Source organism: Arthrobacter sp. Y81 (genome assembly GCF_002929335.1).
GTDB lineage: Bacteria > Actinomycetota > Actinomycetes > Actinomycetales > Micrococcaceae > Arthrobacter.
In genome coordinates this window covers 1-56,125 of the sequence record NZ_PJIL01000024.1, presented here as the reverse complement: position 1 = coordinate 56,125, position 56,125 = coordinate 1, and the positions used below count along the sequence as shown (strand labels likewise).

At 62.6% G+C, this 56,125-nt stretch carries 50 protein-coding genes and 1 pseudogene; 18 read left to right on the top strand and 33 right to left on the bottom strand.

Translation table 11 applies throughout. From position 1 onward, the window contains the following. Positions 1 to 1,469: 1,469 nt before the first annotated feature. The 3 genes from CXQ91_RS21855 (at position 1,470) to CXQ91_RS24915 (ending at position 2,557) form a co-directional block, all read left to right on the top strand. A complete protein-coding gene (locus tag CXQ91_RS21855; protein WP_146072413.1) occupies positions 1,470 to 1,901 on the top strand; it encodes a hypothetical protein in 432 nt (143 codons plus the stop codon). Positions 1,902 to 2,049: 148 nt separating this feature from the next. Beyond that, a complete protein-coding gene (locus tag CXQ91_RS21850) occupies positions 2,050 to 2,256 on the top strand; it encodes a hypothetical protein (RefSeq protein WP_104175972.1) in 207 nt (68 codons plus the stop codon). 148 nt (positions 2,257 to 2,404) lie between these two features. Further along, on the top strand, positions 2,405 to 2,557 hold the full coding sequence (locus CXQ91_RS24915; RefSeq protein WP_181039002.1) for a hypothetical protein: 153 nt from the start codon (positions 2,405 to 2,407) through the stop codon (positions 2,555 to 2,557). A gap of 278 nt (positions 2,558 to 2,835) precedes the next feature. On the opposite strand, the gene CXQ91_RS21845 is transcribed toward CXQ91_RS24915, so the two are convergent. The 4 genes from CXQ91_RS21845 to CXQ91_RS21825 form a co-directional block, all read right to left on the bottom strand. Beyond that, positions 2,836 to 3,654: a DUF1206 domain-containing protein gene (locus tag CXQ91_RS21845; protein WP_104175971.1), complete on the bottom strand. Its 819-nt coding sequence runs from the start codon at positions 3,652 to 3,654 to the stop codon at positions 2,836 to 2,838. Positions 3,655 to 4,123: 469 nt separating this feature from the next. Beyond that, entirely contained in the window at positions 4,124 to 4,549 is a 426-nt protein-coding gene (locus tag CXQ91_RS21840; RefSeq protein WP_104175970.1) for a hypothetical protein, read from the bottom strand. A 389-nt stretch (positions 4,550 to 4,938) separates the two neighbouring features. Next, positions 4,939 to 5,274, bottom strand: coding sequence for a LapA family protein (locus tag CXQ91_RS21835; protein WP_308471426.1), 336 nt, complete (start codon positions 5,272 to 5,274; stop codon positions 4,939 to 4,941). Between the two features lie 1,217 nt (positions 5,275 to 6,491). Then, on the bottom strand, positions 6,492 to 6,668 hold the full coding sequence (locus CXQ91_RS21825) for a CsbD family protein (protein WP_104175967.1): 177 nt from the start codon (positions 6,666 to 6,668) through the stop codon (positions 6,492 to 6,494). A gap of 479 nt (positions 6,669 to 7,147) precedes the next feature. Between CXQ91_RS21825 and CXQ91_RS21820 the strand changes: the two genes are divergently transcribed. Together CXQ91_RS21820 and CXQ91_RS24615 are read left to right on the top strand one after the other, a co-directional pair. Continuing rightward, complete coding sequence (locus CXQ91_RS21820; protein ID WP_104175966.1) at positions 7,148 to 7,393, top strand: DUF1508 domain-containing protein; 246 nt, start codon at positions 7,148 to 7,150, stop codon at positions 7,391 to 7,393. A gap of 23 nt (positions 7,394 to 7,416) precedes the next feature. Continuing rightward, positions 7,417 to 7,599 (top strand): hypothetical protein, encoded by a 183-nt coding sequence (locus tag CXQ91_RS24615; protein WP_146072412.1) that lies wholly within the window; start codon positions 7,417 to 7,419, stop codon positions 7,597 to 7,599. A 683-nt stretch (positions 7,600 to 8,282) separates the two neighbouring features. Here CXQ91_RS24615 and CXQ91_RS21815 read toward each other — a convergent pair. Then, positions 8,283 to 8,981, bottom strand: a complete 699-nt coding sequence (locus CXQ91_RS21815; protein ID WP_181039001.1) for a GAF domain-containing protein — start codon at positions 8,979 to 8,981, stop codon at positions 8,283 to 8,285. 183 nt (positions 8,982 to 9,164) lie between these two features. On the opposite strand from CXQ91_RS21815, the gene CXQ91_RS21810 reads away from it, so the two are divergent. Genes CXQ91_RS21810 through CXQ91_RS25065 form a run of 5 tightly spaced genes read left to right on the top strand, consistent with a single transcriptional unit; the run spans position 9,165 to position 13,105 of the window. Beyond that, entirely contained in the window at positions 9,165 to 10,157 is a 993-nt protein-coding gene (locus tag CXQ91_RS21810) for an ABC transporter substrate-binding protein (RefSeq protein ID WP_219816576.1), read from the top strand. Then, positions 10,154 to 10,990 (top strand): ABC transporter permease, encoded by an 837-nt coding sequence (locus CXQ91_RS21805; protein WP_219816574.1) that lies wholly within the window; start codon positions 10,154 to 10,156, stop codon positions 10,988 to 10,990. Before CXQ91_RS21810 ends, CXQ91_RS21805 begins: the two co-directional genes overlap by 4 nt. Then, positions 10,987 to 11,781 (top strand): ABC transporter permease, encoded by a 795-nt coding sequence (locus tag CXQ91_RS21800; protein ID WP_104175964.1) that lies wholly within the window; start codon positions 10,987 to 10,989, stop codon positions 11,779 to 11,781. The genes CXQ91_RS21805 and CXQ91_RS21800 overlap by 4 nt, the downstream gene beginning before the upstream one ends. Positions 11,782 to 11,807: 26 nt before the next feature. Then, complete coding sequence (locus CXQ91_RS21795) at positions 11,808 to 12,557, top strand: ABC transporter ATP-binding protein (RefSeq protein WP_104175963.1); 750 nt, start codon at positions 11,808 to 11,810, stop codon at positions 12,555 to 12,557. After that, entirely contained in the window at positions 12,554 to 13,105 is a 552-nt protein-coding gene (locus CXQ91_RS25065; protein WP_219816573.1) for a hypothetical protein, read from the top strand. Before CXQ91_RS21795 ends, CXQ91_RS25065 begins: the two co-directional genes overlap by 4 nt. Positions 13,106 to 13,429: 324 nt before the next feature. Here CXQ91_RS25065 and CXQ91_RS21780 read toward each other — a convergent pair whose 3' ends face one another. The 10 genes from CXQ91_RS21780 to CXQ91_RS21740 form a co-directional block, all read right to left on the bottom strand. Next, the gene (locus tag CXQ91_RS21780; protein ID WP_104175962.1) at positions 13,430 to 15,331 is read right to left on the bottom strand and encodes a GAF domain-containing protein; all 1,902 of its coding nucleotides are present in this window, start codon (positions 15,329 to 15,331) and stop codon (positions 13,430 to 13,432) included. Positions 15,332 to 15,588: 257 nt separating this feature from the next. After that, a complete protein-coding gene (locus tag CXQ91_RS21775; protein WP_104175961.1) occupies positions 15,589 to 17,070 on the bottom strand; it encodes an NAD-dependent succinate-semialdehyde dehydrogenase in 1,482 nt (493 codons plus the stop codon). Between the two features lie 78 nt (positions 17,071 to 17,148). Next, positions 17,149 to 18,834, bottom strand: a complete 1,686-nt coding sequence (locus CXQ91_RS21770) for a thiamine pyrophosphate-dependent enzyme (RefSeq protein ID WP_374953695.1) — start codon at positions 18,832 to 18,834, stop codon at positions 17,149 to 17,151. A gap of 217 nt (positions 18,835 to 19,051) precedes the next feature. After that, positions 19,052 to 19,288, bottom strand: coding sequence for a hypothetical protein (locus CXQ91_RS24610; protein ID WP_146072410.1), 237 nt, complete (start codon positions 19,286 to 19,288; stop codon positions 19,052 to 19,054). A 140-nt stretch (positions 19,289 to 19,428) separates the two neighbouring features. Then, positions 19,429 to 20,544 carry an NADH:flavin oxidoreductase/NADH oxidase gene (locus tag CXQ91_RS21765; RefSeq protein WP_104175960.1) on the bottom strand — a complete coding sequence of 372 codons (1,116 nt, stop codon included), beginning with the start codon at positions 20,542 to 20,544 and terminating at the stop codon, positions 19,429 to 19,431. Further along, positions 20,541 to 21,518: an amidohydrolase family protein gene (locus CXQ91_RS21760; RefSeq protein WP_104175959.1), complete on the bottom strand. Its 978-nt coding sequence runs from the start codon at positions 21,516 to 21,518 to the stop codon at positions 20,541 to 20,543. The genes CXQ91_RS21765 and CXQ91_RS21760 overlap by 4 nt, the downstream gene beginning before the upstream one ends. Then, the gene (locus CXQ91_RS21755; RefSeq protein ID WP_104175958.1) at positions 21,515 to 21,955 is read right to left on the bottom strand and encodes a hypothetical protein; all 441 of its coding nucleotides are present in this window, start codon (positions 21,953 to 21,955) and stop codon (positions 21,515 to 21,517) included. The genes CXQ91_RS21760 and CXQ91_RS21755 overlap by 4 nt, the downstream gene beginning before the upstream one ends. Before the next feature lie 28 nt (positions 21,956 to 21,983). Next, positions 21,984 to 23,174: an FAD binding domain-containing protein gene (locus CXQ91_RS21750; RefSeq protein WP_104175957.1), complete on the bottom strand. Its 1,191-nt coding sequence runs from the start codon at positions 23,172 to 23,174 to the stop codon at positions 21,984 to 21,986. Then, the gene (locus CXQ91_RS21745; RefSeq protein WP_219816571.1) at positions 23,171 to 24,565 is read right to left on the bottom strand and encodes an MFS transporter; all 1,395 of its coding nucleotides are present in this window, start codon (positions 24,563 to 24,565) and stop codon (positions 23,171 to 23,173) included. Before CXQ91_RS21745 ends, CXQ91_RS21750 begins: the two co-directional genes overlap by 4 nt. 19 nt (positions 24,566 to 24,584) lie before the next feature. After that, positions 24,585 to 26,078: an aldehyde dehydrogenase gene (locus tag CXQ91_RS21740; RefSeq protein WP_104175955.1), complete on the bottom strand. Its 1,494-nt coding sequence runs from the start codon at positions 26,076 to 26,078 to the stop codon at positions 24,585 to 24,587. 156 nt (positions 26,079 to 26,234) lie between these two features. Here CXQ91_RS21740 and CXQ91_RS21735 point away from each other — a divergent pair, with 156 nt between their 5' ends. Continuing rightward, on the top strand, positions 26,235 to 28,043 hold the full coding sequence (locus CXQ91_RS21735) for a GAF domain-containing protein (RefSeq protein ID WP_181039000.1): 1,809 nt from the start codon (positions 26,235 to 26,237) through the stop codon (positions 28,041 to 28,043). Positions 28,044 to 28,507: 464 nt separating this feature from the next. On the opposite strand, the pseudogene CXQ91_RS25495 reads toward CXQ91_RS21735, so the two are convergent. Beyond that, a pseudogene (locus CXQ91_RS25495) lies at positions 28,508 to 28,588 on the bottom strand (recombinase family protein); the annotation flags it as partial. A gap of 1,063 nt (positions 28,589 to 29,651) precedes the next feature. Here CXQ91_RS25495 and CXQ91_RS21725 point away from each other — a divergent pair. After that, the gene (locus CXQ91_RS21725; protein ID WP_104175952.1) at positions 29,652 to 29,798 is read left to right on the top strand and encodes a lmo0937 family membrane protein; all 147 of its coding nucleotides are present in this window, start codon (positions 29,652 to 29,654) and stop codon (positions 29,796 to 29,798) included. Between the two features lie 624 nt (positions 29,799 to 30,422). On the opposite strand, the gene CXQ91_RS24910 is transcribed toward CXQ91_RS21725, so the two are convergent. Together CXQ91_RS24910 and CXQ91_RS21715 are read right to left on the bottom strand one after the other, a co-directional pair. Beyond that, positions 30,423 to 30,605 (bottom strand): hypothetical protein, encoded by a 183-nt coding sequence (locus tag CXQ91_RS24910; RefSeq protein ID WP_181038999.1) that lies wholly within the window; start codon positions 30,603 to 30,605, stop codon positions 30,423 to 30,425. Between the two features lie 270 nt (positions 30,606 to 30,875). After that, positions 30,876 to 31,823 carry a DUF6454 family protein gene (locus CXQ91_RS21715; RefSeq protein ID WP_104175951.1) on the bottom strand — a complete coding sequence of 316 codons (948 nt, stop codon included), beginning with the start codon at positions 31,821 to 31,823 and terminating at the stop codon, positions 30,876 to 30,878. A gap of 501 nt (positions 31,824 to 32,324) precedes the next feature. On the opposite strand from CXQ91_RS21715, the gene CXQ91_RS21710 reads away from it, so the two are divergent. Then, positions 32,325 to 32,600, top strand: coding sequence for a helix-turn-helix domain-containing protein (locus tag CXQ91_RS21710; RefSeq protein ID WP_181038998.1), 276 nt, complete (start codon positions 32,325 to 32,327; stop codon positions 32,598 to 32,600). A 9-nt stretch (positions 32,601 to 32,609) separates the two neighbouring features. Next, positions 32,610 to 32,864 carry a helix-turn-helix domain-containing protein gene (locus CXQ91_RS21705; RefSeq protein ID WP_104175949.1) on the top strand — a complete coding sequence of 85 codons (255 nt, stop codon included), beginning with the start codon at positions 32,610 to 32,612 and terminating at the stop codon, positions 32,862 to 32,864. 605 nt (positions 32,865 to 33,469) lie between these two features. Here the strand turns inward: CXQ91_RS21705 and CXQ91_RS21700 are convergent. From CXQ91_RS21700 to CXQ91_RS21665, 8 genes are all read right to left on the bottom strand, one after another. Further along, positions 33,470 to 34,039, bottom strand: a complete 570-nt coding sequence (locus tag CXQ91_RS21700) for an adenylate kinase (protein ID WP_181039003.1) — start codon at positions 34,037 to 34,039, stop codon at positions 33,470 to 33,472. 440 nt (positions 34,040 to 34,479) lie between these two features. Further along, positions 34,480 to 35,880, bottom strand: a complete 1,401-nt coding sequence (gene pntB, locus CXQ91_RS21695) for a Re/Si-specific NAD(P)(+) transhydrogenase subunit beta (protein ID WP_104175947.1) — start codon at positions 35,878 to 35,880, stop codon at positions 34,480 to 34,482. Further along, positions 35,877 to 36,176 (bottom strand): hypothetical protein, encoded by a 300-nt coding sequence (locus tag CXQ91_RS21690; protein ID WP_308471425.1) that lies wholly within the window; start codon positions 36,174 to 36,176, stop codon positions 35,877 to 35,879. Before CXQ91_RS21690 ends, pntB begins: the two co-directional genes overlap by 4 nt. A gap of 102 nt (positions 36,177 to 36,278) precedes the next feature. Next, positions 36,279 to 38,675, bottom strand: coding sequence for a bifunctional salicylyl-CoA 5-hydroxylase/oxidoreductase (locus CXQ91_RS21685; protein WP_104175946.1), 2,397 nt, complete (start codon positions 38,673 to 38,675; stop codon positions 36,279 to 36,281). Positions 38,676 to 38,688: 13 nt separating this feature from the next. Next, complete coding sequence (locus tag CXQ91_RS21680; RefSeq protein WP_374953694.1) at positions 38,689 to 40,341, bottom strand: AMP-binding protein; 1,653 nt, start codon at positions 40,339 to 40,341, stop codon at positions 38,689 to 38,691. Positions 40,342 to 40,378: 37 nt separating this feature from the next. Next, positions 40,379 to 41,296 (bottom strand): acyl-CoA thioesterase II, encoded by a 918-nt coding sequence (locus tag CXQ91_RS21675; protein ID WP_258074210.1) that lies wholly within the window; start codon positions 41,294 to 41,296, stop codon positions 40,379 to 40,381. Positions 41,297 to 41,300: 4 nt separating this feature from the next. Continuing rightward, the gene (locus CXQ91_RS21670) at positions 41,301 to 41,789 is read right to left on the bottom strand and encodes a cupin domain-containing protein (protein WP_104175944.1); all 489 of its coding nucleotides are present in this window, start codon (positions 41,787 to 41,789) and stop codon (positions 41,301 to 41,303) included. 5 nt (positions 41,790 to 41,794) lie between these two features. Next, complete coding sequence (locus CXQ91_RS21665; RefSeq protein ID WP_104175943.1) at positions 41,795 to 42,709, bottom strand: fumarylacetoacetate hydrolase family protein; 915 nt, start codon at positions 42,707 to 42,709, stop codon at positions 41,795 to 41,797. Positions 42,710 to 42,844: 135 nt separating this feature from the next. On the opposite strand from CXQ91_RS21665, the gene CXQ91_RS21660 reads away from it, so the two are divergent. Continuing rightward, positions 42,845 to 43,246, top strand: coding sequence for a RidA family protein (locus CXQ91_RS21660; RefSeq protein WP_104175942.1), 402 nt, complete (start codon positions 42,845 to 42,847; stop codon positions 43,244 to 43,246). A gap of 109 nt (positions 43,247 to 43,355) precedes the next feature. Here CXQ91_RS21660 and CXQ91_RS21655 read toward each other — a convergent pair whose 3' ends face one another. Beyond that, positions 43,356 to 43,847, bottom strand: a complete 492-nt coding sequence (locus tag CXQ91_RS21655) for a thioesterase family protein (protein WP_258074209.1) — start codon at positions 43,845 to 43,847, stop codon at positions 43,356 to 43,358. Positions 43,848 to 44,291: 444 nt separating this feature from the next. Here CXQ91_RS21655 and CXQ91_RS21650 point away from each other — a divergent pair, with 444 nt between their 5' ends. After that, positions 44,292 to 45,152, top strand: coding sequence for a PaaX family transcriptional regulator C-terminal domain-containing protein (locus CXQ91_RS21650; RefSeq protein WP_104175941.1), 861 nt, complete (start codon positions 44,292 to 44,294; stop codon positions 45,150 to 45,152). Positions 45,153 to 45,228: 76 nt separating this feature from the next. Here the strand turns inward: CXQ91_RS21650 and CXQ91_RS21645 are convergent, their stop codons facing one another. From CXQ91_RS21645 to CXQ91_RS21620, 6 genes are all read right to left on the bottom strand, one after another. Next, positions 45,229 to 46,905 (bottom strand): thiamine pyrophosphate-binding protein, encoded by a 1,677-nt coding sequence (locus tag CXQ91_RS21645; RefSeq protein WP_104175940.1) that lies wholly within the window; start codon positions 46,903 to 46,905, stop codon positions 45,229 to 45,231. Continuing rightward, on the bottom strand, positions 46,902 to 47,696 hold the full coding sequence (locus tag CXQ91_RS21640; RefSeq protein ID WP_104175939.1) for a cyclase family protein: 795 nt from the start codon (positions 47,694 to 47,696) through the stop codon (positions 46,902 to 46,904). The genes CXQ91_RS21645 and CXQ91_RS21640 overlap by 4 nt, the downstream gene beginning before the upstream one ends. A 28-nt stretch (positions 47,697 to 47,724) precedes the next feature. After that, positions 47,725 to 49,302: an NAD(P)/FAD-dependent oxidoreductase gene (locus CXQ91_RS21635; protein ID WP_104175938.1), complete on the bottom strand. Its 1,578-nt coding sequence runs from the start codon at positions 49,300 to 49,302 to the stop codon at positions 47,725 to 47,727. A 16-nt stretch (positions 49,303 to 49,318) separates the two neighbouring features. Then, positions 49,319 to 51,067 carry a flavin reductase gene (locus CXQ91_RS21630; protein WP_104175937.1) on the bottom strand — a complete coding sequence of 583 codons (1,749 nt, stop codon included), beginning with the start codon at positions 51,065 to 51,067 and terminating at the stop codon, positions 49,319 to 49,321. Positions 51,068 to 51,116: 49 nt separating this feature from the next. Further along, the gene (locus CXQ91_RS21625; RefSeq protein WP_104175936.1) at positions 51,117 to 52,358 is read right to left on the bottom strand and encodes a styrene monooxygenase/indole monooxygenase family protein; all 1,242 of its coding nucleotides are present in this window, start codon (positions 52,356 to 52,358) and stop codon (positions 51,117 to 51,119) included. A 146-nt stretch (positions 52,359 to 52,504) separates the two neighbouring features. Then, the gene (locus tag CXQ91_RS21620; RefSeq protein WP_104175935.1) at positions 52,505 to 53,299 is read right to left on the bottom strand and encodes an SDR family oxidoreductase; all 795 of its coding nucleotides are present in this window, start codon (positions 53,297 to 53,299) and stop codon (positions 52,505 to 52,507) included. A gap of 365 nt (positions 53,300 to 53,664) precedes the next feature. Between CXQ91_RS21620 and CXQ91_RS21615 the strand changes: the two genes are divergently transcribed. Both CXQ91_RS21615 and CXQ91_RS21610 read left to right on the top strand, forming a co-directional pair. Continuing rightward, complete coding sequence (locus CXQ91_RS21615) at positions 53,665 to 54,603, top strand: AraC family transcriptional regulator (RefSeq protein WP_258074208.1); 939 nt, start codon at positions 53,665 to 53,667, stop codon at positions 54,601 to 54,603. A 131-nt stretch (positions 54,604 to 54,734) separates the two neighbouring features. Then, a complete protein-coding gene (locus CXQ91_RS21610; protein WP_104175933.1) occupies positions 54,735 to 56,042 on the top strand; it encodes an aromatic acid/H+ symport family MFS transporter in 1,308 nt (435 codons plus the stop codon). Positions 56,043 to 56,125 lie beyond the last annotated feature (83 nt).

The window sequence follows — 56,125 nt, the reverse complement described above, 5'->3', positions numbered from 1 at the left end:
CCGCACCAGCCGCCCCGACCCACGCCGGCATCAACTACAAAACCAACCAGCTGTCACAAACAGCTTGATATATACCGAATTGCCTTTGTTTTCGCGACTTCCCAGTGTTTGCAGGGGTTGGAATGCAGTTCGAGTCCCACCTCGGGCACGCATGACCCCTCGTCAGAGGGGTTTTTGCTTTAATGTGTGGACATTGACCCTCCGCGGGTCCCTCTGACGCTGGTCGCAGACTGTGCCAGGCGCTGCGGTCGCCTGTTCGGTTGTGTGGGTGGCGGGTCAGGTTCCTGGCTGGTGGGCCCTCTGCTTGCTGGGGTGTGGGGTTATGTGTCGTCCTTTTGCTGTTTCCGGTGGCCAGTTGTTGGCCGTCACTCATTCATGGCCGAGGGTTGTGGTGACGACATGACCAAGGCGAATTCTCTTCGAGGATCTTCCTCGGCTGGCTGCTTTCTGTGAACCAGGCAGAGTGCGCTCATTGCGTGTTTGTCCGGCCAAAGGTGGTGTGTACATTGTGCACACCCCGTCGACGGGCGTCCGCTCGGCTTGCATTGTGGTCCCTTCCTGCAAACTTTTCGGCCGGTGTCAGTTCATGCGTCCTGGCGTTCTGAGTGACATGACCTCCGGGAAAATCGGTGTCTGTCGCGTTGTTAGGGTCGCGTTGTTAGGATGGCCGGCCGCCCAGTTGTCCATCACGTGAGTCCTCTCCGCTCGTCCTGTGGTTCCATTGCGTCTATTCATGCTCTGGGCGTCGTTTCCGACATGACCCGCGGTGGCCTCGCCCATTTTGTGTCCTGCAGCCGGCGGTTTCGCGCCGGCGCTTATCCATGCCTGCCGCATGCGGTTTCGACATGACCCTCGGGTGGAACATTCGGGGGACTACCGGACCGCTACACGCGTTTCAGTGCCCCATGTAGTGGCGGCACGCCAGCCAAAGGCCCGGCGGTCTGCAGGAAAAGGCCTCAATACCCTGTCGCATGTCCTGACGCAGTGCGATCATCCGATTATGAGCGAGAACCATGCGGAGGACGCGGTTCGGTCCGTGCCCCATGAGGGGATTCATGACGTGCCGCAGGGCAGAGATGATTGGGGCACGCCCATCACCCGGCAGCTGCGCACCGTGGGCCGGCGGCGCCGGGATGCTGAATTGAGCTTGAGCAGCATCTGCAGGAGGCCCGGCACAAAAACAAACCGCACGACGGTCCGGCGGAGCCGATACCCTCCGGATGATTCTGGAGGTGCGGGCGCTGGCCACGGACCACCTGGCCAGCCAGAACTCGTGTGTGGCCGTCACCAGGTCGGGGATTCGGATGGGTGGACATTGACACCGGGAGCAAACCGGTTCGGCTGTGGCTGTCCGGTTGGGGATGTTGCTTCGACCGCTTGACACCGCCGCTCATTCCATGGTTTGTAGGCAGGTTTTGTTGTTTACTGGTGGTATCTCCATTGCCGCAAGCGGAAAGAGGCGGATCATCATGGATTCGGGCCAGCTGTTGTGGATCATCATCGTCGTCGTAGTGGCTCTCGTAATTGTTGGGTTGGTGGTCTTCTTCGGCCGCAAGGGGAAGCTGAAGGCTGACCGGCGTCGGGCGGTCGCGATGCGCGAGAAGGCGGAGACGGATGAACTCGGCGCACGGGAGGGTGAAGCGAAGGCGGCCCGGGCGGAAGCGGACGCACAGCAGGCCAACGTGGATGCCGAACGCCTCCGTCGGGAGGCCCGCGATGGTCAGGAAGAGGCAAGGAGTGTTCGTGAAGCTTCGCAGGAACGGGTCCGGGAAGCTGATGAACTGGATCCGGATGTTGATGCCGGCGGGCGCCGGGACGCGCAGTCCGGGGATGGTCAGCCGGGCCCGGGCGGCGATGCCAGTCAGCCCGGCCGGCCTGCTCAAGGAACCGGGCCAGGATAAGACACCTCCGGCGATGGCCAGAGCAGCCGCCACCAGGTCGGGCCAGAAGATCCGCTAAGGCTGCCGCTCTGATCCGCGATGGATCAGTTCCCTCCACCGTGTGAATAATTACGCTGCAGCGTCAGCAGAATCCGGTATCGGAGGACGAATGCGGGCCAGAATCATCGTCGGAATATTAGTGGTCGTCTGGCTTGTGATCGGCGTCGCCGCAGCCGTTCAGCGTGGTTATTTCGCCGGTCAGCCGGCATCCTGCGCCTCGGTTGGAACTGTCGCGCTGAGAATCGTTGCGGGGCCGCTGAACTACACGGGACTGAACCCCAAGATTGCCTGTGACATTCCCCAGCCATCGCAGTAGCCCCGGGCCCGGAGCCCGGTGGTCGGGCCGGAACCGGGCTCTTGTGAAGAGCCGCCGGTAGGCCTGGATTGCGGAGTACCCACCCGGGGCCAGGCCCGGTGGCGGTGTCATTGTTGAACGTTTCAAAAAAGAAGGGCGGGTAGCGGTCATGAACATTCTTCTGATCGTCGTAGTGGTCCTTGCGGTGCTGTTCTTCTTCGGAGGCGGGCTGGTTCCTTCTTTGAACTTCCTGATCTGGGTTGGCGTGGTGCTGTTGATCCTCGCTGCCGTCGGTTTCTTCATGGGGCGCAGGAGGACCTGAATAGCCCGGGCGGCAGGAGTCTGTGTGCTGCGGGTCGTTTTGTCCTGGAATCGTCCACGGCCGCATTGATCTGGATCCGGGTGTGAACAGAGGCTTTCCGCAAGATCGGCACGGCTCGCGTCCGCTTCGCGCAGATCGGCTCCGGTGAGGTCTGCCGACCTTCCCGCTGCGCTGCCTCTTCGCCTGTCGACGCGCTCCTGGCGGCTCCCGGGGGGCGGGCCGTTTCCTCCCCCTAGTCAGTGGAGCAGGAGCAGGAGCCGGCCGCGTCGGCGGGCGGCTTACATCCGCGCGACTTTGGCCTTCACCATCAGGTAAAGGCCGTAGCAGATCAGACCGGCGCCGACGGCGGTCAGCATATATACCCCGTACGGCTGCTCGCGCAGGGCCTTCAATCCGCCGTCCAGGCCGGTGGACTCCTGAGGGTGGGCGTTAACGGTGGCAATGATGACCAGCAATCCCACCAGAAACAGTGCGATGCCCTCGGCTACGTAGCCGACCACGCCCAGCCCCGTCACAACGGCCCGGCCCGTGCCCGAGGACGGCAGCCGCAGATCCTTCTTGAACGATGCCTTGAATCCGAGGACCACGAAGACAATGCCGACGACAGCGACCGCGGCCCCGATGGCGACCAGCAGGAACGCACCCCCGGGTGCTTTCATGATTGAGACCGTGAAATCGCTCGTGGACTGTCCGCTGTTCTTGCTGTTTCCGCTTGCCGAGGCAGCGAACGTCAGCGCGATGACTGCGAACACTACCGCCTTGCCTGCGGCGGAAAGTTTCTTCCCTATCTTCTTCTTGGCTTCCATCTGACCGTAGGCGAATACGGCGTTACCGGTTTGCCAGAGCGCCAGCGCCACACAGGCAGCGAATCCCGTCCACAGCAGCAGCAGTCCCGCGGGCTGGCCGGCGAGCTGGGCGACGGCCCCGCCTTGGTCCGCCTGTCCGTCCTTGCCGGAGGCCAACTGGATAGCGACGGACCCGGTCAGAACGTGCAACACGCCGCTGACGGCAAAACCTGCCCTGGCGGCGATCACGAAAGCCCTGGAGTTCGATGCCTCCTCGACCGCGTCCGCGGCGTCCTTCAGCTCTTTCTTCATTTCCGGTCCTCAGTGCCAGCGCGCGCAAATGCGTTGGTGTGCAACACGCTATTTTGCCACGGGAGCCCACGCTCAAACAGGCCCGGTCTTGAGCCGGCGAAGACAGACTCGCCCGGAGCCGGGTCAGGCAGGGAGCGACGCGGCATGCATGTTTTGGATCGGGCGTCGCCCGCGGTTGGAGTAGACATCGGCGGCATCCACGGACCGATGCAGCAGCACCTCGATCAGGGCCCGGTCCCTGGAGTATCCCCGTCGGTTTCCCCGGCCGCAGCGCAGAGCGCTTCGTGGGCGAAAGTGTGGTGGGCGAGTACACCAACCATCCCCGGGCCTGCCCCTCGGCGCGATCCCTGCAATGCTGGGTCAACACAGGAGGCGACCGCCGCCATGATCGGACCTGACAGGGTCAGGAGGCCTGGCACACCGAGGGATAATGTGCTCCGGCGGCCCGGTGGAGCTGGGCGCAAACGTGCTATCCGTCGGCGTCGGTTTCGGTGTCCTTCGTGCCGGTGTCGAAGGGCTTGCCTGTGGTCGGCGGCACGCCGGCCGCGAGACGGTCCGACTCTCGAGCCCCAATGCCGGACTGGGCTCCACCGGATCCGGCTTCGGCCGGTGAAGGTCCCGGCGGTACGTCCCCGTCTGTCGTCGCAGAGCCGGTCACGGTCCGCTGCCCCTCGGTCATGGCGGGGTCGTTGAACACCTGCTCGACGGGCGCCTCGCCGGACTTGGCCCGTTCCGGATGCGAGTGCTCCCCCTCCGCATTGGTGCCCGACTCGGCGATGTCGACCGCTTCGCCCACATCCGCACCGGTGGGCGAGTCATCGGCCGGGACGTCGGCACCCCTCGCGCGATGCCGGGCCTGGGATGCGGCGTCCTGGCCGTGCGGATTCTCGGTCATCGGCTTACCTTTACGATTGATGTCTGCCGCTCTTCGGTACTAACCAAGCTTAGCTCCGGACGGGCAGGTCGTCGAGAAAAAATGGGTCGCGACGGCGGATCGGACACCCTCCGGACCCCGTGGCCGCAGATCACCATTTTCCTCAGCGGCGAGGGGACTCCTGGACGGTCTCCGCCTCGTGTTCTGGCTTTACTGTCCCGACCGCACCATAGGCACCCTCGGTGTATTGGCCTGTTTCTAACCCGACGCTTCCGGCAGAACCCAGATCGCCTTCAACCACCCAACGGTTTGGAACCTCCGCAGGGTGAGGGGGTGAGAATGAGTCGGCACCGTGCTCAGTTCCGTGGATTGTCCAACGTCGTACCCCGTGTCTGCCTGGCCTGACACTCTCAGGTACCGGGTGGGGGCATCTGTGCGTGGCGGCTGCGGGATGTGAGCTGGATGATCCGCACGGCGCCCGCCACAGCGACCAAAACCCCGCCGCTGACTGCGGCAATAAACAGTGCCATGCCCAGGGAAATTGTCCCGTCCAGGCCAAAGAACCTGACCCTGACGTCGTCCTGGTTCTGCACAATGAAGGCGATGAGCAGGATCAGCAGCACCAAGGCAGCGACCGTGGCCACCCAGATCATGCCTGCGCGGGTCACTGCCGGGCGCTTTGCAGCGGCCGGAGCGGGCACGGGGCCGTGCACCGGCTCCGACGGCGGGAGCGGTTCTGCGTTCATGACGTGGTCCCCCTTTGTGGGCCCCATGGACATGTTCGTCGAATCGGCGACTATCCGGTCCGGCGGCCGCCTGTGCCCTCCTCATGGGGATATCCATTTGGAAGCCGCAGCCGCCGTGCAGAACTTTCGTCCGCAAATTGACCTCCAGTAGGCCCGCTGACGGTCTGCCGGTGTGCATCGGCGCGTAGATGCTCCGCGGGTCGGCGCCCTGGGGCTTCATCGGTTCGCCGCAGTGAACGTACTCGCCGCCGAACTGCAGAACACCGTGTACGGTTGCGCTGCGGTTCAGGATCCGGGCGACCGGGGGGACCATGGCGGCGCTGGCATGGAACGAATCGCAGTCAATGCAGGTAGAGGAAACCTCCACGACATCCGTGTCGGCACGGTCCGGCGGTTCGATGATCTGGTGCGCGTCGCGGCGGCAACTGCCGCACGGCAGAGGCCGGCCGTGCCGGGTCTGAGTCCCGTGCCGGGCGTACGGGGTGGAGATGGTCGACATCCGTCGTGCTCCTTTATCTGAGGGAACATGACCTGTCATCGGGTCCTCTGCGCTGTGTTCCCAGCAGAACGCTAAGGCCGGGGCGTCCGCGAAGACAAGCAAATTCAACAAGTATGCTTTCTACGCCCGGGCGTCCAGAGGAGATTCCTGTCCGGACGTGTCCCGACCGCCGGGGCTCAGGCCCGGTGACACGGATGCGACAGCGCCGGCCGGAGCGTTCCGGAGCGAGGGTGGCGTGCGGCCCTCCCTCTGCCCATTTCCCGGCCGGCCGCCCCGGCGTAGACTCCGGAGGCTAGTGCCGGCTAGCCGAGGGGCCGGGCAAACTGACCGCTGGATCGGAGAGATCGGCCATGAGTGTACTGGTGAAGCTGGCAGGACTGGGAGCGACGCTCGGGGCCGGGCTCCTGGCCAAAAAATGGTGGACACTGCGCGGTCCGGCAGGGCAGGAGAGCCGGCCCTGAAGAAAGAGGCACACCAGGGCAGGGGCGTTCCGGGAATTATCTGGTTCCCGCTCACGGCGGCCGGTACCGGGGCCATTATCTACGTCCTGACGGGTCAGGCCACCAGGGCCGCAACCGACCGGTTCAGCAGGACCCCGGGCGGCCACTGACTATCGGTTGCCAGCTCAGGCGCAGCTTCGCCGAAAGCGGTGCAGGTCCGGACGGGCCACTGAGGCCAGGGGTACTGCAGGGTGTCCCTCTGGCCCCAGCGTGTCCGGTCAGTGCTTCTTGAAGGCGTCTTTGATCTTCTCGCCGGCCTGCTTCATGCTCGCCTTGGCCTGATCGGTCTTACCTTCGGCTTCCAGGCTTTCGTCACCGGTGGCTTTGCCGGCGGCTTCCTTGCCCTTGCCGCCGACTTTCTCGGCAGCGTGCTTGATCTTGTCACCCAAACCCATGATGATTCCCCTATCGATGGACGGTCCGCCGGGTCGTCCCGGTAGGACATTTTCATCGTAAACCCGAATATCGTCACTGGTTCCTGGTGGTCTATCCCAGTTTTGTTTGACGGATTGGGGTGCGACGCGGCCGCGGCGAGTGTATCCAGGATGCTCTCGGCGGTCGTGGTCCAGATGAGGGGTTTTGGTTCGTTGTCGTGGACGGCGAGGTCGTTCTCGATGGCGGCAAGGAGATCGGGGACGGAGTGGAAGGCCCCGCGACACAGGGCTTGTCTGTCAGTTCTGCGGGCGAGGCGGTAGGAATAAGGTGCGTGTTTCGGATGACGGCCTCGCAGCGACCGTCGGCTCCATCGGCGCACGCACACGCCAGTGGCGTCCTTAGCGGAGAATGCCCGGGATACTCTTATGTTGGCCGGATCACACTCCGTGACCCAACGGGCCGATGCAATGGTTGCAAGGATGCAGGGTGGGCAATAACGATGGCTGGCACGTTTGAAATTCTCCAATCGGGCGGGGGATCATTCCTCTTCCGGCTGACCGCACAGGACGGCACAGAGGTGGCGGTCTCACCGAAGTTTACGACGATTAGGGACGTTGTGGAGGGCATAGCGGCTGTGCGTGAAAACGCGGCAATGGGGCTCGTTGTGGATCACTCCTCCGGTGCGCCACGGCCCTTCCGCGAGGAGCACGCCGGGCCGGGGTGTAATGTGGTGGCGGCGGCCTGATTTCCGGCTTTGTCTGACTGTGCGTGGACGATAATGAGCTACTCGCCACTGTCGCGGACCTTGCCCGACGCGCCGGTGCCGACGAACCGGACCGGCTTGCCCGGACCTTCACCCTGCTGCTGGGCGGTGCGCTGAGCATCAGCAGCCGAGGAAGCGCACCCAGATCGGTCATAGATCGTAACCCTGTGACCTTTGCGCACCGATAACCGGTCTTTCGTCGGCCGCCTTGGCGGCAGCGGGAGTCCCTAACGCGAAGTAATCGAGGCTTTCGCTGTGAGAAAGCTGGAGTCATGAAGTCGTGAATCCGGCCCACCGACCCCCAGATGCAGTAAAGCCACCGCCGACGCCCATCAGCACCATGTGCACTGCACTTCCCATCGAAGGACACATCGTCGCAGCGCTGGCATGGGCCGCCCGACGATGATACCGAAGCCGGCCCCAGGGATGCCTGAGGCGCGCCTCCTATAGTGGACCTACTGCCCGCGCCCGAATGGGGAACTGTCGGAACTCGTGTTAAGAGCCGAGGCTTGTAGAGGGACAGCCTGCCCTTAAACATCCAGGCTCAGGAGCGCGCCGAAAGTATCGTTGAGCTGCTCAGGCAGAGATGCGTCTCCTGCCGCTGTCACTGCGGCGGGGGCTCCGCCGTCCGGTTCTAGGGGTATGCCGGTATGGCGATGTACTGGTTGATGTTCGTGGATTGGAACGTCTCGAACGGCAGCGTGTCCTGGCCGCCGTCAGGGTTGCCCACCACTACGGTTTGGTTGTCAGTAGTGCGTGTACCTCCTCGGCCCGGCGCAGTTCGCGGATGGCGTCCTGCTCGCCGGCGCGTAACTGCGCGGTGCCCAAGGCGACGGCCGCCTGGGTGGCCATCGCGTTCACCAGGCTGATCTCAGCGTGGTCGAACCGGTGCACCCAGCAGTTCGGCCAGCGCGGCGGCCACGCCGGCCACCCCCTCGCCGCGCAACGCCGTCGCGGTCAGTAGTGCGTGTACCTCCTCGGCCCGGCGCAGTTCGCGGATGGCGTCCTGCTCGCCGGCGCGTAACTGCGCGGTGCCCAAGGCGACGGCCGCCTGGGTGGCCATCGCGTTCACCAGGCTGATCTCAGCGTGGTCGAACCGGTGCGGCGCGGCGTGATAGCCGTTGAGCGCTCCGACGACGCGGCCGCTGCGGCGTAGCGGCACCGAGACCAGCGCCCGGTACCCCTGCTCGTGGGCGACTCCGCCCCACGGCCCGATGCCGGGTACGCGTTCGATGTCCTCCAGGGCGACGACGTCGCCGGTGCGGAAGGCGACGCTGGTGGGTGCCTCCTCGGCGCTGTGCACGTCGAGCAGGATGGGTCGGTCGGCGTTGACTTGGGCGACGTAGTCGGCGGACAGCCCGTGTGAGCCGACGATGGTCAACGCGGCTCCGCTGTGGTCGGGCAGGAACACCGCGCAGAAGTCGTAGCCGAACAGAGTGCACGCGGTGCGGGCCACCCGGTCCAGCAGGTCGGTGACGGGTTCGTCTCCGCCGACGGCCTCGCCGATGTCTGCCAGGGCGTCCAGCCAGCGCTCCAGCGGCACGTGCGGGTGGTGTGTCTGACGCGACATAGAGTCCATTATAGGTGTGTGCTCTCAGACATTGCTCGAGGTGGTCTGGGTCATGCATCGTGGTGGGTAAGACGGTGACAGCCGTCACAGGAACCAAAGGAGGTGACTGTGCGCCAACAGAGACACATCAGGCACACACGCATACGACGAACGGTCGCACTGGTCGCAGCGGCGGCAGTATCAGTGGCGGTCTTCACGTCCGGTTGCGCGGCCGGCCTCGGCGGCCCGGCGTCGGCGCGGGCGGCCCAGGACGGCGAGATCCGCTTCACCTTCGCGCCGGACCCCATCTGGGACTACATGCACGACACCGGCTTGGTCGACGAGTGGCAGGACGAGACGGGCTACCGCATCGAAACCAGTGCCACCTGGGACGAATTCGGGCTGTTCGCCGGCGGTCACGCCGACATCATCTCCACCGCGTCCTTCGAGGTTCCCTACCTCGAGGAGCAGACGCAGCGCGAGACCGTCATCATCGGCCGCTACAACGCCGAGCGCAGCCGCATCCTGGTCCGCTCCGACGACCCGGCGCAGTCCCTGGAAGACCTGCGGGGCAAGCGACTCGGTGTGTTCACCACGGTCTCGGGCACGCTGGTGTGGAGTGCCCTGATCAAGCAGATGCACGACATGAATCTGGTTGACGGCGACTTCGAAGTCGTGGTCGCCGATATCCAGAACCTGTCGAATCTGTTGGCGCGCGGCGAGATCGATGCCTGCATCTGCTATCCCGATCTGTCCGCCCGTGAATTGCGCGATGGTTCGGTGCGCCCGCTCTACGACGGGAAATCCTCGGCTGACCTGTTCGCCGAACTCAACGCACCCGGCCACGACGGCCCCATGGGCAACGTGTTCGTGGCGCGCAAGGACTGGGTTGACGAACATCCTGACGAAGTGTCGGCGTTTCTGGATCTGTGGGACCGCGGCCTCGCCGAATGGCAGAAACATCGTGAAGAGATGATCGAGATGTATCCCCAGCACTTCGCCGTCGCCACGCCCGAAGACATCGAGTTCATGAAAAAGTATGTGGCTGAACACGACTGGGTGGTCAACGAGGTGCGCTTCGATCAGAAGTGGGCAGAGGACGAGAGTTCGATCTTCGACCTGATGCGCAGCACCGGGATCATCGGCGACGACATCAAGGATCCGCAGTTCCTGCCGACTCAAGGAGTGCACCAGTGACCCAGACGATCACTCCGCCGGCAACGGGGGCGGAACAACCGGCGCCCCGGGGTCGGTGGAGCAAGAACCCCGGACAACCGACCGGGCCACGCCAGTGGGTGGTCTCGGGCATCGCGTTGATCGTGGCGATCGGCGGCTGGGCGGCGGTGGCCGCCTGGGTCAACGATCCGATCCTGCCGCGGCCGGCGGAGGTGCTCGAGCAGGTCATCCAGATCACCATGTCCGGCGAGGCGTTCACCAACTTCGCGTCGAGCATTTCCAAGATCGCGGCCGGTTTCCTGATCGCCATGGTGGGCGGCCTAGTCATCGGATTCGCCATGGGCAGAAGCAAATTCATGACCTCCTACTTCTCGTTGCCGCTGTTCGTGCTCGGCAACATGCCGGGTCTGACGTACGCGGTCTTCGGGTTGCTGATCTTCGGGGTCGGCGCCGGCGGACCCATCGTGGTCTCAGCGCTGGTGGCGCTGCCGTTCATCGCGATGAACGTCGCCGAGGGGGTGCGCTCGGTCGACGGCAACCTGCTGGCGATGTGCGAGGCATTCAACCGCAACCGCCGAGACGTGCTCCGCCATCTCTACCTGCCGGCGTTGGCCACCTTCGTCTTCGCCGGAGTGCGGTATGGCTTTGCGATGGCGTGGAAGGTCGAGGCGCTCACCGAAGTGTTCGGGGCCAGCGACGGGGTTGGCTTCATGATCCGCAAGGCCTACCAGGAGTTCCAAGTTGCCGACATGCTGGCCTGGACAACACTTTTCATCATCACCATGATCCTCATCGAGCGCGGTCTCGCCTACCTTGAAACTCGATTCTTCGCATGGCGGAAGGACCTCGCATGACCGTGACCATTCCCACCGAACTGCCGGCCTGGCAGCGTCACCTGAAAACCCAGGGCATGTCGGCCATTGCCGTCACAGCGGCGCTGCTCAGCATCCTCGCGGTCTGGCAGATCGCGGTGCTCGTCGGCAACCGGGTGCCCTCACCGGTGCAGACTGTCGAGCGCCTGGTCTCCGAGGCCGCGATCGGCGAACTGTGGCACAACCTGGCCATCAGCATGAACCGCTTCGTCCTGGGATTGGTCCTGGCGCTGGTGGTGGGTGCGGTGATCGGCGTGCTGATGGGCATGTCGAAGCTGGCCGATCTGGCGTTCTCCGATCTCAACGCCGCCGCCCTGGCGATTCCCGCGGTGATCTGGGCACTGTTGACCACCATGTGGTTCGGCTTCGGCTGGCTCACGCCGGTGGTGACGGTGTTCCTGTCCGGGCTGCCGTTCGTCATCGTCAACATCGCCAAGGCCACCCGCGCGGTACCCGCTGATCTGGTCTTGATGGCACGGTCGTTCGGCGTCCCTCGAGGGCACATCCTGCGCCACATCGTGGCCCCCGCCGTCGCCGGCTCCACCGTGGCGGCCGTCCGGTTCGCCATCATGAGCGCCTGGAACGGTCTGCTGCTGGCGGAATGGTTCGGCTCCACCTCCGGTGTCGGATGGCGGTCCCGGTACTGGTACGACGCCAATCAGCTCGACGGGTTCTTCGCCTGGGTGCTGGTGTTCATCCTGCTGCTCGTCATCGCCGACCTCGTGCTCCTCGGCCCCATCGAGCGCTACGCGACCCGCTGGCGCTCGGCCTAACCCCCCCAACTACGAGAGGCAAACCCTTGGGTTCCATCGAAATTCGTGATCTGGTCAAGGACTTCCACGATCGGCAAGGCAACCGCACCCGCGTCATCGACGGTATCGACCTGACGATCTCCGGCGAGACGTTCGTCTCCGTCGTCGGCCCCTCGGGCAGCGGCAAGACCACCCTGCTCAACATCGTCTCCGGCATCGAGACCCATACCTCGGGCACGGTGAACCTGCGCTCAGCAGACGACGACGCCCGCATCGGCTACGTGTTCCAGGACGCCCGGTTGCTGCCGTGGCGCACGGTGATGGCCAATCTCGGCTTCGTGCAACACGAGCGGGCCGGCTGGGAGGAGCGGGCCCGGCACTACCTGGACCTGGTGGGGCTGAGCCACTGCGCCGACCGCTACCCGGCTCAGCTGTCCGGCGGACAGCAGCAGCGTATCGGCATCGCGCGGGCGTTCGCGGTGGAGCCCGATGTGCTCCTGATGGACGAGCCGTTCTCCCACCTCGACGCGATGACCTCCCGGACACTGCGCGAACACCTGGAGCGCCTGTGGCTGGAGTCGCGGCGCACCGTCATGTTCGTCACGCATGACGTCACCGAAGCAGTCCAATTGTCCGATCGCATCGTGGTTCTCGAGCCCGGCGGCCGCATCCACGAGATCATCGACGTCGACCTGCCGCGTCCCCGCAAGGCCTCCGATCCGGCCGTCGCGATGCTGCAGGCCGAGGTCCTGGCCCGGTTCGAGGCGCTCGAAGCGCGTCAGGCCGTCGTCGCATGACCACCGCAATTCGGCCCGGGCCCATCGACATTCACGCGCACTGGCTGCCGGCGGAACTCTTCGGGCTGCCGCCGGGGTCCCCGCTGCCGGGACTTCACGGCCGCGACGGCCAGCTGCATCTCGGTGAGCTGCCGCTGTCCATCGAGACCGAGGCGATGAGCGATCCGGCCCGGGTGCTCACCGACACACTTTATTCGTACCGTCTCCAGATCCCGCCGATCGTCGCGCAGTCAAAGCCTCGCTCACTTCGGTTGGTGAGTCGCGTGTCGTCGACGCGCTCGACCTTCGAGGGACCACGTTCTTCGAACGAACTAAAGACTGGTCGATTGACGACCTCCGGGCATTTACTTCATTGCTTCACTCCTTCAACGCGCCCTCTGAAAAATAGAAGTCAGGCGACGGCCGATCCGAAGTCCCTCCGGTGGAGACAGCCACAGTATTGGAGGCAAGCGGATGCACGGGTTTGGCTGAGGCAACTTCTGCGGTTCCCTGCCGGACACCTTGAATCTGCTTGTCTGGTCCGGCTGGCGTTCTTCTTCCGGCTCTAGGTAACCGAATAGTTGGCCATTTCCCCCGTGGGCCCTGGGCGCTATTGCCCCTCACTACTTCACGACGTTTTCGGTCATAGTAGCTCCGGACGAGTGGCAGCTTTTCAGAGTCAAGCACGCGGGCAGAAGGCTCGGAGCAGTCTCCAGTGTTAGTTTCATATGCCGCCTGCCGGTGAGATGACGATCAGCATGGTGATAGAGGAACGCACCTGTTGATGGTCCTCGACGACAAAGGGGTTTCCCGGAGCACAATCGCCGATAGTTGGCGCAACTGCAAGGTCCACGGCGTGATCGTGGCGGGATCCTGCCCAGTCACGATTTGACTTAGGTGTTTTCTAACTCAGGACTGCTAGTACGCGGGGTTTGGACGTCGATGGTGCTTTGCCGCTGCCTGGCTTCGATGACATCTTCTACTTCGAGGGCCATTGAGATGCGCGTGAGGTCGGAAAGGCGTGAGAGGTTAAGTGCGAGCAGATCCTCGATCCGCCGACGGGCTTCGACGACGATGTCTTCCTGGGTATGCAGCTGCTCCGCCGTCTTACGCGCGTTGAGATTATTGTGAATGAGAGCTGACAATGTCGACAGAAGCAATGAATCTTGGGTTGCGTCGTTGGCCCGTAACGGGCCAAGCACGTCGTCCGCGTAGTGGCTCAAAGCGGATACATTCGGTAGCTGAAGCAGAAGCCCAACCAATCCTAGATCGCTCAACATGACCGTCCCCGGGGAGGCCTTGCGCAGGGCCGCCAGCTCAATGGCTCCGCGGGCCGTTGCAAACGCCGCTGGATAGTCAGCGATGCTTGTGACCGGTCCCGTGATGGCAGCGTGCGCGCCACCCATTTGGGTGCGTTCTGAAGCGATTCGCCTGACTTCGTCGCCGATGCCTCGCAGTTCGCCGATTGGCGTCGTTGGCCCCAGCGGCCAGAGAGCAACGACGTACCCCTCGTGAAATCCGAGCAGCGGCCTCGGCGAGATTTGCCCTGCCATCCCTGAGAACGCGGGAGCAAGCCCGTACGTCAGGTACCCTTCGTGACGGGGTTCAATTCGGACTGCGACGACTGCATGCGGAAGTGACAGATCGTGGCCGAGGCGTGCGGTTTGGGCTAAAAGCGCTGTGGCATAGTGCCCTCTGCCTGACAGGAGCCCGGAGAGAATCTCGCCGGTTTCCTGCCAATCTGCCTGGGTCGCTGTCCGGATCCGGAGAAGTTCCAGAGCCAGGGGCGCGGCGGACCGTTCCATCGCCTGGCGATCCAGCGGTCGGAGCTCGGAAACCCTCCCGTTCGTCCAGATCCACGCGACGAGCTTCTCCTTGATCATCACCGAAACCCGAACTAGATTCCGCGTTCCTGTTGGATCCGGAAGATGCACATCGGCCAGCAGTCCGGCATTGCCTGTGGACATGACATCATTGCGGGGGAGGCCAGCTGCCTTCGCGATGAGAGTAACCGGGAGCGAAACGCCATCACGCTCGAAATGGCAGAGTATGGTCCCGTTGGTCTCGCTCACGGCGACAGGACGATCCAGGATCTCGGCAAGGGCTTCGCCAAGGGCTCTAACTCCGCCGCCTTCCAGCGCCAGGGCCATCAACCGCTCGTGAATCGCTTCGGCTTGCCTTTGCAGTTCATACCGCTCCTCGAGCGACGCATTCAGCTCATTGAGCTTCATGATCCTCTTCGTCTCGTTGGAGCGCAGACGACTCGTGGTGATGGCTACGGACGCTTGGTCTGCCAACATCAAGAGGCGCGATTCTTCTGCCTTAGTGAAGTGATGGGGGGATCGGGTGTAGCAGTTGATGGTCCCGAGTGTTTCATCTGCGGAGTTTAAAGGCACGGAGATCATGGAGCTAAATCCTTGGTCTCTCGCCGCAGCTCTCCAAGCAAGCATCGCCGGATCACTTCCGAATTCTTCGATCTGCACGGGAATGCCCATGGCGAACGCTTGTCCCGACGGCGTGGGGGTGTGCACGCCGTGAAGACGGATCGGATGCGTTGCGTTTACTTCTCGGACGTAGTCGGCCGACAGGCCATAGGAGCCTTCGATCACCAGGACTTGCGACGTCGCGTCCGGGATAGTGATGGCGCAGAAGTCGTAGGACATCAATTTGCAGGCGGTCTTGGCGATCAGATCCAACAACTCGCCCAGCGAAACGCCATGGTTGACTGCCGCACCGATATGGGCAAGCGCCTGCAACCATTCTTGAAGATGCTGGGCCATGCGATCGGGTCCCATTTTCACACTTAGAGTTTTTCATGGTTTCCCCCGACGAGCGAGAATCCTTAGCAACCGGCCGCGGGCACTTACGTGCCTTTGCGCCGCAGCCGCGGACCGGCTGGGGGCCGTCTTCCACTGGTCGAGGGGCGTCTCGCGCCCAGACCACACGGTCTCTCCGCCTGATGTCGCGGGTGTCCGCTTGAACCAGGGCCTCCCAGTTGCGAGGATGGGAGGCCCTGGTGGTCTGATACTTCCGCCCAGGCAGGAAGAGCCCGTTACCCGGTGTGGGGGTCGGCGATGCCGATGTATTGGGTGGTGGTGTATTCGGCGATGCCTTCGGTGCCGCCTTCGCGGCCGAGCCCTGATTGTTTGACGCCGCCGAAGGGTGCGGCGGCGTTGGAGATGACGCCTGCATTGAAGCCCACCATGCCGAATTCGATCTGTTCTGCGACCCTGAGGAGACGGTTGAAGTCGCGGCTGTAGAGGTAGGAGGCGAGGCCGTATTCGGTGGCGTTGGCGAGCCTGATGGCGTCTTCTTCGGTGGTGAAGGTGGTGACGGGGGCGACGGGGCCGAAGATTTCCTGCCCCAGGATCGCCGCGTCGTTGGGGACGTTGCCGATGACGGTGGGCTGGTAGAAGTAGCCGGGCCCGTCAACGGGTGCGCCGCCGGTGACGGCAACCGCCCCGGCGTCGACGGCGGCACGAACCAGGGCGTGCACGTCATCGCGGGCGCCCGCGTCGATGAGCGGTCCTACCTGGGTGGCGGGGTCGGTGCCGCGGCCGGTGGCCAGGGCGCCCATCGCTGCGGCGAACTTGGTGGTGAATTCGGCGGCGACGGATTCCTGGACCAGGAATCGGTTCGCGGCGGTGCAGGCCTCGCCCATGTTCCGCATCTTCGCGGCCATCGCCCCTTCGACGGCAGCGTCGAGGTTGGCGTCCTCGAACACGATGAACGGGGCGTTCCCACCGAGCTCCATCGAGGTCCGCAGCACGTTCTGCGCGGCGTCGGCCATGAGGCGCTTGCCCACCGGGGTGGACCCGGTGAAGGAGACCTTCCGCAGCCTGGAATCCTTCAGCAGCGGCCCGGAGATCCCCGAGGCCGACGAGGACGACACCACGTTCAGGACCCCGGCAGGCAGGCCGGCGTCGAGCATGGTCTGCGCGAAGTACTGCGCGGTCAGCGGGGTGAGCTTGGCAGGTTTGAGGACCATCGTGCAGCCCGCGGCGACGGCGGGGGCGACCTTGCGGGTGGCCATGGCCAGCGGAAAATTCCACGGGGTGATCAGCAGGCACGGCCCGACAGGTTTGTGCTGGACCAGGATCTTGTTCTTCCCCTCCGGGGTGGTGAGGTAGCGGCCGTAGTCGCGGACGGTTTCTTCGGAGAACCAGCGCAGGAACTCGGCGCCGTAGGTGACTTCGCCGCGGGCCTCGGCCAAGGGCTTGCCCATTTCCAGGGTCATCAGCAGGGCGAAGTCCTCGGCCCGTTCGGTGACCAGGTCAAAGGCACGGCGGAGGATCTCGGCCCGCACCCGGGGCGCGGTGCGCGCCCACGACGCCTGGACCTTGTCCGCGGCGTCCAAAGCTGCAACCGCGTCCTCGCTGGTAGCGGAGGCGAGGGTGGCCAGCACCTCCCCGGTGGCGGGATCATGCACATCGAACGTGCCGCCATCGGACGCCTCCACCCACTGGCCGCCAATGAGCAGGCCGGTGGGCACAGTTTCCAGCAGGTCGAGTTCAGTAAGTACGGGGACGGACATGTTTTTCCGTTCTTAAGAAGGTTGCAGGGCGCAGCCGTTCGAGGGTGGGGTCAGGCGGCAGGAACGCCGCAGGCGGCCTTAGTACGCTTTGACTCTTTGCTCTACCACCAAATGAATGAGCGCGAACACGTGATCTTCGTCGATGGCTTTCAGCGCCGCTTCGATTGCGGCAGGGATGTCGGCGTCGCGTTCTACTTTGATGCCGTAGCCGCCGAAGGCCTGGGCCATGAGCGCGAAGTCGGGGTTTTTCAGCTGGGTGCCGGAGACCTTGCCGGGGTAGTGGCGTTCCTGGTGGGTGCGGATGGTGCCGTACTCCTGGTTGTCCATCACAATCACCAGAGGAGTGGCGCCATACTGTGCTGCAGTGGCGAGCTCCTGGCCGTTCATGAGGAACTCGCCGTCTCCTGCGATGGTCACTATGCGCCTGCCGGGGTATTCCAGGGAAGCTGCGATGGCGGAGGGAACGGAGTAGCCCATGGAGCCGTTGCGGGCGCTGATCATGGATGCGTAGCGCTGGGTGGGAAAGTAGCGGTGTGCCCAGTTGGTGTGCTCACCCGCCCCAAGAGTGACCATGGCGTCGTCCGGCAGCGTGGGAACGAGGTTGGCCATCAGAGTGTCCATCCGCGCCGGACCGGCCGACTGCACCGCTGGCGGGAGGGCTGAGAAGGATTCCTGCTCGGCCCGCATCCTGGCCGTCCAGGTCTTCCATTCGTCCTTGACCGGCAGTTCGATCTTCGCCAGGTCCCGGACGAATACGTCCGGTTTAGCGACGATCTGGTAGGAGACCGGACCGGAACGGCCGCGGAGGGACGGGTCGATGGTGACGAGGAAGTTCTTTTTGTTCCAGTCCTGCCGGCAGAGAAAGCCGTCGGTAATAACGTCGCCCGGGACAGTACCCACAAAAATCAGCAGGTCAGTTTCCTCAAGCAGGTCATACGTGGGGCGGGGCCGGCCGTAACCAATAGGCCCGGCGTAGGAGGGGGAACTGAAGGGAACTGTCCCTTCAGTTCGCCATTCTGCTGCCGCTGGTATCTGGTGTTTTTCCAACCAGGAAGTGAGCTGATCGGCGCCGCCCTGGGTCCAGTCGTTACCACCGGTGACGAACAGGGGCTTGCTGGATGCGGCCAGCGCATCTGCCAGTGCAGCCGAGTCAACTATGGTCATTCCGCCGGTGGCTACCGGGATGGGGGGATGGAGCTCGGCGGGGATCTGTTGACGGATGACGTCCTCAGGCAGGCCGACGACGACGGGGCCGGGCCGGCCGCTCATGGCCGCGAACAGTGCTTCGGCGACGATTTCGGAGGCACGCTCTGCATGATCTAGAACCATCACTCGCTTGGCGCCGGTGTCGAACCAGGCTTTGACGTCGAATTCCTGGAAGGCCTCGCGGTCCCGGTGGGCGAAGGGGATCAGCCCAACAAACAGCACCATGGGGGTAGAGTCCTGCCACGCCGTATGCAGTCCAACGTGCGCGTTGGCAGCACCCGGACCCCGAGTGACCATCGCAATGCCAGGAATTTGGTTCATTTTGCCGTCGGCCTCGGCCATATAGGTGGAACCACCCTCGTGGCGACAGACGATCGTCTCAATCGGCGAGTCATGAAGACCGTCAAGGACATCCAGAAAACTCTCGCCCGGGACAACGTACGCGCGCTTTATCCCATGGGCTACCAGCGTATCGACAATGACATGTCCCGCTGATTTTGAAGTTGCCGCCTGGTTATGCAGAGCAATGGGTGTGCGGTCAGCCATGGTCTGGCTCATAGTTAATGGCTTTCGTTTGATTAATGTTGTAGGAGCGACATGGATGCTTTGCTTCGAGCCTTGAGATGACCGCCCTCAAGGCCGGCTTCCTCGTGCCCCGCAAGCCATAATGCTTGTCGTAGTCGTGAAGCTACTGCGAGCACAAAAGTTTCTTCAGACCTCCAGCTCCAGGTCCTGGGGTGACATCGATTTTTCGGCGAGGCCGGTATGCGTTGGCTCAGCAAGCAGCAAGCCATTCGCGCCTTTCAATCCTTTGGCCAAAGGGAACCGCGGAGGTCACGGCTATCGTGAATGACCAATAATCGTGCTGGGTGATCACTACTCCGGCATTACCGGACAGTTGAGCCTCCAGTCCGGCGATTTCCACTGCCTTGGCTACGTCGGATTCGAGGGTGGCTGCATCGTTGCCATCGACGCAAAATACTAATTCTGAAGCTTGGAATATGGTCATCACACTTTCTCCATCATCAGCGCCTACATTCTTCCCGCGGCTTATGCGCGTTGGACGAAACCACCCTCGAATTCGATGTTCTCGGTGCGGTGCTGCTCGGCGGCAGTGCTGCCCTTCGAGTCAGCTGCGAAGTTGCTTACCTGTCAAGCACCTGCACTTGCCCGGACGAGTCTTTGGAAGCCACGGGCGTATTGCTGCGGAAAGCGAATTGGTTCTCCGAGATCAGCCGCCGCCCGCTGCGCCCAGTTAGGGTTGTGAAGCAGCTCCCGTGCGAGGAATACTGCATCAGCACTGCCAGAAGACACGATTTCTGATGCCTGGCCCGGTTCAGTAATCAGTCCGACTGCAGCGGTGGGTATGCCTGCTTCCCGCCGAATCTCTTCGGCGAACTGCACCTGATAGTTCGGCTTCACCGGGATCTTTGCGTCCGGCGCTATGCCGCCCGTCGAGACATCCAATAGATCAACCCCGTGTTCGCCAAGAATCCTTGCCAGCAGGACGGTCTCTTCCCTAGTCCAGCCGCGTCGTGGGTCATCTGTGTCGCCGGCAAGCCAGTCCGTGGCCGAGACGCGAAAGAACAATGGTTTGTCGCCAGGCCACTCGCGCCGTACGGCATCGACGACATCGATGGCGAACCGCATACGGTTGGTCAGGGAACCCCCATATTGATCGGTGCGGACGTTTGAGAAAGGTGACAGGAACTGATGTATGAGATAACCATGAGCGCCGTGTAGTTCCAGGACATCGAACCCTGCGTTGTGTGCGCGGCGAGCACCTGCTCCGAAGGACTCGACGAGAGAGGAAATTTCGGCCGTCGTCAGCTCTCTTGGCGCCGGAAGGCTACCGAAAGACTCTGAGCTTGGTCCGACACGGTCCCACTGCCCTTCGATATGATTTCCGGCATTCCATGGGCGGCCTGTCGAGGCTTTTCGTCCTGCATGCACCAGCTGAATGCCAACAGCAGTTCCGTGCTCATGAAGGAAATCGATGATCCTCCCGTGGGACCGGGCCTGGTGGTCGTTCCACAGTCCCAAGTCGTACTCACTGCTGCGGCCTTCCGGATCGACTGCGGTGGCCTCCACCATCGCTAGGCCAACCCCGCCTATTGCACGTGCCGCAAGGTGTTGAAAGTGCCAGTCTGTCGCGGTGCCGGTATCGGGCCCGTTGGGGGTAGATGAGAACTGCATCATTGGGGACATCCAGATGCGATTATTGATCGTCAGTCCACGCAAAGTGATGGGATCGAACAAACTTTTCACAGTGTCACCGACGCAGGTATCTTCGCACCGAGAAAGGTTTCCCCATTGCGCAGCAACGACGCTCGGTCCAATCCGCAACGATCCACAAATGATGCCACGTCAGGTTGGGCCATATCGAACGGGTAGTCCGTTCCGCATAGAATGCGTCTCTCATCGGCGTGGGAACGCAGCAAATCCAAAGTTTGGACGTCGTGGGTGACCGTGTCGAAGTAGGCTGCCTTAAATACTTCCCGTGGGTTTCGTGAACTGTTGGCCCGGACATCCGGTCTTGCCCGCCACGCGTGTTCCCATCGCCCCAACAGGGCAGGGGCGCACCCGCCGCCGTGGACGAAACATATCCGAAGATCTGGCAGTTCTTCCAGGACGCCGCCCAAGACACTTGATGCTACAGCTGTCGCGGACTCCACAGGATTGCCGATGAGGTTCGATAGGTAGTGGGATGACCATTCGGGTCGAGGTAGCTGCATCGGATGCACTAATACCGCCAAACGGTGCTTTGCAGCGGACTGCAGCACTGCCCGAAGCACCCCGGTATCCAGTGACGCGCCGCGTAAGACGGGGGGAATTGCAATCCCGGCGAGAGTGCCGGCTGCTGCAATGTCAGCTATCTGGTGATCAGCGGCTGCAGGATCATCAAGCCTGACTAGCCCCAGGCCGGAGAGGCGGCCGAAGGACTGGGCGATAACCTTTGCCAAGGCATCGTTATACGTGTTGATGTAGTCCTCAGCCGCAGAGTCCACGGCAAACGCGAAGGGCGGCGGTGACAGTGCCCGAAGTGCGATGCCGTTGGCGTTCATATCGGCGATGATGGCGCCTGTATCGCTCATTGCCTCGGTCCGGATTGACAAGGGCAGGTCGCCCAGGAACAACTCGCCGTCCTGATCCCGCATCGCTCCAAACGGAGAGCCCGGGGGGAGCCCGAACAGGTCGGTGGGGAGCCAGTGCGCGTGGACGTCTACCAGATCCGCGGTCATTGGGTCACCACCGACAGTGGAACGTTTTCGGAGTCGAGGTGTTCGACCGTGGTGAAGATTAGGTCTGAATCACCGATGTTCTCGATGTCGTGAAGAAGGTACTGCCCTGCCACGAAGCGGAAGTGCCGGGTTTCGCCAGCCGAATATGACACGTCACGGGTAGTGCCGTCGTGTGTGTGCTGGCGGCTTGAACCGGCAGTGACTGCGGTCCAGAAGTAGTCCAAGACATGACGGTGCGCATGCCAGCGTTCGCCAGGTGAAAGTCGGATTTCCCAGACGCGTACGCGGTCGTTCTCGCTGAGGAGCTTCGACCCCACCTCACCGTCATAGGCGTGGGCGTCGAATTCTCTGCGGAGTTCTTCGGACCATCCTTCGAAGTTCTTTCCAACGAGGGTTCCGGCAAGGGGGAGATCACTGAGGAAGCTATCAGTAGTCATGAGTGAGCCTTTCGATGGTGGGTGTGAGCTAGTGTCCCGGTCCGTAAAGACCGAATCGGAGATCCTTGTCTCCTGGAGTCCACGTGTTGGTGAATTGGGATCGTTCGCCCATGGCTTTTACGCGCGTGAGCAGGTTGCTGCTCAGCTCAAGCTGGCCGGGTTCCCACTTCTCCAGGGCCTCGGCTACGTTGCCGGCTGCGGCGGCCAAGGCATCGCTCAGCGACCACGCGTCGGCGGCAGCTTTGGCTGTGCCGGCAGCAGCATGAGGTCTTGCGCCACAGGCTGCGTCTCCAATAAGAGCAACCCGGCCGTTGACCATCCTCGATGCACGGGAATCCCAGACGACCTGTATGAAGGGCGCCACGGTAGCGGTGACCACTTCTGCGGCTGCTGGGGCAAGAATGCGTGTGGCGGTATCGCGCATCTCGTCTACGTATCGATCTTGAACCTGGTTGGGGTGCACTGACACCTTTCCCAGGAAACCCTGTTTGCTGGTAAGCATTTCGTCGAGGTCAGGTCCGGCGGATACGTTCCGGTACCAGACGTAGTTCATCAGACGTTGGCCCTTGGCGACGCCTCGCTCGCTGGGGATCGGATACATGGTGATTTGGGAGTGAGGAACGACGTTGTAGGTCACTGCATCATTGAGCAGGGCAGCTGTCTCGGCGGTTAGGTTGGCTTCGTCGACCGTTCCGCGCCACCCGATGTAGCCCGAGTAGTCGAGGGTGACATCGGGGTCAATCCGGGCTCGGTTGGCTGATGTCACACCGTCAGCGATCACGACGAGAGATGCCACCTCCCGCCTGCCGCTAACGAAGCGAACGGTCACAGAGTCCTCGTCCTGATCAAATCCGCAGGCAAATTCACCGAGGTGGTAGTGCTCGCGCCCGAAGTCTGCGAGCAGAGCCCTGTAGAACGTCCCCCAGGACGTATGGGACCAGGAACGGGCTTCTCTATCAATTAACCGGTTGTCAGAATCAATGTACTGGACCCAGCTTGTCGTAGTGCTGACATCTTCTGGTCGCTGTGAACTGCGCTCACGAAACCATCGCAGGGTGTCCGGCTGCAGAACAATACCGCCGCCGCGTCCGTCCAAATCAGATGGTGTCCGTTCATAGATATCGACTTCAAACCCGAGGTCTCGGAGTAGAAGGGCGGCTGTCAGTCCGCCAATGGATCCTCCAATGACAACTGCTCGCGATCCGCTGTAGGCGTTCATTTCGACGCTCCTTCAATTGAAACGGGGTCGGTGGAGAGGTCGGATGGGGCATCAGTTGGGAGTTCGGCGTTGCGAGTTTCAGGGGCGAAGTACAAGCCAATAAGGGCGATGACTCCCGTCGCGGCCAACACCGCTGTCGCCACGCCGAGGTTGCCGCCGAACCAGGACGTAGCTATCACGCCTGCGACCAGCGGGCCGGCCGCGGTGATATACCGCCCGATGCTGTTTGCCAAGGCAATCCCGCTCGCCCTCATACTTGGCGAAAACATTTCTGGGCCGTAGACGAAGTTTCCGGAGAGTGCTCCGAACAGTCCGAACCCGACGATGGGGATGACGATCAAGTAAGTGGTGTAGGGGTGTTCGAACGGGAAGAGGTACGCAATGCTGAGCCCTGAAATTATGAAGCTGACCAGGAACGCTTTGCGCCGTCCAATGGCGTCAGCGAGGAAGCCCCATGAGGCATACCCGAGGATTCCGCCGGCGTTGAACAGCATTGATGAGATTGCAACGCGGTGGTTGCCCACTTGAGTGGAGAGCGATTCGGCGAGAGTCATGTCACGAATGATTTGGGGGTACCACGTCGAAACGCTCCAGAATGCCAACAGGGAGCCGGAGGCAAGGGCGGTGCAGATGAGTGTTGCCCGCAGATGTGGCGGTGACAGGAGCCGGCGTAGGACGAATTGGTCTTCTGGTCGGCCTGTGGCTTTACCTTTGCGCTCCTTGCGCTCCTTGATGACCGTTTTGATTTCTTCAGGTTCGGGAACATAACGGCGCAGGAACCACACGAGGAATGCGGGGACGACTGCCAGGACAAGCATGAACCGCCATCCGTGATCGCTGAGCAGAGCGTAAGCCAATGCGGCCATGAAGAAGCCGGCTGCGTAACCAGACATCATCACACCGCAGGCCCGGGCGCGGTACTTGTTGCGCCAAACTTCTGCAACGAGTGCTGCCCCAACCGGCGCTTCAACGCCGGATCCAAGACCGGCAATGAATCGAAGAATGCCGAGCTGCCACCATGTGTCGGCAAATGCCGCCAGTGCTGTGAAGACGGCATAAGTGAGGATGCCGATCGAGAGTACACGGACTCGACCAAAGTAGTCGGCGAGTACACCGAAAAGGATTCCGCCGGTCGCCCACCCGGCAAGGAACAGGGCTACGGTCAGGCCACCGTAGACTCCGATCTGACCGGGGCTGACGACGATGCCGGAGTGAGGCAGCAGGTCTGTCATCGCAGGCCCTAATACCAGTGCGTAGAGGCTGCCGGCGAATCCGTCGAGTGCCCATCCCATGGTGGTGCCAAAAAGTACTAGCCATTGCACCCGGGTGATCTGCTGTCGCCAGCCGAGACTAGCAGCGGGTCCGCTATTTGGTGTCACGTTATTGTCCAATCGTCAAGGGGTCGGTGACTCAGTTGAGTCGCTCGGGGGCGTTGGTCCCGTACCAGTCGACGTCATAGTCGGCGATGCGGACCACGATCGTTTTTATCCAGGTGAAGTCGTCAAAGGACTCTGTCCCGGCGTCCTTTCCAGTTCCGGATTCCTTAATGCCGCCCCAAGGCAGCGACGGTTCAAGACGGTGATGATCATTGACCCAGACCATGCCCGACTCAATGGATGCCGCGACACGATGGCCGCGGGCCAGGTCGCGGGTCCAGACAGCGGCACCTAAGCCGAAGCGGTTGTCGTTGGCCATTTCAATGGCTTCCGCTTCTGTGTCGAAGGGGACAACGACAGCGACAGGGCCGAAGATTTCCTCTTGGGCGACGCGCATCGAGTTGGATGCGTCAGCGAAAACTGTGGGCTGCAGGAAGAACCCATCGCGAAGATCGTCCGGCAGGTCCGGAATGCCGCCTCCTGCGGCGAGCCGGGCACCCTCCTGCTGACCGATTTCTATGTAGTCAAGAACTTTGCGGCGTTGCAGGTCGCTGATCATCGGCCCGATTTGAGTTTCGGGCTGAGCGGGATCACCAATTCTGATTGCATTTGCCCTCGCGACCAATGCGGAGACAAACTCGTCGTACCGTTCCCGCTGTACAAGGAAACGTGCGCCGGCGACACACGACTGCCCGGACGCAACAAACGCGGCGAAGGCAGCTCCCTCGGCCGCAGCCTTCGGGTCGTAATCGCCAAATACTATTACCGGGGTCTTGCCACCTAGTTCAGCTGTAATGCGTGCGAATCGCGCCGCCGTGGTTACGGCAGCGGACCGCCCAGCCTCGGTACCGCCCGTCAGCGTAATTTTGGCCACGTCAGGGTGTTCGGTTAGTCCGATCCCGGCTTCCCGACCCCCCGTCACAACATTGACCACTCCTTCCGGGACGCCAGCATCCGTGATGATACGGGCGATCGCAAGGGTGGTGAGTGGGGTGAGCTCGGAGGGTTTGATGACGACAGTGTTTCCCGTTGCCAAAGCAGCGGAAAGGCTTCTGGCGAGGATCAGCGCAGGGTGGTTGAAGGGGGTGATTATCCCGCAGACTCCAAGGGGAGTCCGCTTCTGGTAGGTCAGGTAAGGTCCGTCGCTCGGAAGGACAGCTTCCCGTTGGGCAGCGAGCAAGGCCGCGTTATAGCGGAACCATTCCGGCACCCGAGACAGCTGCGCCCTGGTCTCAGTGATTGGACGGCCGTTATTTTGTGTCTCAAGTGTGAACAAGGACTCGCTGGCTACTTCGAGGGCGTCCGCCGCTCGGAGCAGTACCTTCGCTCGCTCCGTCCGGCTCATACGCGGCCACGGACCAGATTCGAAAGCTGTCCTAGCAGCGGTCACGGCCTTGTCGACATCGACTCGACCCCCGTCAGGTACCGTGGCGATCGCTCGGCCTGTCGCCGGATTTGAGATGGTCAAAGATGCACCACTGTCGGCGGAAACATCCTTGCCGTCGATAAACATAAAGTGCTCAGTCATGTTTCTCTCGTTTCATGGTCTTCAGCAGCTCTGCTGCCATGTATTCGGGGAAGATCACTACCAGTATGCGATTCAGATCACGTCACGAATATGTCTCTCCGAACATACTTATTACCTCTTAGTGTTTTTTCCGACACTCATCGGTACAGTGTGACCATGAGGGAATCGATGAGCAGCGCAAGCAATGAGGGCTCGCTCGAGGTCAGGCGATGGCTGGACAGCGTTCGTATCATCACTCAGACCGTTGCAACAGGGAAGCCGCTCATAGAGGTACTCAACCTCATTGCTGAGACAGCTGGGTCCCTGATGGGCTACGAGTTTTGCGGCGTACTTTTACCCGACGCCTCTGGCCGAAAGCTCACCATTGAGGGATCGAGCGGACTTTCTGTGGAATACATCGATCACGTCAATGCAGATCACCCGGTTCTCCTCCAGCAGGATGTTTCCGCCGAAGCCCCCTCGAGTACGGCGTTTCGAACTGGAAGGCCTGTCGCTATCGCCGATATCCAGGCCAACCTGCAGTTTGCGCCCTGGGGAGGAGTTGCAAAGGAGCAGGGATACCGCTCGATGATCTCTGTCCCCTTGATGGAGTCCCAGGACACCGTTATTGGCACATTGAACTGTTACCGCGCTGGTGTTCACGAGTTCGGGCGCCAAGAAATAGCGTTACTCGCAGTCCTCGCCGACCACGCTGCTATCGCACTCACCACCGCCCGGCTGCGGTCCGCCGAAGCTGCACGGCTGGAGGAACTTGTTCTCCTAAACCGAGAACTTCAACTCCAGCGTGACCTGCTGCAGAAGTCCGAGGACATCCACCAAAAGCTGACGGAAATTGCCCTTAGGGGAGCTGGTGTCCCCGGCATTGCCACCGCCCTCTCGATTTTGATTTCACGGGCCATCCTGATTGAAGACATGCAGGGAACCATGATCGGATCTTCAAATCCTGCCGCTAAATTTCCCGACGATCGAACCAGGGCTGACAAGCGTGAGGATGAAACCAGCGAATTCTTGAGGCACCCAGTGTTGCTTGATGAAAACGAGGTTGCTCGAATCTGGATTGCAAGCGGGCCTGAACCATTGACAGCGATCGATGGCCGCGCCGTCGAACATGCAGCAGTGGTCACATCGCTCGAAATCCTACGAATACGTACAGCTGAAGAGGCGCAGTGGAGACTCCAAGGTGAAGTCCTCAATGATCTTCTAAGTGGGGAGCCCTCTGCGATGACGAAGTTAGTAGCCCGTGCAGACAGGCTCGGGCACGATTTGACCGTCGAACACTTTATGGTCGGTGTTTCTCTGGCGCATGTAGGGCAAAGCGACCTGGATGCTGGCCTCCAACAAGCCCTCCGCAGAATCAACGCATGGACTGAACAGATGAGGCCGCGTCCCTTATCCGCGGTGCACCACGATCGGATTGTCGTTCTTGTTCCTGCCTCTATTGTTCATTCGATGTCGGAGGTGGATCTGGCCGAGAGAATCCGCAAACTCGCCGCTTCACGTCGTCCCGATGCCGTCGCGACAGCAGTTTCACTTGGGCCCTGTCGAGAACTGAATGTTTACACTCGGTCCTACCGTTCTGTAGCTGGCGCCCTGGACATGCTCGCACTCACGGGGCGGTCCGATGTGTCGGTCACGCTGGCCGAGCTTGGCCTTGTAGGTTTACTGCTGCAGCTCGACGACGCCAATCAGTTGCTTCAGTATGCAGACCGCACGCTCGGGCCGGTGCGGGCCCACGACTGCTCGCGAAAAACTGAGCTGGTCCAAACCCTTCGAACCTACTTTTCAACCGGGCTAGTTAGTGCTGACACCGCTCGCCTTCTGCAGGTACACCCGAACACAGTTAAACAGCGCCTTAGACGCATCCAGACTCTGACCAATAAAGATCTCGCCCACCCCAATGACACTATGGAGCTGGCGGTTGCGCTAACGGTCGGCGACGTTGCTCAGGCAAGCCCTGACCGTTGAGGAGACGTAGTTGCTGCTTCTTATGGGCAAGGCAACCGAGTGCATGCCCTTGAAGGTCCACTCCGGCGCCCGGGGGTGATAGTCGCAGCAGAGGCGGGCGCAGAAAGGATGTATCTGATGACATGAGGGGCAGCCAGTCCCGGCAGCAAGACGGATTCAGTACCCGTCTTGTCATCGAACCGACACCGGGCTCAAGGCCTCCGGACCGGAGAACAGTGACCGGAGCGTCGGTGCCCGGCTGATCGGCATGGATCCCACGATCGCCGGCATCAACCTCCACGTCGTGGCCGACTGGGCCTAAGGTTCCGGAGAAGATGCTCGCCTCTTCCGCCCGCACCGCTCACACCCCAGTTATCAATCCATGCGGTCGCCCTGCCGTCGAGGGCGGATTCACCCCCGATGAGGCCGCCGGCACGTTGACGTGCCCACACAACCATCGCCGCACCGGCTGCCGCGCCAGGGCCCCTAATAATTGCCCGTTCCAATTCGGCGCTCATCACCGACAGCATGAGGTTGGCCATGGGGGAGTCCTCGCCGGTGAAGGCGCGCTGAGTCCTTGACGCACTAAATGCGCACACCAGGACGCAGCGCGTTTCGTGCCTCGTTCCCGCCCACTTCACGTGTCAGGCCTCGCGGCGTCCCGTCGGCGCCGCGAGACCACGGATAGTCCAAACCCTTAACCCTATTCGGTAGCACGCTGGGGTTGAAACGAACGGTCTGGGTTCCAGAAGAAGAGCGGCACGTGACCGCGTACAGCCCGTCAGGTCGCCCGTTGTAAGTGATCTCGACGCCGAAAGTGAAAGAAGTCCGGCACATGGCCGCGGGCACTATCAGTCCCTTTAGGCCACAGCACAGCAAACGGCTGGGACGCGATCCTGACAACGTCCCCGTCATAGTCGGCAAGCACCAGGAAATCTTTCTCTGGTGCGTATGGTCGGGCGACCATTCCCGACCTCGATTCCAGTCGTCGTCCTGCTCACGCCCCCACAGGGAATCCTCGGGGTGATCCCTCGTGGGGTGCGCGGTGCTGGCACGCCGGAGCGGCGAAACAGCCCCGCCGATGGCCGCACAGAGTATGTCGAGTATGTCCCCTGGCAGTTCCGGGCGCCTCAGGGGCCAATGAACAAGTCCCGCCCGGTTGTCCACCGGAAACCACCGGCGTGTCCGCTCAGCCGGGAGTGTCGGCGTGGACGTTGTGCTGCTGCGGCCTGGCGACCTCGTATAGCTTGGCCAATAGTGCAGGCGTTGTCTGCACAATTACGTGAAGCAACGGCGCCTCCATGGTCCAGCGGGAGCCGGCTGTTTCATCGCACCGGGCCGAGCAGGCCCGGCAATTAAGTCACCCAGGCACTTGTGGCGGTGGGGACTGTGGCTGACGGGGCCCATACAGGTTTGCCGCGGTGACAGTGGCGGAAGTCATGGTCCGCTGGCCCACTACGCAAGACAGGCTTGGGTCATGGGAGGAATGTCAAAGCTGCCGCGTAAGCTTCCGGTGGCCGACAGGATAGTCCCATGTTTCTTGGCGTTTAACCATTTCCAGTTACCCGTTCCTGGAATAGGTTGATACATACCACACGACTTTCGCGGTGGGAATCAAAGGAGACTCTCATGTTGCTCTGGATAGCAATTGTTATCGCAGTTCTCTGGCTTCTCGGCCTGCTCGGCAACATCGGCGGCGGTTTAATTCACCTACTTTTGGTAATCGCCGTGGTCGTCTTGGTCATCCACTTCATTCGCGGCAGGTCGCGCGTATAAATACATAGCCCTGTTCCTGCCACTGCGGGAAGGCGCGGTGGGACATGCTGCGTGTTCTCAGCTACGGATTTACAGGTCGCCTCACCCGCTAGCCCGTGAGGCCGGCCCAAGTGTCACCGGCAGCGAGGTGACCTTTCCAGCCGCGTCGTTGAGCCTGGCCTGGTCATCGTCTTGCTCGAGTCGACTGCATGGGGCGCTGAAGTCGGCAATAGAGGGGGTGTGCACAATGTGCACACCTTGGGCTTCGGATCCAGCCGTACATCGGCCGGACTGGCTACGACTGGCGATGTTTCCGGGGGAGGCCAGTGTTTGCAGGGGTGGGAATGCAGTTCGAGTCCCACCTTGGGCACGTTTTCCCATGTCAGGGGCCCTTTTTGGGCCTCTGACGTGGTGGACGGGGTACACGCTTGTCCGAGAAGATCGCTTTGACGGGTGTCGGTCACGCCGTGTTTGTCGGTAGCCTTTCTTGTGGCCGGTTCCTCCCGTGCGTCGGGGCTTTCCGCTGTCTTAATGCTTCATGGGAGCGTCCGGCCGGGACGACATGACCGGGCAGGTTCCGGGGGAGCGGTGCACGGCTGAGCGATCGTTTTCTTCATACCCATTCATTTCGCTCGGGTGGGATGGCTACATGACATAGCCGCCGAAGTGTTCGGGTGTCATCCGATTGATTGTGCGAACGACCTGGGCCAGGTTGTTGCGCTGGCCCGTAGTGTCGAGCAGGGTCTGCTCGGCGACGGATTGTTCGTCGAGGAGTATTCCGGGATCCATTCCTGGGTCGCGTGCCCGACCCGCTACACCGTAATCCATTCCCGTGGGGTCGCAATCCTGTTCGAGGACCCCGGCCAGTGGATGCCATCGCCTTCCATCACGACATCCTGGGCGCCGACGACCGGAAAAGCTAATTCACTCTTCCCGTATGGCGGCGTCTGTCAGGTTTGCGCATTCCACTGCCGTTGCTCATGGGGAAGCCCCTGAGGGGCAGCACTAGGTGTCAAAAGCGCTGCCCCTCAGGCTGCCTTCCTACGGACAGGGACCAAGAGCCCGGTCCCCTCACGCGGGCCACGGATTCTTTACGGCTCATGGGCGGGCTTCGAACACGAAGAGTTCGGTTCCAGCGACTTCTTCGCCGTCGTCCGGGGCGGCGAACAGGCGCAGCACGCCGCCGTCAGATTCGAGGGCAACCGGGTTGCGGGTCATCGAGTGCCCGGCGGTGGAGAATTTCTGGAACGGGACCTCGTGGACAATCGTTTCATCTGTGAGGTCGGTCAGGGCGAGGCCGCCGAGCTCGAACGGGTTACCGTCAGCAGTCTTGAGGCCGGTAACACCCGAGCAGAGCTGGTGCCCGGCTCCGGCGTACTCGCAGTCCTGGTAGTCGACGAAATGACTCGGGTTGGCCTGCGTCCCCAGGAGCCTGCCTTGGTCATTCCAGGTGAACAGCTTGCGGGAACCCCAGCTGACGCCGCTGATTCGGTTGGTCTTGCGGTCGGCGACAACACCGCCAACGTGGTCCGCCTGACGGAACTGCTCCGTGACCTCGTAGGTGTCTGGATCGATTGTGTAGACGATGGAGCTGCTGTTGGGCCGGTACTCGGCCACGGGAACCCAGACCTTCTCGCCGTCGAAGTCCGTGCCGCCCGGGTGGTAGATCGTGTCCTCACCCAGACGAATGTCTTTCAGCAGCTTTCCCTGCCGGTCGATGACGAAGACGTGGCCGCGGCCCTTGCCGGTACTGCGGTCGTAGCCGTCGACGGGCGAGGGGTAGCGCACGGTCGGTTCGAGGATCTCGACGCTGCTGAGGAAGATTTTGTCGCCGACCAGCGACATGCCCTGCGGGTGGAAGGCCGGGAAGTCCAGCTTGAGTTTCTGGACCTGGTCCCACTGGGTGTTGCGATCCACCTTAGTGAAGGCCTTTGCTTCTGCCGTCAGGCCCTTGGGGGTTTGCCCGTTGGTGGCCACAGCGGAGGTTCCGGCTGTCAGGGTGGCCGCGGCGACTGCTGCGATGGCCAGGACGCGCTTCATCTTCATGTCTGCTCCAGGTGCGTGATAGTGGAGCCCGGTGGCCGGGCCCGATCAAACTTAGGCGCCCGGGATGGCAAGACAGACAACGGCAGGTGTCGAGAGGGTGAAGCAAGCGACCCGGGCCGGGGACACCCCAGCAATCGTCGGCGCCGCGCTGTACCGTGTCGTTGAACGGGACTGCCACTTCTCCTAGGGAAAAATGGCCCACGCGACCCGGTGCCGCTGACCGGCAGCGGCGGCCTGTTGACCATCCGCCGGCCGCCGCCGCACACAGAGTGGGCCGGCTCCCTCCTGGCATAGATCGAAGATTGCGACCCCCACGAGCTGGGCGCACTCGACGGCGTCACCCTCAGGCCATCGACTCTCAGCGTCGACATCGAGGCGGTCCTGAACGCCGTCATTGCGTCCCGTGCCGCCACCCCGGCTTGCTGCACAGCCGGAAACATGGCCGCTCGAAGAAGCTGTATGACCAGAGCCGCGGGCGACACGGGACCTAAGGTTGGTCGCATGGCCACTCACGCTGAACAATTGGAAGAATCCCTCGCAATGCAGATCAGGGTCGAACTTACTGAGCGCGGGATGACCCAGAAGGACCTCGCCGAAAAGGCGGGCATTACCCGCTCGACCCTGAACCACTACACCAAGGGGCACCGCAGCATCCCAATGCCGACCCTCTTCAAATTTGCAGAAGTCCTCTCTGTTGCCCCTTCAGTCCTGTTGGAGCGGGCAAGCGACCCCGTCGCTGAACTTGCTGAGCAGGACGCTTCGACGGGGAACGGATAACCTTCCTCAGTGGGAAACTTCGGAAAAGACGCTCAATCGGCCATAGCAGTCCAGATCAAGGCAGAAATGGCCGCCAAAGACTGGAGGCAGTCTGATCTGGCTGCAGCCGTCGGCATGCCGACCAGCACGCTGCACCGCTACTTGTCCGGGGTCCGCGACATTCCGCTTCCTGTCTTCGCCGAGATCGCCCGCTCACTAGGACTGTCCATAGTTGAAGTGATGGACCGTGCACAGCGGCGCCTTGACGGCAACAACGCCCAGTAGCTCGTAGCTTGGAGCTCGGCGCACGCTCGGGCCGCACACAGCAGGGCCTGACCAATTCACGACAGCCCGAAGGCGTCCCCGTTGGGGGCCAGTTCGCCTCCACTTCCCAGGGCCAACCCCGCCTGATCCTGACCGCCCAGGGGGTTCCGACCTCCCTCGCCCTTTCCGAGGTCACCCGGATGCACTACCAATACATGGTCGAGGCTGAAGTTCTGATGGTTCACGCTTTACCCGGCATCGTTTCTCCCGGGACCAACCACGTTGATCCGCGGGCCTGGCAGCCTACGATTTACACCTTCCGTCACTACTTCGGCATTGGAGCCGAGCACGGTTCAGGCCAACGAGCGATACCGCAGGGAGTTCGAGCACAGTCCTCGCCGGATAGCCTGCCATGTGCGGCTCAGGCCGTTGGGATACCATGATCGCCCCGGGTGTCAGTGCACCTCGTTGTAGCCCGACGTTATTGCCAGAGTGCAGACCCGATAGGGAAGTCCTCGCGGGCAAGCATCGAGTCTGAGTTCCAAAGGCCGTGGCTCGAGCCGAACCTTGCAACACGGCATCGGCGCCCAAACCTTTTATAAGCCTCGAAGCAGCATCTTCCTTGTTCAGGCGGTCTGGAACACTTTGATGGCCTGCATGACATGGTCGGTGACCTCGTCGATGCCGCCGACGCCGTCCACCTGGGTCAGGATCCCGCGCTCGGCGTACTTAGCCACCACGGCCTCGGTCTGCTCGTGGTACAGGTTTAGCCGATGGCGGATGACGGCCTCGTTGTCGTCGCTGCGGCCGGTCTCCTTTGCACGGCCCAGCAGACGTCCAACGAGTTCCTCGTCGTCAGCGGTCAGCTGCAGGACCACGTCGAGCTGCTGGCCGCCGTGGGCCAGAATCTCGTCCAGGTAATCTACCTGCGCTGTAGTGCGGGGGTAACCGTCCAGCAGGAAGCCGTCCTCGACTTCGCTCTCGCCGAGGCGGTCGCGGACCATCTTGTTCGTCACGCTGTCAGGAACAAAGTCCCCCGCGTCCATGTACTTCTTCGCTTCAACCCCGAGCAGCGTTTCACCCTTGACGTTCGCGCGGAAGATGTCGCCGGTGGAGATCGCAATTACGCCGAGGCGCTCCGAGATGCGTTCCGCCTGCGTACCCTTGCCGGAACCCGGAGGTCCGATAATCAACATTCTGGTCATCGCAATAGCCCTTCGTAGTGACGCTGCTGTAGCTGCGCGCTAATTTTGCTGGATGGTTGGGAAGCCGGGATTCAGGCTGGCCGTTCTCACGATTGGCGCATCCTGAAGGATTGTTCATGGGAGGGGAAAGAAGTTCAGTGGGGGATGGGACCGCACCAAGGCGAGGAGCTTGGGCTCCTCGCCAGCGCTTCTTTGCTGTGACGAGGAAGAGACTGCGGCCAGGCCGCGCGAGACTGGTGCGGACGGATCAGGTGTTACTTGGTGATGGAGTTGCAGTGTTTGACGTACCCAACGGCAGGCCGGTAAGCCTTGGCTTCTTCCGTCGGCCTTTTCGCAGAGATGAGGAGAACGACCGTGTCTCCGGCGGGGAAGGCGCCTCCTGATGCGTCCCTGACCAAACTGACCGAAACAAAACATCAGGAGGCCTTCACTCAGAACGCGCGGAGGATGTCCTCGACGTGTTGTTTGGCGTCGCCGAAGAGCATTTGGGAGTTGTCGCGGAAGAACAGGGGGTTCTGTACGCCGGCGTAGCCGGCGGCCATGGAGCGTTTGAACACCACGACGTTCTCGGCTTCCCAGACCCTTATTACGGGCATGCCAGCGATGGGGCTGGACGGGTCTTCGGCCGAGGCGGGGTTGACGGTGTCGTTGGCCCCGATCACGAGGACGACGGAGGTCCCGCCGAGGTCTTCGTTGATTTCGTCCATCTCGAGGACGATGTCGTAGGGAACTTTGGCTTCGGCGAGGAGCACGTTCATGTGCCCTGGCAGGCGCCCGGCAACGGGGTGGATGCCGAACCGGACGTTCACGCCGCGTTCGCGGAGCTGGTGGGCGAGTTCGGCGACGGGGTACTGGGCCTGGGCGACGGCCATGCCGTAGCCGGGGGTGATGACAACGCTGGAGGCGTTGGTCAGCATCTCGGCGGTTGCCTGGGCGGTGATTTCGCGGTGCCCACCATGGTCAACGTCGGCTGCGGCGGGGGCGGTGATGCCGAAGCCGCCGGCGATCACGGAGATGAAGGACCGGTTCATGGCCTTGCACATGATGTAGGACAGGTAGGCACCCGAGGAGCCGACCAGTGCGCCGGTGATGATGAGCAGGTCATTGTTCAGGAGGAAGCCCGCTGCGGCGGCGGCCCAGCCGGAGTAGCTGTTGAGCATGGAGACAACTACCGGCATGTCCCCGCCGCCGATGGAGGCGACCAGGTGCCAGCCCAGCCCCAGGGCCAGGACGGTGACAACGATCAGCAGCCACAGCTGGGAGTCATTGACGTACCAGACGGTCAGGGCGACGAACGCGGCGAGGGCGCCGAGGTTGATCGCGTTCTTCCCCGGCAGCATCAGGGGTGAGGACTTCATCCGGGCCGAGAGTTTCAGAAACGCCACGATGGAGCCGGTGAAGGTCACCGCGCCGATGAAGACGCCGATGAACACCTCGGCATGATGGACAGCCATCAGGTCCGGGGACAGGGCGGGGGCTTCGAGGTGGCCGTTCCAGCCGACGAGGACGGCGGCGAGGCCAACGAAGCTGTGCAGCAGGGCGATGAGTTCGGGCATGCCCGTCATTTCCACCACGCGGGCGCGCCAGAGCCCGATGGCCCCGCCCACGATCACCGCGGCCACGAGCAGGACCAGTCCGGTCAGGCCGTGCCCGGTGCCCCAGGCACCTTGGAGGGTCAGCCAGATGGTGGCCGCCAGCGCGATCACCATCCCGGCGATCCCGTAAATGACCCCGGCCCGGGCCCTCTCGTGCTTGCTCAGCCCGGCAAGGCTGAGGATGAACAGCAGGGCCGCGACGATGTAGGCCGCCCCCGCGATGGAATCGGCGGTCAAAGGACCTGAGCCGGGCTCAGCGACCCGATCAGCGTGGCGCCGTCGGCCAAGCGTCCGATCTCCTCCTCAGTGGGCGGATTAACCCTCAGCACCACGTCACTACCCCACGCCTCGTCGGCACCCACAATCAGCGCACCCGCGGCCTCGTAGGCGTCGTCGCGGAACGACGCGGCCTCCCCCGCACCCTTCTCGACCACAACCTCGTAGCCCAACTCCAACAACTTCCCCACGGTGACAGGCGTCGCCGCCACCCTTGTCTCCTGGCCCAACTCGGCCACGATGCCAATGCGATTCACTTCTTCTCCTCATGCAGTTTCTAGGGAATTCCCGGTCCCACCTCACAGTCCTGTGGGCCTGACCCTTCACCGGGGCAGACCCACAGGACTTTGGCGTGCTACCTACTGCGGTAGCAGGGAGGATTCCTTCGCCAACGTGTCGGGCGTCCAGCGCAGGTGCGCCGGTGTTGCCTCGGCGTCCGGTTCTCGCAGGAGGGAAAGACGCGGGCGGACAGCGTCGGTGCGGGAGCTCGGCGGCTTGCGGCGACCCGCCCTGAACTGGGGAATCCACTGGGCACCGGGGCCGTGGTATTCCTGTTCGGCGGCTGCGTGCAGTGTCCACTGCGGGTCGTACAGGTGCGTACGGCCCAGTGCCACGAGGTCGGCCCGGCCCGCAAGCAGGACGGAATTGACGTCGTCGTACGTGGAAATGGCACCAACGGCGATCACGGCCACGCCCGCCGGAGCGGCAACTTCCTGGCGGATGCGGTCGGCAAACGGCGTCTGGTAGCTGCGGCCGAAGGCCGGCTTTTCCTCTTTGGCAACTTGGCCAGTGGAGATGTCCAGGCCTGCAGCACCGTGGGCGACGAAGGCGCGGGCAATTTCGACCGAATCGTCGGAGGTGTTGCCTCCTTCGATCCAATCGGTAGCGGAGATGCGTACCGTCACAGGCTTGCTGGCAGGCCACGCCGCGCGAACGGCGTCGAATACTTCCAGCGGGAACCGCAGCCGGTTCTCCAAGCTGCCGCCGTATTCGTCGGTCCGCTTGTTGGAGACAGGCGAAAGGAAGGAGGACAGCAGGTAGCCGTGGGCGGCGTGAATTTCGAGGAGGTCGAAACCTGCATGCCCGGCGCGGAGGGTCGAGGCGACGAACTCCGCCTTGATGGCGTCCATGCCTGCCCGGTCCAGCTCGGCGGGAGTCTGGTTGTCAGGACCGTACGGCAGAGCCGACGGGCCCACCGTGGACCAGTTGCCGGACTCGAGTGGCTGGTCCATGCCTTCCCACATGAGCTTGGTGGAGCCCTTGCGGCCCGAGTGGCCCAGTTGGGCGCCGATCTTGGCGGTTGAACGGCTGTGAACGAAGTCCACGATTTCCTGCCAGCTATCGCGCTGGCCGTCCGTGTAGAGCCCGCTGCAGCCGGGGGTGATGCGGCCGGCTTCAGAAACACAGACCATTTCGGTCATGACCAGGCCGGCGCCGCCGAGTGCCTTGGATCCGAGGTGGACCTTGTGGAAGTCGCCGGGGATGCCGTCCACGGCTGAGTACATGTCCATCGGAGAGACCACGATGCGGTTCTTCAGCTCCAGCCCGCCGATGCGGTACGGCTGGAACATGGCCGGTGCAACCTCGGCGAGGCCCTGGGATTCGGCGAAGTCGCGGTCCACGGCGTCGGCGAACTCGGGGTCGCGGAGGCGCAGGTTTTCCTGCGTGATGCGGCGACTGCGGGTGAGCAGGTTGAACGCGAACTGCGTGGGGTCCTGGTCCTTGTACTGGCCGATGCGCTCGAACCACTCAAGCGATGCCTGCGCTGCACGCTGCGTGGAAGCGACCACGGGACGGCGCTCGGCCTCGTACGCAACCAGCGCAGATTCAACATCCGGGTGCTCGTGCAGGCACGCGGCCAGGGCCAACGAGTCTTCCATGGCGAGCTTGGTGCCGGAACCGATGGAGAAGTGGGCGGTGTGGGCAGCGTCGCCGAGCAACACAACATTGTTGTGGCGCCAGCTCTCGTTGCGAACAGTGGTGAAGTTGATCCACTTGGAGTTGTTGGACAGCACCTCGTAGCCGTCCAGCTCCTCGGCGAAAATCCCGCGGATCTTGGCGATCGCCTTTTCGTCCGAGACCCCCGGGGGGAACACCTCGTTGGCGGTCTCGTCGAAGCCCGCCGCGTGCCAGACGTCCTCGTGCATTTCCACGATGAACGTGGAGCCCTCATCCGAGTACGGGTAGCCGTGGATCTGCATGACGCCCCACTCGGTTTCCTTCACGAAGAACTTGAAGGCCTCGAACACCTGGTCCGTCCCGAGCCACATGAACTTGTTGGTGCGAGGGTCCAGATCTGGCCGGAACGAGCCGGCGTACTTGGCCCGGATCTGCGAGTTGACGCCATCCGCGGCGAGCACCAGATCGTAGCCGGCTTCGAGTTCCTCGATGGCTGGGGCCATGGTGCTGAAACGCACGTCGACTCCGAGTTCGATGCAGCGGCGCTGCAGCAGTTCCAGCAGTTCCTTGCGGCTCATGGCAGCGAACCCCTGGCCGCCCACGGTCACGGTCTCTCCGCGGAAGTGGATGTCGATGTCCGACCAGCGGGCAAAGCGGCGGCTCATGTATTCGGCAACCACGGGATCGGCGTTGCCGATGCCGCCAAGCGTTTCATCGGAGAATACGACGCCGAAACCAAACGTGTCCGTGGCGGCGTTGCGTTCCCAGAGGGTGATGTCGTGTGACGGGTCGAGCTGCTTCATCAGTGCTGCGAAGTACAGGCCACCGGGGCCGCCTCCGACGATTGCGATCTTCATGGATCGGTCCCTTCTAGGCTTGGGGTGCGGCCGCGTGGGCCAGTTGGTCGTTGTTGTTTTCGAGGATTTGCCGCAGCTTGAAGTGCTGCAGCTTCCCGCTGGGGTTGCGCGGCAGTTCAGCAACGAACCGGACATCGCGCGGATACTTGTACGGGGCGATCGTGCGCTTGACGAAGTCCTGGATTTCCTTGCGCTTCGCCTCGTCGCCGTCGACGCCGTCGCGAAGGACGATGAAGGCACAGACCACGGTTCCGCGTTCCGGGTCGGGCCGCCCGACGACGGCACTCTCCATGACGTCGGGGTGCTGATTGATGGCCGCCTCCACTTCCGGGGCGCCGATGTTGTAGCCGGAGGAGACGATCATGTCATCGGAGCGGGACTGGTAGACGAAGTAGCCGTCCTCGTCCCTGACGAAGGTGTCGCCGGTGATGTTCCAACCGTGGGAGACGTACCGTGATTGGCGCTCGTCATCGAGGTAGCGGCAGCCGGTGGGTCCCAGGACAGCAAGCCTGCCGGGCTCGTTCGGACCCAATTCGGAGCCGTCCTCGTCCAGGATGGTCGCCCGGAACCCGGGGACGGCCTTGCCCGTTGCGCCGGGCCGGCTGTCATCGCCGGTAGCCGAGATGAACACATGGAGCATTTCCGTGGCTCCGATGCCGTTGACCAACCGGACCCCGGTGGCGTCGTAGACAGCCTGCCATGTTTCCCTGGGCAGATGCTCGCCCGCCGAGACTGCGACCCTCAGCCGGCTGAGCAGGTCACCGCGCCCGGCCTTGAGGATGGCCCTGTAGGCAGTGGGTGCCGTGAAGAGGATTGATGCACCGGCCGCAGCCGCGTTCTCTGCCAGTTCGACGGGCGTGGCGCGCTCAGTCAGCAGCGCGGAGGCCCCAAAGCGGAGGGGAAAGATGACCAGGCCGCCGAGTCCGAAGGTGAATGCGACCGGCGGCGAGCCCGCGAAGACGTCCTCGGCGGTGGGCTGGAGGATGTGGCGGGCAAAGGTGTCGGCGATGGCCAGGATGTCCCGATGGAAATGCATGGTGATCTTGGGGGTACCGGTGGTGCCGGAGGTGGGGCCCAGTATCGCGACGTCGTCTGCTGCCGTTTCAATGGTGGTGAATTTTCCGCTCTTTTCGGCGCAGCGGGCGGCGAAATCGCCGATACCGGTGCCGCCATAGGCGATGACGGCTACGCCAGCCCCCGCAGCGGCGGCCATGTCGTCAATGAAGCGGTGGTCGGAGAGCGCCACGACAGGCTTGGTCAGCCGGATCAGGGTCTGGATCTCGGCGGCCCGCAGCATCGGCATGGTGGTGACGACGACGGCACCTGCTTTGAGCACGCCCAGCCAGGCTGCGACAATCCAGGGGTTGTTGGGTCCGCGCAGCATCACGCGGTTGCCCGGAACTACGCCGAAGTCCTCGGTGAGCACCTGGGCCGCTTGGTTGGCCCGAAGCTGCAGGTCGCCGTACGTCCAGACCTCGCCGTCGGGCGTTCGGAGCGCTGGCCGGTCGGCACCGTGGCGGGCAACGGTGTCATCGATCAGTACCGCCGCTGCATTCAGCTGTTCGGGGTACTGAAGTTCCGGCAGGGTGAACTCGAGCGCCGGCCATGTCGTTGCCGGCGGTAGGTGGTCCCGCGTAAATGTGTCCACATGGGCCGATGTGCTCATGGCCACTCCTTCTATGGTTCGTTCTTCTGATGTCGGATTAGGATCCGGGACGGATCATGCCCTCTTGGGCGACGGTGGCGAGCAGGCGGCCTTCGCGGTCGAAGAAGTGGCCAAGGGCCATGCCTCTGTTGCTTTGACCTGAGACTGCTTTTTGCGCGTACAGCACCCATTCGTCTGCACGGCCGTTGCGGTGGAACCACATGGAATGGTCCAGGCTGGCCGTGGTGAGCCCGGGGGAGGACCAGTGCAGACCCTGGGCCCTGAGGAGGGGCTCCAGGATGGTGTAGTCGCAAACGTAGGCCAGGGCGATGCGGTGCAGGTTTGTGTCCAGTTGCTGGTTCGCGGAGCCCGGCAGTGCATCGAAGGCCTTCACCCAGATCGCCTGGTGCGCCTCGCGTCCGCCTTCAACCTCAACGTAGACGGGTCCTGGGACGTGGCGCATGTCGAAGCTGCGTCCCGTGGACCAGTACTCCGCGGCAGGGCCATCGATGTCCTGGAGGACTTCTGCGGCACTGCGCAGGGATTCCGGATCGATGTCAGTGGGGGCGGCTTGTCCGGGCGTGACGGGCTGGTAGTCGGCTCCGTCTTCGGGAACCTGGAAGGAACCCATGGCTACGAAGACGGTTTTGCCGTTCTGGTATCCGCGGACACTTCGGGTGGAGTAGCCGCGGCCATCCCGGAGGCGTTCCACTTCGTACCGGACAGTCGATCCCACATCCACCGGGCGCATGAAGTAGCTGTGCATGGAGTGCAGTGACCGGTCCCCATCAACGGTGCGCATCATTGCGGCAGCTGATTGGGCGACCATGTCTCCGCCGTAGGCCTTGGGCCAGGGAACGTACTGGGTGACAGCCTCATACGCTTCGTCGTGGACCAGGGCCGGGACCTGGGTCAGTTCGATGGCGCGCAGAAACGTCGCGGAGGTCATCGTGGGGGTGGCGGCGGGGATGTTCATGGCGTTATGCGCGCCGGTAGTCGGCGAGGGTGTCATCCGGAACGTCTTCGAGGTTGACCACGATGTTTTCCGGCGTGCGGGTGGTGAGCCAGACGAGTTCTTCGGTGGTGGACATGTTTGCCTCAACGTGTGGCATGAACGGGGGCACGAAAACCCAGTCTCCGGCTTTCATGTCCTTGTATTCGGAGTAGTTTTCGCCGTAGTAGATGCGGCCGTGGCCGCGCAGGACATAGCCGCCGGTTTCGGCTTCCCCATGGTGGTGGGGGAGCGAGCGGTAACCGGGGGTGTTGGATACCTGTCCGAACCAGATCTTGGTGGCGGGGGTGTGCTGGATGGAGACGCCGGATACGCGGACGCAGTCGCCGGACTGTGCCGTGTTGGTGTCTTCCTGCCCGGCCCGGGTGACGACAGGAACAACTTTGCCGTCGGCGCCGGCGTAGATGGAGTTGTCTCCCTCGGTTCGGTACTGGGTGGTCTCAGTCAGCTCGGTCATGGTCTTTACTCCTTGGTGGTTGTGGTGGCGACGACGCGGCGCGGGGCCACTGCGTCGTTGTTGGTGTAGATGCGGATGGTGTTTTCCAGGCGTCCGATGCCTGCTATCTCGGTGGTTAGGACGTCTCCGTCCTGCAGGAAGCGGGGAGGGGTCATGCCCATCCCGACGCCCCCTGGCGTGCCCGTGAGGACAAGGTCGCCGGGGCGAAGTTTGGTGAACTGCGAAATGTAGGACAGGAGCCGGGCCGGGCCGAAGACCAGCGTCCCCGTGTTCCCTGACTGCACCAGCTCGCCGTTGACGTATCCGCGGACCTCGAACTCCCCAGTCACGTCTTCAGCTGTGACCAGGACGGGTCCCACCGGGGTGGTCGCGTCGAAGGCCTTTCCCTGGAACCACTGCAGGGTGCGGTTCTGCCAGTCGCGCATGGAAAGGTCATTGGCCACGGTGTAACCGGCGATGGCCTTGCGCGCCTGAACTTCGTCCGCCCGGAAAAGGGGGCCGCCCACGACGACGGCGAGTTCGGCTTCCCAGTCGACTTTCCCGCTGCCCCGTACTTCGATGGTGTCGTGGGCACCGGTAAGCGTGTCCGCGTGCTTGGCAAAGAGAGTGGGGTACTCGGGCAGGTCCCTGCCCATCTCCTGGATATGGTCGCCGTAGTTCAACCCGCAGCAGATGACTTTCCCTGCGTCAGGCACCAGAGGGGCAAATTCGGCGGTGACTGCCTCGATCGTCCCGGCATCCGCCAATGAACCGGCAGGGCCGGTGGCCGCCGCGGCAGCTGCCTCGACAGTGGCCCGCCAGGCCGGATCGGCCAGGAGCGCACCCACGCTCGGATAGGGCAGCGGCAGGAAGGCATCGGCACCCAAGCCGAGGGCCGCCGTCGTACCGTCTCCGCCGGTGCGGAGTGTGGCCAGTTTCATCCGTCTGATTCCCTTCGTTTCGATATGTCGACTTTTTTACGGTCGTCACATATGCTCAAGGTAGCACGACACTTAGGACCCGAACAAGGGGCCTTTTCGAACAGGAATCAAGAGCCGACTTCGCGAGGAGCATCAATGAGCAAGAAGACCATCAACCCCGAGTCACTGCCCAAGCCGTCTGGTTACGCCCATGGCATTCTTGCCGGGAATGCGGTGTACCTGGGCGGCCAGACCGCACTCAACGGCAATATGGAGATTGTCCCCGGGGGCATTGTGGAGCAGTTCAGGCAGGCGTTTTCGAACGTTTTGACCACCCTGCGGGAGGCGGGTGGGCAGCCGGAGGACCTGGTGAGCGTCACCATCTACCTGACGGATGTGGATGACTACATCGCGAACGGCAGGGAGATCGGGCGGGTCTGGCGTGAAATGGCGGGTTCGGAATATCCGGCCATGGCCGGAATCGGCGTCACCCGCCTCTGGCAGAAGGAAGCCATGATCGAGATCCAGGGGATCGCCGTGGTCCAGGACCGCCAGTAGCGTCTGCAGAATACAGGCTCCCGACGGCGGGAGGTTTGGTGGGGGACAAGGAACCCCCGGTGATGGTGCCGCTCCATGGAGCGGCAGGCTCGCCGGGGGTTTCTTCGCGCTAGGAGGCCGCCGTCTGGGCGGTGCGCGCGCTGTTGTCCTCCGAGGGATCCTCCGCCCCCGCGGGTTTCGCCGGGGCTACGGCTTCCACCACGGCGGTAGGCCAGGGCTGCGCTTTGGCCGAGCCGGGCGGTACATGGGCCACCGTTACAGTTCCGAAGGCGGCCAGGCCACCGGCCAAGCCATCGTGCGGATGGCCCTGAATCTCGAAGGCATACGTCATGGACGTCCGGCCTAGCTTGGAAATGCCTACGGTCGCCGTGATCCGCTGCCCGAACCATAGCTTGGCCTTGAAGTGGATCTCCTGATGAATGCGGGGAACGCTCGGGAAGTAGTCGGGCAGCTTGAGGGTACGCAGGAAGAGCTCGGCCTCGGCGGCCTCCACCCAGCGCATCACTGCCGAGTTGTGCTGGTGGCCGGAAGCATCCGTATCCACCCACTCAACAGTGCGTTCCACGCTGGCGCGGGGATTAGTTCGGGACAGGCGGTCCACAACAGGCTCCTCTCGATGATCCGGATGTCAAGAATATATCAGGATCATGACGCTCGTAACTATTGGCTCATAGAAAGTTATGCTGGTCTATTTACGACCGTCATCCTTACGGTATAAACTTGTCTCACGATGCATGCTTTGGCGGACACAAGTGGTGATCCGCTCCACATGCCCTCACTAGGGAGACAAAGATGTCCGGTTCACGCTCTGAGGAAACCAGGGAAAATTCACAGGAACTGACCGTCGACGCTCTGCTCGATGAAGAGTTCCGGTCTGTGTTCGGGGGGACGATGCCGGTTACAGCGCCCTGGGCCGGCCTGTATTTCATCTAGCTGGCTTTTCAGCCCGGCCGCGGTACGCCAAGTACCGTCGTGAGTCCGCGGGGCAGTCGGCGATGTAGCCTATGACTGTAAATCGATCCCGAACTAATAGAGGTAACGCTGAATGGCCAAGGCCGATGCCGTCCCCGACGTTGCTCCCACGCCGCGCCATCAACACCTGATCGTCACCGTGTACGGCTTGTACGCCCGTCACCAGGACGGCACGTTTGCGGTTGCGGACCTCATCCAGCTCTTGGGGGACCTGGGGGTTGAATCAGCCGGTGTGCGGTCTTCAGTGTCGCGGCTGAAGAAACGCGGAGTCCTTGTCAGCCTGAAGGTGGGCGGTTCTGCGGCCTACAAGCTCTCACCGGAACTCGAGGACGTGTTCAGTGCCGGAGACGAACGGATTTTCGCTCCCCGCCGTGCCCAAAAAGACGACGCGTGGCTCCTGGCGTCCTTCTCCGTCCCCGAGGCGCAACGCCACTTGAGGCACAGGCTCCGAACCATCCTGACCCGCGTCGGCTGCGGACAGGTCTCCCCGGGATTGTGGATCGCTCCCGGTAATCTTGCGGACGAAGTGGAACAGCAGCTTCGCCGGGCCGAGCTCATGGAGTACGTCGACCTCTTCAAAGCAACGCATCTTACCGGGGGCCACATCGACGAGAAGGTGGGTCAATGGTGGGATCTGCCCTCGTTGGAGGCCCTTTATACGGACTTCCTGGCACGGCACCGGCCCGTACTCCAGCGGTGGGAGAAGCATGAAGGAGAGGCCGATTCGCCCGAACTGCTGAAGCAGGCCTTCGCCGACTATGTTCCCATGGTCACCCAGTGGCGGCGGCTGCCCTATATGGACCCGGGGCTCCCTGAGGAATACCTGCCGGACAACTGGCACGGACTGGCCGCCCAGGAGCTCTTTACGAAGTTGCACGCGCTGCTGGGCCCGAAGGCACAGCACTACGCGATGTCCGTCGTCGGATCAAATTAAGCCACGCTGCGAAGGGGCTGGGGCATGTCATGCCCCAGCTCCTTCGCACGTGTCCCGGTCCCCGGATCCGGTGGTATCAGTGTCCCTGGAAAGCTTCCGCCAACCACCAGGAGCCACCGTCCGAGGCGATCTTCGCATCGATCACCAACGGCCGGTCCTGCCGGCCGTTGCGGAAGGCCGCAACCCATTCCCGCACTGGTTCCAGGTCGTCAAGCGTCCGGACGGTGACGCCGTCGGCCCCGTATCCCCTGGCGATCGCCGCGATGTCCGTCTCCGGGAACGACACGCTGGCCAGCTCCTCTTGTGGGTGGTAGTCAGCGAAGTGGTGGACCTCGGCGCCGTACGCAGCGTCGTTGTAGACGATGCAGACCAGCGGCAGTCTGAGCCGGACGGCCGTTTCCAGTTCACTGATGCCCATCAGGAATCCGCCATCGCCGGCGCCCAGTACCGGTAGCCGGTCAGGCCGCGCAATGGCAGCTCCAATCGCCGTGTGGAGGCCAATGCCAATGGCCTGGAAGGCCTGCGTGAAGCAGAACCCGAACTCGTCCGGCACCGCCAGATACTGGCTGGGGTAACCCATGAAGTTGCCCGAATCCACTGCCACAATCCTGTCTGCAGGAAGGACCGAATCGAGTTCCCGGCTGATCACCCGCGGGTCGATCGACGTCGCAGTGCTCAGGTCCGGTGTTTCCACGTCCCGCCACCGTGCGCCCTGTTTGACGGCAAGGGCATTCTGCTCGGTGCGGTATTTTTCGGCCAAGGCAGGTTGGATCCTGCGCAGGGCTTCCAACACATCGTCAGCCGTGAGGGAGGAATCGCCCAGCACGCCCAGTGTGATCTGCCTGTTGGCGCCCAGCGAGGAATCTTCGACGTCGATTTGGACAACTTTTGCTCCGGGGGAGATCAGCCGGCCGTGACGCATGGTCCACATGTTCAGTGTGCAACCCCATCCGACGATGAGGTCTGCTGAGGTGATGAGCTCCGCAGTCAATGGAGAGGAAAAGCCGCCGGAGATACCCAGATTGTGCGAATCGCCGTTGAACAGGCCGTTGGCCACGGCCGAGGTAGCCACGAGCGCCCCGGCGTGCCGGGCCAGGGCCAGGATGGAATCCCGGGCGCCCCTGCCTCCACGTCCAGCCACAAACACCGGTCGCTTCGCGTGGGAGATCAGCTCCACCAGCTGATTCACGGCGCCGGCATCCGGACGGATCCGGGCCGGAACAGGTACGACGACGGTACTCACCGTGTCTGCGGCGGTTCCGCTTTGGACGTCCAGCGGCAGGCTGAGGACCACGGTCCGGCGCTCGTTCACCGCGGTGCGGAAGGCCCGGACCGTATCCGCGACGGCCGTTTCGGGGGAGTGGATCCGCTCGGCCACCGCGCCGACGCTGCGCGCCAGGGCGTCCTGGTCGATCTTGAAGTTGGACCGGATGGCTGCTGCCTGCGTGTCGGCTGTTAGCACGATCATGGGCGTACGGCTCTTGGCAGCTTCTCCGACGCCGGTGATGGCGTTGGTCAGTCCGCAGCCCTGGTGCGTGGTCACCACGCCCACCTTGCCGGACATCCTGGAGTAGGCGTCGGCCATGGTGGCTGCGCCGCCCTCATGGCGGGCCGCGGTGTACGGAATTCCGGCCTTCATCAGGGTGCTGGTGACGTCGAAGTTGCCGCTGCCCACCACACCGAAAACGTGACCGACGCCAAGCTTCGCCAGTGTCTGGCCCACCAGGGTGGAGACCCGTACTTCCTCGCTCATGCGCCCTCCTCCGATGCTGCGTTCTCAACCAATGCGTACACGCGGCTGGGGCTACCGGTTCCGCCCACGATTGGCAGGGGTGCAACCATCAGCGTCGCGCCGGTGACGGGAAGGCGATCAACGTTCCGGAGCGACGTGAGCCCGTATTTGTCTGCGCCGAGAAGGAATGAATGCACGGGGAACATAGGGTCGAGCGTGGCGGCTTGCCCGGCGTCGATGCCGACGGTTTCCACGCCGAAGCCGCTGATGGAGGCGTTCCCGGCAAGCCATTTGGCACCTGCCGCGGAGACGCCGGGAGTGTGGGGACCGGCGTCGTCAGCGTTCATGAAGTCCGCAGCGTTACTGCCGCGGGCGGACCAGCCGGTCCGGAAGATCACCCAGCAGTTTTCCGGGAACGGGCCATGCTCCTGCTGCCACTGCTCGAAGTGTTCCGGCTCAAGCAGGAAGTCGGCGTCCCGTGCAGCTTCGGCGGTCTTGTCAATCACCACGGCCGGCCCCACCAGGCGGTGCGGCTCGATCTGGTCGACGGACTTCCCGTCCTTGCCTGTGATCCAGTGGACGGGAGCGTCCAGGTGTGTCCCGGCGTGTTCGCCCACAGTGACGTCGTTCCACGCCCAGGCGGGTCCGGCGTCGTCGAAATTGCTGACGGGCGTCAGGGAGAGTCCAACCGTGTTGGCGAGTGGTTGGGGAAGATTCAGAATGGGGGTGTCACCGCTGAGCGGCGTAGTGAGGTCGACGACGTTGATGGCGCCGGATGACAAGGCTGCGGTGAGCTCGTTTAGAACAGACATTGTTCTCCTGTCGGGTTGATGTATGGGTTCATTTCAGTTTTTGGGCCACCAAATGCCCCGATCCGCCGGATAGCCCGGGGCCGGGGTGGGTGGACGCGCCGATATGCCACAAGCCCTTGACCGGGGTTTTGTGGTTCGCGGCCTGGGGGAAGGGCCGCCAGAGGAGGTTCTGGAAGAGTTCCGCGGATCCGCCGTAGGGATCGCCGTTGACGGCATTGGGATTTTCCATGGCAAGATCGGTCGGTGCGAGGATGTCCCAGGCCAGAACGGATGCCCTGGTGCCCGGTGCGAACTGTTCGAGCCTGGCCATGACGCGCTCCATGTACTGTTCCTTGAGTTCGGGTGACCAGCCACCGTCCACGTCGAGCGCCCCTGCGGCGTCCGCCACCGGCGCGAACGGCACTTCCTGCAACTGCAGCCACAGCGTCGCTTTGCCTGCCGGCGCTCTGGAAGGATCCAGGACGCATTGTTGACCGACGACGACGGTAGGTTCCGTAGGCAACAGCCCCGCCTCGGCCTGGGCACAGGCAATTCCTGTGCTGTCGGAACCGTTGCTCAGGTGAATCAGGGGCACCGTATCCAATCGGGGATCCAGCCATTGGACCGGCCTGCCCAGGGCCAGATGGATCTGCATTGCCCCGCGGCCGTTCTGATAGCGCGCCGCCGCGTCGGCCAACCCGGCGGGTGGCCGACGCAACAGCTCGGTGTACAGGGCCTGGGGAGACACATTCGCCAGGACAGTCCGGGCATTGACCAGGCCGCCGGAGGTCTTCACACCCATTACACCCCTGGAGTCGACCAGGATTTCCTCGGCTTCAGTGTCCAGCATGATCCGGACGCCTTTATCCCTCAGGAGGGCCTCGAAAGCTGCAATGAAGTTCGAGGCGCCGCCTTTGACCACCGGGAGACCATGGCCATGCATGCTCAGGGCCATGACCGGAAGCATGACGCCGCCGGTTGCCTGGTCTGGGCCGAGGCCGGCATGAAGGAGCCACGGAGACCACAGCTGATCGGCTTCCCATCCGTCAAACCGGCTGCGGAGGTAGTTGCGACCGCTCATCACCGAATCCCGCACGAAAGCCTCGGTACCCTTGACTTTCCCCCGTTTTAGGGCGCCGGCGGCAAGCTTCACGACCTCCTTGAAAGATCGCAGTTCAGCGCCGAACGCACCGAAAATGGTGCCCGCATTGCGGCCGAGATCTTCCAGCATCGCCAGGTACGCGCCCTCATCCCCCCGTGCCTGCAAAGCCGAAGCCGTGAGCCCCGGATCGCGATGGGCAACGACGACCCGGTGGCGCCCTGTCCTCGAGTCGGCCGCCACGCTGGCCGTCACGGCGCCGTCGGCATTGCAATACTCCAAACCCCTGGCATGCAGCTCGCCTCCCAGCGCTTGGTAAGCGCCTCCCGAAACAAACAAGGGATGCCAGGAGGAGAAGGAATCGTGGATGAAACCGGGCAGGGTCCGTTCCGCTGAATGGATGAAGCCGCCGAGCCTGTCGGCCCGTTCAATGAGGCAGACGCCCTTCCCGGCCATCGCCAGCTCCGCGGCGGCCACCAGCGAGTTGATCCCTGAACCAATAATTGCAATGTCAGTCGAATCGTCCATGGAGGGCACTGTCCTCTCAGAAGTCCGGGTGATTGGTGGCGGCGTGGTACTTCCCGCTGTGGAACAGCAGGGGGTCCCCTCCTGCATTCTCGTACTTCTCGACCTCGCCGACGTAGATGACATGATCGCCGGCATCGTGGCGTGAGACCGTCCGGCACTGGAATGTGGCAACAGCACCGTCCAGCAGCGGAATCCCGGCAATTCCCTCCGAAGTTTCCGCGCCGGCAAACTTGTCGGTTGACGGGGTGGCGAACTGGCGCGAGAGGACGTGCTGGTCGCTTGCGAGGATGTTGATGGCGAAATGCGTGGATTCCTCGAAGTCCGCAAGGCTGGGAGCCCGCTTGCTGGGGCACCACAACACCAAAGGTGGTTCCATCGAAACGGACGTGAATGAATTGGCGGTCATTCCCACCTTCCGTCCATCGACGCCGAGCGTGGTGATTACGGTGACGCCCGTGGCGAACTGGCCCAGGGCGCCCCTGAAATCCCTCAGATCAAAAGCTGCCGCATCTTCGTCCTTGCGTGCCTGCACAAACTCAGCGGCGGCAGCGGGATCGAACCACCAAGGATAGAACGTGCGAGGATCATCGAAGCCTCCCGCAATGCTCGCCGCCAGCGCCGGATGTTCTGCCCCTTCGGCCAGCACAGCCTGCTGGTGTTCCCGCCGGGTTTTGAGCATGTCATTCGTCCACGCAACCGCCCACTGACCCCAGCCCCGCCAAAATTCGTCAAAGGTGCGTTCCATCCACTGCTTGTCGAAAGGCTGGTGCCCCCGCCGGACGATGGAATCCAGGTAGTACTTGGCGGCCAGCGTCGCATTGTTGGACCCCTGGCCCGTCAATGGATCGTTGAGCAGCACGGCATCGCCCAGGCCGAAGACCAGGTTGCCATTGCCCAGCTCGCCCACAGCAGAACGGACAGTGGGGGTGATCCGGCCAAGGAGCGTAGCGCCTTCATCGGTGAGCGTTGCGTCGGCGAAGTTCTTCGCCTCGTGGGGAAAGTGCTCCTCCAGGATTTCCAGTGATCGACTCAGCTGTTCCTCCGGACTTGCAACATCGGTCCACTTGTCCATCGGGCCGCCTACGACCCCTTCAAAGACCATCATTTGGCACGGCCCGGACACGGTAAGGCCGGGAAAGGTGAAGAATTCCCCGACGCCCGGGACTACGGACATGCGAATGCTGCCACTGGGCTGATTGGCCGGCTCGGTGGCGGGCGCATCGAGTGAGACATAGTTCAGGGCGAGGACTCTTTGCGGCCGATCGAACGGGGACTTGGACCTGTCCTTGGGGAAGATCTGGGCTATCTCTCCCTTGCCGGTGCTGACGATGACCAGTTCGTAGTCACGTGATAGCTCCTCCAGCATGCGCGGCGTGACCTTCTCTATGCGGAAATCGCCGCCTCCGGCCACGAAAGCATCAATCCAGGCTGCACTCTTGATCCGCTGGTCCACTGAGCGGGCGGTTCCGTCAATGGGCGCTTCCCAGTCGATGGAATCCACGCCGGCTTCGCCTTCAACACGCAACCGTATGGCGTTGATTGCGGGCACAGCTTCTTCGTCATAAAGCTTGGTCAGAGCTGAACTCAGCTGGGCTTCCGCGGCGAGGGCGGTGGGAAACATGCATTGGCTGGACATGACCTTCCCGGTACGGATTTGGGCTGCCGAGCGGTCGGAGAAGAGCGTGATTGTGTACCCCTCCCGCTGTAGGCCCAAGGCCAGTTGGGCGCCGGATTCGCCGGCTCCGATGATTGCGATCTTTCGCATCTCTAGTCTTCCTTCGAAGGACGTTGTTGCCTGGGCATTGGAGCGACAATCAGGTCGCAGGTACGGAGTTCACGCTTGCAAGGTACGCGGCGGCCTTGTCCGGGTACATGAACCATTCCTGGAAGTCCGGCGGGTTGTTGAAGCCGTTGGCGAAGCGGTGGGCGATTTCGGCCGACTGGCCGGCGGCTCCCAGGAGCTCGAGAACGTGTGCGGGCGGGGGAGCCAGAAGGGCGTTGGTCCACTGCGCAACGTGCTGGGCGTAGTTCCAATACGTTTCGAATGTGGCCTGCATGAACGCTGCGTCGAAGGGAGCTTCGCCGTGACCGGCGATGCTCTGCAAGTAAGAGGCCGCACATTTGCTGGCATTGTTGGAGCCCTGGCCGGTGATGGGATCGTTGAGGACCACGACGTCGGCAAGGCCCAGGACGTTCCTGCCGCTGGGCAGGGTGGCAATGGGATGCCGAACGGTGGGGGCAAAGCGGCCTTGCAGGAAGCCGTTGGGGTCGGTCAGTTCGACGTCGGCGGCGCGGCTAGCTTCCCACGGCAGGTAATGCTTCAGGATGTTCTTGGATTTTTCCAGGTGTTCCGCGGGCGTCAGGCCCTTCCAGCAGTCCATGGGCCCGCCGGGGATGCCTTCAAACACCATGATTTCGCAGGGGCCGGTTGTGGTGAGGGCGGGGAAAGCGAAGTATTCGCCGACTCCAGGAATCAGGTTGAAGGAAACGGCGGAGTGTTCTGCCCTGGGTTCCATTCCGTTCACGTAGGTCAGGGCCAAGGCGCGTTGGGGTGCGTCGTAGGTGCTGCGTTCGGCGTCGCGGGTGAAGAGCTGTGCAATTTCTCCCTTGCCTGCGGCCACGATGACCAGGTCGGAGGTCAGGGCATAGCGTTCGAGTTCCTCGACGCCGGCGTCCTCGAATACGAGCTCGCCTCCCTGGGCCACAAACTCCTCCATGAACCGGGGGAATTTGACGCGTTGGTCAATGGACATCGCCGGGTTATCGAGGCGGGACGCCCAGCTGATGGCCTTCTGCCCTGCGGCGTCAGGGTGCGGGATCGTGAAGGAGATTCCATCAACCGTAGGAGCCTCAGGCCAGAAGTCCAGGCCGAGCGCCCTCTCGTGTTCCAGTGCATTGTGGAAGATGCACTGGCTGGAGGAGACCTTGCCTTCGTGGATTTCTTCGGCCGTGCGGTTGGATATTGTGGTCACCGCGAAACCTGCTTTGAGCAAACCAATGCCCAGCTGCAGGCCTGATTGCCCTGCTCCGACGATGGTGATGTGGCGTTGTGTCATGTTGTTGCCCTTGTCTTTCTACTGTCTCGGCATCCGTGAATGAATGGGGGAGTGGCTATTTGACCCGGCCTCGGGGCGGGTTCGGGGTGGGTTTGTTCCCATCCGGGGAGGCCCGTGTGGACGGTTTTGAAGTCGTTCATTTATCGTCACCTCTTTTCAGCGGCGAGTAAGGGAATGGTTTCCTCGGCGCGTTCCGGCCCCAAGGCGGAGTACCCGCCGTCGACCGCCCAATCAGCACCGGTCACAAAGCTGGCCGCGTCGCTGGCGAGGAAGGCAACCACGGCTCCGATCTCTTCCGGCCGTCCAACCCGCTTCAGAACGTGGAAGGGGGCCGCCACGGCATCCGTTTTTTCAAGGTCTCCATTAGTCAGGGAGTCCATGATGTTGCTCCACACCCATCCCGGACTGACCGAGTTGACACGGATGCGGTCTTCGGCGAAATCCACTGCCATGCTCCGGGTCAGCTGGACGAGCGCGGCCTTGCCAGCGGGGTAGAGCCAGCGCCCTGTCTGGGCGACGGAACTGGAAATCGAGGTGAAATTAATAATGGCTCCGCGCTGCGACGCCTTCAGGTAGGATCGCGCGGCCCTGCTTGCCATGACTGCGCTCACGACGTTGACGTTCAACGCTTCGAGCCAATCGTTCCGGTCGGACGCCGCCCCGTCGTCTTTGTAGGTGCACGCCAGGTTCACGAGGATATCGATGCCGCCGTGCGATGCTGCGGTGTCACCCATCAGCTTGGACACGGCCGAGTCATCCGTGATGTCAGTGTGCGAAAAGCTGACGCCGTCGCCCAGGGTGTGGAGTTGGGCGCCTCCGTCTGCATCGATATCGGCAACGACGACAGCAGCACCTGCCTCGCGGAGCGCCGCGACTACGCCGCGGCCGATCTTGGTTACGCCGCCGGTGACGATTGCGGTCCTGCCTTTGAGTCCTGACATGGTCAAAACCTTTCGTGTTGAATCTGTGGGATTAGTTGGGTTTCCTGCGCACGGCGTTGGTCATACCCGAGGGATTGGCTACTTGGCGGGGGGCCTGTGTGCAGGCTTCGGGTGAGTCCGTTCCCATTCCATGCGCCGTTCGTGTACGAGCTTGACGTTCTTCATCTCTGCTCACCCCTTCCAACGGGTTTCGTTGTTGCATTTCCATGACGTGCGTCATACTTGTTCTAAAAGTGACTCTATTCACACCCTGAAAACCGGTATATCCAGTTGGCGCAGGGCTCATCCGAAAAACGAAAACCGGGGAAGTCAGGTGCGCGATGGTGAGGATCCTCCCGCGCGACGTCTTAAGGGGCCGCCCCACCGTGGCCACCACGGATGTCGATGATGCCCACCAGAAGATTGCCGAGCTGTTCTGTGTCCATGATCTGGTTCCGCAGGCCCGTGCCAAGTCTGTGGACATGAAACTGCGGTCCCTCCATCGGGGCGACGTCGGGATCGAGTATCTGGACTACGGCGCGGAAGTCCGCATTAATCCCCAGGGCTTGGAGAACTTCCACCTGGTCCAGATCCCCCTCGCCGGCCATGCGCACATGGACGTGGGCTCATTCGCGGTCGAATCCAGTCCCAGAACGGCAACGGTTCCGCCGGTCGACCGCCCCTTTTCGATGACGTGGGATATTGGCACTCCGCATTTGATTGTTTATGTGAGGCGCCTTGCGCTTGCTTCGGTGGCTGAACAGCTCTATGCGGACAAGCCGCGTGACGGCGTGAAGCTCGGCTATGCGATGGACCTGACCGGTTCGGCGGGGCGGGCATTCCTGAGATCCGTCGTCGAACTGCATGACGACATGATCAATCAGGCCTCAAGCGCCGCTCCCGTCTTTGTCCAAAGGCTCCTCGTGGACACCATGCTGTCGCGACTGCTTATGGCAATGGACAACACGGCCGCGAAGGAGGAAGGACTCGCTCCGGATTCGGAGAGCCGATTGATCCGGCGGTTCCGCGACCTCCTTGAACGGCACGCTTCCGAGGAGCTCGCAGTGCCGGACATTGCTGAGAATCTCGGAGTTTCAGTGCGAACCCTCCAGTTGACCCTTCGCTCCGAAGTCGGGGCAACGCCGTCGGAGCTGCTGAGGAGGGTTCGGCTGGATCGGGCCCGGGAAATGCTCCTTGCGGCGGAGCCCGGGCAGGAGACCATCATTTCGATCGCCGAGCGCTGCGGCTTCTCGCACCAGGGCCGCTTCTCGGCTCTCTACCTCGACACGTTTGGCGAGCTGCCGTCCGAAAGCCTTCGGCGATAGCTCCTTTCTATGACGTATCTCTAACGATCGTTACGAATGAGGTATGGACATCTATTTACTGTCGTAAACAATCCGTGTCATCATTGGCGTGATCCACACCACATACCGCATCGTGAGAACGAGAGGCATCCATGGCGCAGTCACTGCCAACGGCAACAAGAACCGAGGCCACCCCGGCCTGGAAGGGGCGCACGGTCCTCCTTCTTTGTTTTGTCACTATCGTTTTTGACGGATACGACCTCGTCATCTACGGCTCCACCGTTCCCTCCATCCTGAAGTATCAGGAATGGGGACTCACCACGGCCCAAGCAGGCCTCATCGGCAGCCTTGCCCTCATCGGCATGCTGCTCGGGACCATGTCCGTCGGGATACTCACAGACAGGCTTGGCCGACGCCGGATTATGTTGGCGAGCATCACGGTGTTTTCGATCTGCATGCTGATCACCGCCTTCGCGCCGTCTGCCGAAGTATTCGGTGCACTGCGCTTTCTCACAGGGATCGGCCTTGGCGGCGTTGTACCCACCTGCATCGCCTTGACGGTCGAATACGCCCGCAAAGAGCGTCGGCAAATTGCCAACGCCCTCATGTTCAGCGGCTATTCAGTGGGCGGCGTCGGGGCATCCCTTCTGGCGATCAACCTCTTGCCGCACATTGAATTCCGTTGGCTGTACGCTATGGGCGCCTTACCGCTGGTGACCCTTCTGCCGGTGGCGTGGAAGCTGCTGCCCGAATCCGTGGCCTACCTCGCCCGTAGCGGCCGCACCAGGGAAGCGAAGGACACGGCTGATCGCTATGGCTTGGTCTATTCGGATATCGTTTCGTCCCAGGACGCGGCAGCAGGTCCGTCCAGAAAATCCAGCCTCCGAACGATCTTTTCCAGCAAGTTCATCCTGTCGACCGTTCTTTTTGCCTTGGCAAACTTCTGCGGCCTGCTCCTCGTTTACGGCCTGAATACCTGGTTGCCGCAGATCATGCGGCAGGCCGGCTTCAACCTGGGGGATTCCCTGACGTTCCTGCTCGTATTGAACGCCGGAGCCATCGTGGGGTCCGTGAGCGCTTCTGTCATCGCGGACCGGATTGGGATCAAGAAGGTCGTCACGGCCTCTTTCGTGTTGGCCTTCGCAGCCATCCTCATGCTGACCCTCCAGTTGCCGCTTGCCGCGCTCCTGGTGATCGTAGCCTTCGCCGGTCTTGGCTCGGTAGGCACGCAGATCCTGGTTGGCGGCTACTGTGCAACCCACTACCCCCAGTCGCTCAGCGCAACCGCCCTGAGTTGGTCGCTGGGAGTCGGCAGGGTCGGGGCAATTTGCGGCCCGATCATCGGAGGCGCGGTCGCCAGCCTGGCACTCGGTTGGCAGCTGAACTTCTACATGTTCGCGATCTTTGCCGTCATCGGTGCGGCGGTCGTATTCGCAGTTCCGCGAAGGCTCCGTCCTTGACCTAGGTGTATTGTCCACGGACGTTAGGAACGTGCGGCGTGGTTAGGTGACAAAAAGAAGACCTCCGAGTGGAGTGGGGCTTG

Bases quoted from the DNA above. Each gene is read 5' to 3' on its own strand.
- CXQ91_RS21855 (WP_146072413.1), top strand. From the start codon at position 1,470: ATGGATTCGGGCCAGCTGTTGTGGATCATCATCGTCGTCGTAGTGGCT.
- CXQ91_RS21850 (WP_104175972.1), top strand. From the start codon at position 2,050: ATGCGGGCCAGAATCATCGTCGGAATATTAGTGGTCGTCTGGCTTGTG.
- CXQ91_RS24915 (WP_181039002.1), top strand. From the start codon at position 2,405: ATGAACATTCTTCTGATCGTCGTAGTGGTCCTTGCGGTGCTGTTCTTC.
- CXQ91_RS21845 (WP_104175971.1), bottom strand. From the start codon at position 3,654: ATGAAGAAAGAGCTGAAGGACGCCGCGGACGCGGTCGAGGAGGCATCG.
- CXQ91_RS21840 (WP_104175970.1), bottom strand. From the start codon at position 4,549: ATGACCGAGAATCCGCACGGCCAGGACGCCGCATCCCAGGCCCGGCAT.
- CXQ91_RS21835 (WP_308471426.1), bottom strand. From the start codon at position 5,274: ATGAACGCAGAACCGCTCCCGCCGTCGGAGCCGGTGCACGGCCCCGTG.
- CXQ91_RS21825 (WP_104175967.1), bottom strand. From the start codon at position 6,668: ATGGGTTTGGGTGACAAGATCAAGCACGCTGCCGAGAAAGTCGGCGGC.
- CXQ91_RS21820 (WP_104175966.1), top strand. From the start codon at position 7,148: ATGGCTGGCACGTTTGAAATTCTCCAATCGGGCGGGGGATCATTCCTC.
- CXQ91_RS21815 (WP_181039001.1), bottom strand. From the start codon at position 8,981: ATGTCGCGTCAGACACACCACCCGCACGTGCCGCTGGAGCGCTGGCTG.
- CXQ91_RS21800 (WP_104175964.1), top strand. From the start codon at position 10,987: ATGACCGTGACCATTCCCACCGAACTGCCGGCCTGGCAGCGTCACCTG.
- CXQ91_RS25065 (WP_219816573.1), top strand. From the start codon at position 12,554: ATGACCACCGCAATTCGGCCCGGGCCCATCGACATTCACGCGCACTGG.
- CXQ91_RS21780 (WP_104175962.1), bottom strand. From the start codon at position 15,331: ATGGGACCCGATCGCATGGCCCAGCATCTTCAAGAATGGTTGCAGGCG.
- CXQ91_RS21775 (WP_104175961.1), bottom strand. From the start codon at position 17,070: ATGTCCGTCCCCGTACTTACTGAACTCGACCTGCTGGAAACTGTGCCC.
- CXQ91_RS21770 (WP_374953695.1), bottom strand. From the start codon at position 18,834: ATGAGCCAGACCATGGCTGACCGCACACCCATTGCTCTGCATAACCAG.
- CXQ91_RS21760 (WP_104175959.1), bottom strand. From the start codon at position 21,518: ATGACCGCGGATCTGGTAGACGTCCACGCGCACTGGCTCCCCACCGAC.
- CXQ91_RS21755 (WP_104175958.1), bottom strand. From the start codon at position 21,955: ATGACTACTGATAGCTTCCTCAGTGATCTCCCCCTTGCCGGAACCCTC.
- CXQ91_RS21750 (WP_104175957.1), bottom strand. From the start codon at position 23,174: ATGAACGCCTACAGCGGATCGCGAGCAGTTGTCATTGGAGGATCCATT.
- CXQ91_RS21740 (WP_104175955.1), bottom strand. From the start codon at position 26,078: ATGACTGAGCACTTTATGTTTATCGACGGCAAGGATGTTTCCGCCGAC.
- CXQ91_RS21735 (WP_181039000.1), top strand. From the start codon at position 26,235: ATGAGGGAATCGATGAGCAGCGCAAGCAATGAGGGCTCGCTCGAGGTC.
- CXQ91_RS21725 (WP_104175952.1), top strand. From the start codon at position 29,652: ATGTTGCTCTGGATAGCAATTGTTATCGCAGTTCTCTGGCTTCTCGGC.
- CXQ91_RS24910 (WP_181038999.1), bottom strand. From the start codon at position 30,605: ATGGATTACGGTGTAGCGGGTCGGGCACGCGACCCAGGAATGGATCCC.
- CXQ91_RS21715 (WP_104175951.1), bottom strand. From the start codon at position 31,823: ATGAAGATGAAGCGCGTCCTGGCCATCGCAGCAGTCGCCGCGGCCACC.
- CXQ91_RS21710 (WP_181038998.1), top strand. From the start codon at position 32,325: ATGGCCACTCACGCTGAACAATTGGAAGAATCCCTCGCAATGCAGATC.
- CXQ91_RS21700 (WP_181039003.1), bottom strand. From the start codon at position 34,039: ATGTTGATTATCGGACCTCCGGGTTCCGGCAAGGGTACGCAGGCGGAA.
- CXQ91_RS21685 (WP_104175946.1), bottom strand. From the start codon at position 38,675: ATGAAGATCGCAATCGTCGGAGGCGGCCCCGGTGGCCTGTACTTCGCA.
- CXQ91_RS21680 (WP_374953694.1), bottom strand. From the start codon at position 40,341: ATGAGCACATCGGCCCATGTGGACACATTTACGCGGGACCACCTACCG.
- CXQ91_RS21675 (WP_258074210.1), bottom strand. From the start codon at position 41,296: ATGAACATCCCCGCCGCCACCCCCACGATGACCTCCGCGACGTTTCTG.
- CXQ91_RS21670 (WP_104175944.1), bottom strand. From the start codon at position 41,789: ATGACCGAGCTGACTGAGACCACCCAGTACCGAACCGAGGGAGACAAC.
- CXQ91_RS21665 (WP_104175943.1), bottom strand. From the start codon at position 42,709: ATGAAACTGGCCACACTCCGCACCGGCGGAGACGGTACGACGGCGGCC.
- CXQ91_RS21660 (WP_104175942.1), top strand. From the start codon at position 42,845: ATGAGCAAGAAGACCATCAACCCCGAGTCACTGCCCAAGCCGTCTGGT.
- CXQ91_RS21650 (WP_104175941.1), top strand. From the start codon at position 44,292: ATGGCCAAGGCCGATGCCGTCCCCGACGTTGCTCCCACGCCGCGCCAT.
- CXQ91_RS21645 (WP_104175940.1), bottom strand. From the start codon at position 46,905: ATGAGCGAGGAAGTACGGGTCTCCACCCTGGTGGGCCAGACACTGGCG.
- CXQ91_RS21640 (WP_104175939.1), bottom strand. From the start codon at position 47,696: ATGTCTGTTCTAAACGAGCTCACCGCAGCCTTGTCATCCGGCGCCATC.
- CXQ91_RS21635 (WP_104175938.1), bottom strand. From the start codon at position 49,302: ATGGACGATTCGACTGACATTGCAATTATTGGTTCAGGGATCAACTCG.
- CXQ91_RS21630 (WP_104175937.1), bottom strand. From the start codon at position 51,067: ATGCGAAAGATCGCAATCATCGGAGCCGGCGAATCCGGCGCCCAACTG.
- CXQ91_RS21625 (WP_104175936.1), bottom strand. From the start codon at position 52,358: ATGACACAACGCCACATCACCATCGTCGGAGCAGGGCAATCAGGCCTG.
- CXQ91_RS21620 (WP_104175935.1), bottom strand. From the start codon at position 53,299: ATGTCAGGACTCAAAGGCAGGACCGCAATCGTCACCGGCGGCGTAACC.
- CXQ91_RS21610 (WP_104175933.1), top strand. From the start codon at position 54,735: ATGGCGCAGTCACTGCCAACGGCAACAAGAACCGAGGCCACCCCGGCC.